The 57671-nt window shown below is 69.5% G+C and carries 51 protein-coding genes and 2 pseudogenes; 29 read left to right on the forward strand and 24 right to left on the reverse strand.

Annotated elements, in window-relative coordinates:
* Positions 1–140: 140 nt before the first annotated feature.
* Positions 141–1133: an aldo/keto reductase gene (locus PV396_RS26850; RefSeq protein WP_319208760.1), complete on the reverse strand. Its 993-nt coding sequence runs from the start codon at positions 1131–1133 to the stop codon at positions 141–143.
* Between the two features lie 183 nt (positions 1134–1316).
* Between PV396_RS26850 and PV396_RS26855 the strand changes: the two genes are divergently transcribed.
* A complete protein-coding gene (locus PV396_RS26855; protein ID WP_416071478.1) occupies positions 1317–2285 on the forward strand; it encodes an ester cyclase in 969 nt (322 codons plus the stop codon).
* Between the two features lie 97 nt (positions 2286–2382).
* Here PV396_RS26855 and PV396_RS26860 read toward each other — a convergent pair whose 3' ends face one another.
* From PV396_RS26860 to PV396_RS26870, 3 genes are all read right to left on the reverse strand, one after another.
* Positions 2383–2862, reverse strand: coding sequence for a carboxymuconolactone decarboxylase family protein (locus PV396_RS26860; protein WP_319208761.1), 480 nt, complete (start codon positions 2860–2862; stop codon positions 2383–2385).
* Between the two features lie 153 nt (positions 2863–3015).
* Positions 3016–3591 (reverse strand): Uma2 family endonuclease, encoded by a 576-nt coding sequence (locus PV396_RS26865; protein WP_319208762.1) that lies wholly within the window; start codon positions 3589–3591, stop codon positions 3016–3018.
* A gap of 88 nt (positions 3592–3679) precedes the next feature.
* Positions 3680–4363 carry a GDSL-type esterase/lipase family protein gene (locus PV396_RS26870; RefSeq protein ID WP_319208763.1) on the reverse strand — a complete coding sequence of 228 codons (684 nt, stop codon included), beginning with the start codon at positions 4361–4363 and terminating at the stop codon, positions 3680–3682.
* 254 nt (positions 4364–4617) lie between these two features.
* On the opposite strand from PV396_RS26870, the gene PV396_RS26875 reads away from it, so the two are divergent.
* The 4 genes from PV396_RS26875 (at position 4618) to PV396_RS26890 (ending at position 8635) form a co-directional block, all read left to right on the forward strand.
* On the forward strand, positions 4618–5598 hold the full coding sequence (locus tag PV396_RS26875; RefSeq protein WP_319208765.1) for a WD40 repeat domain-containing protein: 981 nt from the start codon (positions 4618–4620) through the stop codon (positions 5596–5598).
* Positions 5599–5926: 328 nt separating this feature from the next.
* The gene (locus PV396_RS26880) at positions 5927–7459 is read left to right on the forward strand and encodes a cellulase family glycosylhydrolase (RefSeq protein ID WP_319209322.1); all 1533 of its coding nucleotides are present in this window, start codon (positions 5927–5929) and stop codon (positions 7457–7459) included.
* 111 nt (positions 7460–7570) lie between these two features.
* Positions 7571–8161: an AAA family ATPase gene (locus tag PV396_RS26885; RefSeq protein ID WP_319208766.1), complete on the forward strand. Its 591-nt coding sequence runs from the start codon at positions 7571–7573 to the stop codon at positions 8159–8161.
* Positions 8162–8239: 78 nt separating this feature from the next.
* A complete protein-coding gene (locus PV396_RS26890; protein WP_319208768.1) occupies positions 8240–8635 on the forward strand; it encodes a VOC family protein in 396 nt (131 codons plus the stop codon).
* Between the two features lie 170 nt (positions 8636–8805).
* On the opposite strand, the gene PV396_RS26895 is transcribed toward PV396_RS26890, so the two are convergent.
* Positions 8806–10071, reverse strand: a complete 1266-nt coding sequence (locus tag PV396_RS26895) for an MFS transporter (protein WP_319208769.1) — start codon at positions 10069–10071, stop codon at positions 8806–8808.
* A 119-nt stretch (positions 10072–10190) separates the two neighbouring features.
* Between PV396_RS26895 and PV396_RS26900 the strand changes: the two genes are divergently transcribed.
* Both PV396_RS26900 and PV396_RS26905 read left to right on the forward strand, forming a co-directional pair.
* Positions 10191–10868: a FadR/GntR family transcriptional regulator gene (locus PV396_RS26900; RefSeq protein WP_416071479.1), complete on the forward strand. Its 678-nt coding sequence runs from the start codon at positions 10191–10193 to the stop codon at positions 10866–10868.
* Between the two features lie 194 nt (positions 10869–11062).
* Positions 11063–11556 (forward strand): annotated as a pseudogene (locus tag PV396_RS26905) (alpha/beta fold hydrolase).
* Positions 11557–12156: 600 nt separating this feature from the next.
* Here PV396_RS26905 and PV396_RS26910 read toward each other — a convergent pair.
* Both PV396_RS26910 and PV396_RS26915 read right to left on the reverse strand, forming a co-directional pair.
* Positions 12157–12384 (reverse strand): DUF397 domain-containing protein, encoded by a 228-nt coding sequence (locus PV396_RS26910; protein WP_319208771.1) that lies wholly within the window; start codon positions 12382–12384, stop codon positions 12157–12159.
* A gap of 6 nt (positions 12385–12390) precedes the next feature.
* The gene (locus tag PV396_RS26915) at positions 12391–13275 is read right to left on the reverse strand and encodes a helix-turn-helix transcriptional regulator (RefSeq protein ID WP_319208772.1); all 885 of its coding nucleotides are present in this window, start codon (positions 13273–13275) and stop codon (positions 12391–12393) included.
* 203 nt (positions 13276–13478) lie between these two features.
* On the opposite strand from PV396_RS26915, the gene PV396_RS26920 reads away from it, so the two are divergent.
* Together PV396_RS26920 and PV396_RS26925 are read left to right on the forward strand one after the other, a co-directional pair.
* Positions 13479–13886: an ATP-binding protein gene (locus PV396_RS26920; RefSeq protein WP_416071480.1), complete on the forward strand. Its 408-nt coding sequence runs from the start codon at positions 13479–13481 to the stop codon at positions 13884–13886.
* A 474-nt stretch (positions 13887–14360) separates the two neighbouring features.
* Positions 14361–15269, forward strand: coding sequence for an aminoglycoside phosphotransferase family protein (locus PV396_RS26925; protein ID WP_319208774.1), 909 nt, complete (start codon positions 14361–14363; stop codon positions 15267–15269).
* Positions 15270–15349: 80 nt separating this feature from the next.
* Here PV396_RS26925 and serC read toward each other — a convergent pair whose 3' ends face one another.
* Together serC and PV396_RS26935 are read right to left on the reverse strand one after the other, a co-directional pair.
* A complete protein-coding gene (gene serC, locus PV396_RS26930) occupies positions 15350–16468 on the reverse strand; it encodes a phosphoserine transaminase (protein WP_319208775.1) in 1119 nt (372 codons plus the stop codon).
* A gap of 78 nt (positions 16469–16546) precedes the next feature.
* The gene (locus tag PV396_RS26935) at positions 16547–19927 is read right to left on the reverse strand and encodes an NACHT domain-containing protein (RefSeq protein ID WP_319208776.1); all 3381 of its coding nucleotides are present in this window, start codon (positions 19925–19927) and stop codon (positions 16547–16549) included.
* Between the two features lie 364 nt (positions 19928–20291).
* Between PV396_RS26935 and PV396_RS26940 the strand changes: the two genes are divergently transcribed.
* Positions 20292–20921 (forward strand): RNA polymerase sigma factor, encoded by a 630-nt coding sequence (locus PV396_RS26940; RefSeq protein WP_319208777.1) that lies wholly within the window; start codon positions 20292–20294, stop codon positions 20919–20921.
* On the forward strand, positions 20918–21949 hold the full coding sequence (locus tag PV396_RS26945) for a CU044_5270 family protein (RefSeq protein WP_319208778.1): 1032 nt from the start codon (positions 20918–20920) through the stop codon (positions 21947–21949). Before PV396_RS26940 ends, PV396_RS26945 begins: the two co-directional genes overlap by 4 nt.
* A 35-nt stretch (positions 21950–21984) precedes the next feature.
* On the opposite strand, the gene PV396_RS26950 is transcribed toward PV396_RS26945, so the two are convergent.
* Genes PV396_RS26950 through PV396_RS26970 form a run of 5 tightly spaced genes read right to left on the reverse strand, consistent with a single transcriptional unit; the run spans position 21985 to position 26773 of the window.
* Entirely contained in the window at positions 21985–23208 is a 1224-nt protein-coding gene (locus tag PV396_RS26950) for a cytochrome P450 (RefSeq protein WP_319208780.1), read from the reverse strand.
* Complete coding sequence (locus PV396_RS26955; RefSeq protein WP_416071481.1) at positions 23205–23942, reverse strand: GTP-binding protein; 738 nt, start codon at positions 23940–23942, stop codon at positions 23205–23207. Before PV396_RS26955 ends, PV396_RS26950 begins: the two co-directional genes overlap by 4 nt.
* Positions 23923–24318, reverse strand: coding sequence for a DUF742 domain-containing protein (locus PV396_RS26960; RefSeq protein WP_319208782.1), 396 nt, complete (start codon positions 24316–24318; stop codon positions 23923–23925). The genes PV396_RS26955 and PV396_RS26960 overlap by 20 nt, the downstream gene beginning before the upstream one ends.
* Complete coding sequence (locus tag PV396_RS26965) at positions 24315–24761, reverse strand: roadblock/LC7 domain-containing protein (protein ID WP_319208784.1); 447 nt, start codon at positions 24759–24761, stop codon at positions 24315–24317. Before PV396_RS26965 ends, PV396_RS26960 begins: the two co-directional genes overlap by 4 nt.
* A complete protein-coding gene (locus PV396_RS26970; RefSeq protein ID WP_319208786.1) occupies positions 24761–26773 on the reverse strand; it encodes an ATP-binding protein in 2013 nt (670 codons plus the stop codon). Before PV396_RS26970 ends, PV396_RS26965 begins: the two co-directional genes overlap by 1 nt.
* Before the next feature lie 237 nt (positions 26774–27010).
* Here PV396_RS26970 and PV396_RS26975 point away from each other — a divergent pair, with 237 nt between their 5' ends.
* Both PV396_RS26975 and PV396_RS26980 read left to right on the forward strand, forming a co-directional pair.
* Positions 27011–29908: an FAD-binding and (Fe-S)-binding domain-containing protein gene (locus tag PV396_RS26975; RefSeq protein ID WP_319208787.1), complete on the forward strand. Its 2898-nt coding sequence runs from the start codon at positions 27011–27013 to the stop codon at positions 29906–29908.
* A gap of 152 nt (positions 29909–30060) precedes the next feature.
* Positions 30061–30777 (forward strand): hypothetical protein, encoded by a 717-nt coding sequence (locus PV396_RS26980; RefSeq protein ID WP_319208789.1) that lies wholly within the window; start codon positions 30061–30063, stop codon positions 30775–30777.
* Between the two features lie 31 nt (positions 30778–30808).
* Here the strand turns inward: PV396_RS26980 and PV396_RS26985 are convergent, their stop codons facing one another.
* The 4 genes and pseudogenes from PV396_RS26985 to PV396_RS45205 all read right to left on the reverse strand — a co-directional run bounded on the left by PV396_RS26985 (position 30809) and on the right by PV396_RS45205 (position 32349).
* A complete protein-coding gene (locus PV396_RS26985; protein ID WP_319209329.1) occupies positions 30809–31129 on the reverse strand; it encodes a transcriptional regulator in 321 nt (106 codons plus the stop codon).
* Positions 31126–31617 (reverse strand): hypothetical protein, encoded by a 492-nt coding sequence (locus tag PV396_RS26990; protein ID WP_319208790.1) that lies wholly within the window; start codon positions 31615–31617, stop codon positions 31126–31128. The genes PV396_RS26985 and PV396_RS26990 overlap by 4 nt, the downstream gene beginning before the upstream one ends.
* 109 nt (positions 31618–31726) lie before the next feature.
* Positions 31727–31975 (reverse strand): annotated as a pseudogene (locus PV396_RS26995) (transposase); the annotation flags it as partial.
* Positions 31976–32055: 80 nt separating this feature from the next.
* Positions 32056–32349 (reverse strand): helix-turn-helix domain-containing protein, encoded by a 294-nt coding sequence (locus PV396_RS45205; protein WP_416071482.1) that lies wholly within the window; start codon positions 32347–32349, stop codon positions 32056–32058.
* 134 nt (positions 32350–32483) lie between these two features.
* Between PV396_RS45205 and PV396_RS27005 the strand changes: the two genes are divergently transcribed.
* From PV396_RS27005 to PV396_RS27015, 3 genes are all read left to right on the forward strand, one after another.
* Entirely contained in the window at positions 32484–32888 is a 405-nt protein-coding gene (locus PV396_RS27005) for a hypothetical protein (RefSeq protein WP_319208794.1), read from the forward strand.
* A 689-nt stretch (positions 32889–33577) separates the two neighbouring features.
* A complete protein-coding gene (locus tag PV396_RS27010; protein ID WP_319208796.1) occupies positions 33578–39460 on the forward strand; it encodes a DNRLRE domain-containing protein in 5883 nt (1960 codons plus the stop codon).
* Between the two features lie 99 nt (positions 39461–39559).
* Complete coding sequence (locus PV396_RS27015) at positions 39560–39844, forward strand: hypothetical protein (protein WP_319208797.1); 285 nt, start codon at positions 39560–39562, stop codon at positions 39842–39844.
* Between the two features lie 35 nt (positions 39845–39879).
* Here the strand turns inward: PV396_RS27015 and PV396_RS27020 are convergent, their stop codons facing one another.
* The 3 genes from PV396_RS27020 to PV396_RS27030 form a co-directional block, all read right to left on the reverse strand.
* On the reverse strand, positions 39880–40194 hold the full coding sequence (locus tag PV396_RS27020; protein ID WP_319208799.1) for a hypothetical protein: 315 nt from the start codon (positions 40192–40194) through the stop codon (positions 39880–39882).
* A complete protein-coding gene (locus PV396_RS27025) occupies positions 40194–40505 on the reverse strand; it encodes a hypothetical protein (RefSeq protein ID WP_319208800.1) in 312 nt (103 codons plus the stop codon). The genes PV396_RS27020 and PV396_RS27025 overlap by 1 nt, the downstream gene beginning before the upstream one ends.
* Before the next feature lie 61 nt (positions 40506–40566).
* Positions 40567–40875 (reverse strand): hypothetical protein, encoded by a 309-nt coding sequence (locus tag PV396_RS27030; RefSeq protein ID WP_319208802.1) that lies wholly within the window; start codon positions 40873–40875, stop codon positions 40567–40569.
* Between the two features lie 226 nt (positions 40876–41101).
* On the opposite strand from PV396_RS27030, the gene PV396_RS27035 reads away from it, so the two are divergent.
* The 3 genes from PV396_RS27035 (at position 41102) to PV396_RS27045 (ending at position 43403) form a co-directional block, all read left to right on the forward strand.
* Entirely contained in the window at positions 41102–42175 is a 1074-nt protein-coding gene (locus tag PV396_RS27035) for an EamA family transporter (RefSeq protein WP_319208804.1), read from the forward strand.
* Between the two features lie 184 nt (positions 42176–42359).
* Entirely contained in the window at positions 42360–42899 is a 540-nt protein-coding gene (locus PV396_RS27040) for a hypothetical protein (protein ID WP_319208806.1), read from the forward strand.
* A 6-nt stretch (positions 42900–42905) separates the two neighbouring features.
* A complete protein-coding gene (locus tag PV396_RS27045) occupies positions 42906–43403 on the forward strand; it encodes a hypothetical protein (protein WP_319208807.1) in 498 nt (165 codons plus the stop codon).
* Positions 43404–43469: 66 nt separating this feature from the next.
* On the opposite strand, the gene PV396_RS27050 is transcribed toward PV396_RS27045, so the two are convergent.
* Positions 43470–44276 (reverse strand): class I SAM-dependent methyltransferase, encoded by an 807-nt coding sequence (locus tag PV396_RS27050; protein WP_319208809.1) that lies wholly within the window; start codon positions 44274–44276, stop codon positions 43470–43472.
* 191 nt (positions 44277–44467) lie between these two features.
* Here PV396_RS27050 and PV396_RS27055 point away from each other — a divergent pair, with 191 nt between their 5' ends.
* The 9 genes from PV396_RS27055 (at position 44468) to PV396_RS27095 (ending at position 55389) form a co-directional block, all read left to right on the forward strand.
* The gene (locus PV396_RS27055; RefSeq protein ID WP_319208811.1) at positions 44468–44872 is read left to right on the forward strand and encodes a DUF4440 domain-containing protein; all 405 of its coding nucleotides are present in this window, start codon (positions 44468–44470) and stop codon (positions 44870–44872) included.
* Positions 44873–45050: 178 nt separating this feature from the next.
* Positions 45051–45869: a TIGR03084 family metal-binding protein gene (locus PV396_RS27060; protein WP_319208813.1), complete on the forward strand. Its 819-nt coding sequence runs from the start codon at positions 45051–45053 to the stop codon at positions 45867–45869.
* The gene (locus tag PV396_RS27065; RefSeq protein ID WP_319208816.1) at positions 45866–47605 is read left to right on the forward strand and encodes an acyclic terpene utilization AtuA family protein; all 1740 of its coding nucleotides are present in this window, start codon (positions 45866–45868) and stop codon (positions 47603–47605) included. The genes PV396_RS27060 and PV396_RS27065 overlap by 4 nt, the downstream gene beginning before the upstream one ends.
* Complete coding sequence (locus PV396_RS27070) at positions 47602–49206, forward strand: acyl-CoA carboxylase subunit beta (protein WP_319208817.1); 1605 nt, start codon at positions 47602–47604, stop codon at positions 49204–49206. The genes PV396_RS27065 and PV396_RS27070 overlap by 4 nt, the downstream gene beginning before the upstream one ends.
* Before the next feature lies 1 nt (position 49207).
* Entirely contained in the window at positions 49208–51103 is a 1896-nt protein-coding gene (locus tag PV396_RS27075) for an acetyl/propionyl/methylcrotonyl-CoA carboxylase subunit alpha (RefSeq protein WP_416071483.1), read from the forward strand.
* Between the two features lie 82 nt (positions 51104–51185).
* Complete coding sequence (locus PV396_RS27080) at positions 51186–52346, forward strand: acyl-CoA dehydrogenase family protein (RefSeq protein WP_319208821.1); 1161 nt, start codon at positions 51186–51188, stop codon at positions 52344–52346.
* Between the two features lie 55 nt (positions 52347–52401).
* Entirely contained in the window at positions 52402–53991 is a 1590-nt protein-coding gene (locus tag PV396_RS27085; RefSeq protein WP_319208822.1) for a 4-coumarate--CoA ligase family protein, read from the forward strand.
* A gap of 25 nt (positions 53992–54016) precedes the next feature.
* Complete coding sequence (locus PV396_RS27090) at positions 54017–54754, forward strand: enoyl-CoA hydratase family protein (RefSeq protein WP_319208825.1); 738 nt, start codon at positions 54017–54019, stop codon at positions 54752–54754.
* 11 nt (positions 54755–54765) lie between these two features.
* On the forward strand, positions 54766–55389 hold the full coding sequence (locus PV396_RS27095) for a TetR/AcrR family transcriptional regulator (RefSeq protein WP_319209330.1): 624 nt from the start codon (positions 54766–54768) through the stop codon (positions 55387–55389).
* A 24-nt stretch (positions 55390–55413) separates the two neighbouring features.
* Here PV396_RS27095 and pdxH read toward each other — a convergent pair whose 3' ends face one another.
* Entirely contained in the window at positions 55414–56043 is a 630-nt protein-coding gene (gene pdxH, locus PV396_RS27100) for a pyridoxamine 5'-phosphate oxidase (RefSeq protein ID WP_416071495.1), read from the reverse strand.
* A 126-nt stretch (positions 56044–56169) separates the two neighbouring features.
* A complete protein-coding gene (locus tag PV396_RS27105; RefSeq protein ID WP_319208829.1) occupies positions 56170–56328 on the reverse strand; it encodes an Arc family DNA-binding protein in 159 nt (52 codons plus the stop codon).
* A gap of 28 nt (positions 56329–56356) precedes the next feature.
* Between PV396_RS27105 and PV396_RS27110 the strand changes: the two genes are divergently transcribed.
* A complete protein-coding gene (locus tag PV396_RS27110) occupies positions 56357–57577 on the forward strand; it encodes a transposase (RefSeq protein ID WP_319208831.1) in 1221 nt (406 codons plus the stop codon).
* Positions 57578–57671 lie beyond the last annotated feature (94 nt).

Here is a 57671-nt window from a genome sequence, read left to right on the forward strand (position 1 = left end):
CCGGCTCACTGCGTCGGCTCGTGGCGACGGTCCACGGCGACAGGCCGATTTCGGCTTGCGTCCCGACCGCCGCCCAGCCCCTGTGACTGCCTACGGCTGCCCGCGGCTGTTTACCGCAGCTGAACGTCGCCGCCCGCCTCTCACCAGGCGAAGGCCTCCGGGGACGGGCCCGGGCCCGGGAAGATTTCGTCCAGCGCTGTCAGCAGCTCTTCGCTCAGCTTCAGCTCGGACGCCCGTACCGCCGATTCCAGCTGTTCGGCGGTGCGCGGGCCGACGATCGGGCCGGTCACGCCGGGGCGGGTGAGGAGCCAGGCGAGAGCCGCCTCGCCGGGTTCCACGCCGTGCTTCTCGAGCAGGTCCTCGTACGACTGGATCTGGGCGCGTGCGGTCGGGTCGGCGAGGGTGTCGGCCGCGCGGCCACTCGTGCGCCGGCCGCCCTGCGCCTCCTTCTTGATGACGCCGCCGAGCAGTCCGCCGTGCAGCGGCGACCACGGGATCACCCCGAGCCCGTACTCCTGCGCGGCCGGAATCACCTCCATCTCGGCGCGTCGCTCGGCGAGGTTGTAGAGGCACTGCTCGCTGACGAGCCCGATGGTGCCACCGCGCCGGGCGGCGATCTCGTTGGCCTGGGCGATCTTGTAGCCGGGGAAGTTGGAGGACCCCGCGTAGAGGATCTTGCCCTGCTGTACGAGCACGTCGATCGCCTGCCAGATCTCCTCGAAGGAGGTCGAGCGGTCGATGTGGTGGAACTGGTAGACGTCGATGTAGTCGGTCTGGAGGCGCTTCAGCGACGCGTCCACCGCGCGGCGGATGTTCAGCGCGGAGAGCTTGTCGTGGTTGGGCCACGCGTCCCCGTCGGCGGCCATGTTCCCGTACACCTTGGTCGCGAGGACCACCTTGTCGCGGCGGCCCTCGCCCTTGGCGAACCAGTTTCCGATGATCGATTCCGTACGGCCCTTGTTCTCGCCCCAGCCGTACACGTTGGCCGTGTCGAAGAAGTTGATCCCCTTCTCCAGGGCCGCGTCCATGATCGCGTGGCTGTCGGCTTCGTCGGTCTGGGGGCCGAAGTTCATGGTCCCGAGGACGAGTCGGCTGACCTTGAGTCCTGTGCGTCCGAGCTGCGTGTACTCCATGACTGTTCAGCCAACGTCGTGGAGTGCGCTCTAGGCAAGCGCGGGTCGGGGAGCGGGCTGTGCGGGAGGCGGCGGACCTTGACACTAACTCATGGTTAGTGCTTACGTATGCGCAGCGCCACTCGCTTTAAGTTTCAAGATTCCCCAAATGTTCGAGAGACAAAGTTCGAGAGAGGGAGCACCGTGACCCCCCACATGCCCGCCCCGCGCAACTCCGCCCGCCGCCGCGTCCTCGTCGCCGCGCTCGCCGTCTCCGCCCTGCTGGGCGCCGCGACCGCGCCCGCCGTCGCCTCGCCGTCCTTCGGCGGGGGCCACGCCCACGGGCACGCCGGGTACGGCGGGTATGTCGGTGACGGTGCCCGGCTCGAGTACCAGAAGGGCGTCGCCGTACGCGTCCTCAAGGGCGTGTTCGAGCGCGGGGACACCGCGATCGTCGACAGGTTCGTACGCACGGACTACATCCAGCACAACCCCTTCGCGGCCGACGGCTCCGAGACGCTGAAGAACCTCGCCGTGGGTGTGCACCAGCAGTTCCCCGAGGCGAAGTACGACGTCAAGCGGGTCATCTCCGAGGGCGACCTCGTCCTCGTGCACTCCAACGTCGTACTGACGCCGGGGACCAAGGGCTCGGCCGTGTTCGACATCTTCCGGTTCCAGGGCGGGAAGATCGCCGAGCACTGGGACACCGGGCAGAACGTGCCGGACACCAGCGCCAACGGCAACGACATGTTCTCCACGGTCAGCCGGCCGCAGACCGGGCAGCCGGGGTCGCGGTGGCTCACCGCCTACAACAAGAAGCTCGTGACCAAGGCGTTCGACCAGCTCATCGTCGACAAGGACCTGTCCGCGCTCGACAAGTACTGGGGTGCCGAGTACCACCAGCACAACCCCACCATCGCGGACGGTGTGGCCGGGGCGCGGGCGGGGCTCGGGGGGTACTTCACGGCGTTCCCGGAGCTGGCCGTCTCCCGTAAGCGGGTGGTGGCGGAAGGGGACCTGGTCGCCGTGCACAGCCACTACGTGAACGCGCCCGGCGAGCGCGGACAGGCCGTCGTGGACCTGTTCCGGGTGCGCAACGGGAAGATCGTCGAGCACTGGGACGTACTTCAGGACGTGCCGGCCACGTCGGCCAACGACAACACGATGTTCTGACGACAGCACAGAGTCGCAAGGACGAGGCCGCCCGGCATCCATGCCGGGCGGCCTTCTGCTGTGCGGGCCTTCCGCTGTGCGGCCCCGCCCCGGGCCGTCAGTGGTGGGCGAACATGCCCGGCACGTAGTCGCCGGCGGGCTGCTGGACGATCACGTTCACCCGGTTGAAGGCGTTGATCAGGGTGATCGTGAGGACCAGGGCGGTGAGCTGCTCCTCGTCGTAGTACTTGGCGGCGTTCGCCCAGGCCTCGTCCGTGACCCCGCCGGCCGCGTCCGCGATACGGGTGCCCTGCTCGGTCAGTTCCAGCGCGGCGCGCTCGGCGTCGGTGAAGACGTTGGCCTCGCGCCAGGCCGCGACCAGGTGGAGCCGCTGCGCGGTCTCGCCCGCGGCGGCGGCGTCCTTGGTGTGCATGTCGGTGCAGAATCCGCAGCCGTTGATCTGGCTGGCGCGAAGCCGCATCAGCTCCTGCGTCGCGAGCGGCAGGGCCGAGTCCGCAGTCGCGTTGCCCGCCGCGATCAGGTGCTTCATGGCCTTGGTGGCGGCGGGGCTGGCGAAGAGGTTCAAACGGGCTTCCATGGTGGGCTCCTCCGTCGTTGGTGCCGTTTCGGCTGCTTCGGTGCTGCCTTGTGGGCGTTGCACACGTACGACGGGAGGTAGCGGGGGGATGTGACATGACTGGGCGAATGTGACGTGGGTCTCGTCGGTGCCCGAGGGTGGCGCGCGCGATGTCTAGTCGCGGGGGAACTCGTCCGTCTTGAGGGTGAGGCCGAGCAGGGTGGCGGTCAGGTCGACGTCTGCGCCATAGGTGATGGAGAGGTCGCTGACGTAGTCGCCGTCTTTGGGCTGGGTGAACAGACGAACCTTGCCGACGTAGGGGTCCGCGATGAGGTACACGGGAACTTCGGCCAACGCGTACGCGATTTTTTTCGGGCCGTAGTCGTTTTTGGCCGTGTCCTTGGAGATGACCTCGGCTACGAACTCGACATCCTCGTGGCGCCAGCGGCCGTCGATCTTCTTGGAGTTGTCGCGGAGCTTGGCGACGTCCGGGGCGTAGCCGTTCAGACGTCCGGGGAAGTCGATACGTACGTCTGAGAACACCTTTACGTGCATGCCGAAGCGGTCCTCGAGCGCACGTACGATCCAACGGATGGTCTCCCAGTGCGCGTCCCGCTGCGGCGACATGTAGATGGCCCCCTCGACGACCTCGGCTTTGTAGCCCTCGGGGACGGTCATCTGGTCGAACAGCTCGTCCAAGGTCTGTTCGTTGACGTCGGCCATCTCGATCCTGTCTTCAAGGACGGTCATCGTGGCACTCCTCCCCGGCTGTGCCCCGGACGAGCGCAGCCGTGCGGTACAACGATACGCACGGTGACCATGGCGCGGCCGGATTCGGTCAGTCGGTTCCGGACAGGTACGGCTCGCCCACGCCCCACGCCTGGTACATCGCCTCCGCGAACGCCCCCGCGATCTTGTGCTCGCCGCTCGCGTTCGGGTGCGTGCCGTCGTACGTGTCGTGGTGGATGTCGTACGAGGGTGGGGGTGACGTCAGGAGCAGCGGGGAGCGGGGCTCGTCGAGGTCGGCCGCTGTCTTCGCCAGGAGTTCGTTGAAGCGGGTGACCTGGGCGGCGAAGGGCAGGTCCGTCTCCGCGCGGACGTTCGGGATCACCGGGAGCAGGGCGATGGCGATGCGCGGGTTGGAGCGTCGCGCCTCGGCCACGAAGAGGCGGGCGTTGGCGGCCGTCTGGTCGGCGTCCGTGTAGAAGCCCAGGTCGATCAGGCCCAGGGAGACCAGGAGGACGTCCGGCTTGTGGGCGCGTACCGCGTCCGCGATCAGCGGGGTCATGTGCTGCCAGCCCTCGCCCCAGCCGGCCAGGTGGGCGCGCGGGAAGTCCGGGTCGGCGTACTCGTAGGAGTCGGCGGTGTCCGTCGCCTTGTCATACAGCGCCTCGCGCGGGCCGACGATCCGGAACGGGCCGCCGTACGTCTCCCGCAGGTGCTGCCACAGCCGGTAGCGCCAGGTGTGTTCGCCGGCGCTGCCGATGGTCATGGAGTCGCCTACCGGCATCAACCTGAGCATCCGCTCATGATGAGGGATCGGGGGAGGGCTGGGAGGGCCGTGGGGCGGGTGGGGTGTGTGAGTCGGGCCACGGTGTGGCGGGTGTATGGCGGCTTGTGGGCAGTTGTGCGTAGGGGAGTGGGGGGTCCGGGCGTCGGTCCCGGCCGGTCGGTGGTCGGGTTGACGATCGGACGGCGGTCGGTCGCGCGGTGATTCGGCGGGCGTCGAGGGGTCGCGCGCCCTGTATCGAACGCCGGGATGGCACGCTTGAGGGCATGCGCCGATCGCTCGCCCTCCTTGCCGGGGCCCTACTCGTCGGGGCGCTCGCCGCGCCCGCCTCCGCTGCCGATGGTGACGAGGGTTTCACCATCAAGGATCCGCGGATCACCGAGTCCAGCGGTCTCGCCGCGTCCCGCCAGCACCCCGGCGTCTACTGGACCCACAACGACAGCGACGACGGGGCCTTCCTGTACGCGATCGACAGCGCGACCGGGCGGACCGTCGCCACCGTCACCATGAAGGGCGTCGGCAAGCCCCGTGACATCGAGGCCATCTCCATCGGCCCGAACAACCAGATCTATGTCGGAGACATCGGCGACAACGACGGGGTGACCTGGGACTACGTCTGGATCTACCAGCTTCCCGAGCCCAAGGTGCTGAAAGACCAGACGATCCGTGCCACGCAGTACGTCGTGAAGTACTCGGACGGTTCGCGCGACGCGGAGTCCCTCGTGGTGCACCCGAAGACGGGGCGTGTCTACATCATCGACAAGCAGGAGGACGGCGGGCATCTGTACGCCGGCCCCGCCAAGCTCTCCTCCTCCGGCACCAACGTCTTCCGGCCGGTCGCCCCCGTCGACATGTGGGCCACCGACGCCGCGTTCTCGCCCGACGGGCGGCAGTTGGCCGTACGCGGGTACTTCGGAGGCGTCGCCTACTCCTGGAACGACGGCAGGATCAAGCGGCAGGGGCAGCTCGACGTGCCCTTGCAGCAGCAGGGGGAGTCGGTCACGTACAGCGTCGACGGGTCCAAGATCATGTACGGGAGTGAGGGCGCCGAGAGCGGTGTCGCGGCCGAGGACGCTCCGTTCGGCAAGTCGGGTGACTCCGACTCGGGTGGTGGCAACGGGAGTTCGGCCTCGGGGGGCGGGGGAGCCGGGGGTTCGGAGGGGAATGTCAGGACCGGGGCCATCGCTGTCGCCGTGCTCGTCGTGGCCTTTGTCGGGGTCAGGCGGCTTCGTCGTCGGCCGTCGTGAGGGCCGAGTGGCTCGCTCGGGGTTGCCCTTGGGCGCGCGGGGTGAAGTGAGCGGGTGCCGCGAGTCTTGACGTGAGCATGTAGCGCCAGTTTCCTGGGAGGTGCGCGGCGCATGGGAGCGCTCCCATCGATTCCGGGGCCGCGCCTCCCCGAGAGGAGCGAGCGGCATGCCCCGCTTCCACCCCCGCGTACATTCCCGCTTCCGTCCCCGTGTCCCTGACGTTCCCGGCCGCTCTGGCCGCTCTGGCCGCTCTGGCCGCTCTGGCCTCCCTGACCTCCCTGGCCTCCCTGGCCGGACCGGCCGCTCCCGTCTCCCCCGGCTTCGCGGTCTGCGACGAGCTCTGTGTACCGTCGCCGCCGCCCTCCTGCTGCCGCTGGGAGCCGGTGCGCAGGCCGTGCACGCGGCGGACGCCGGCTCGGCGGACGTCCGAGCCGTGGCCGCCGCCGGTGCCGGGTACTGGCACACCAGCGGGCGGCAGATCCTGGACGCGGCCGGGCAGCCGGTCCGGATCGCCGGCATCAACTGGTTCGGCTTCGAGACCGGCAACTACGTGGTGCACGGACTCTGGTCCCGCGACTACAAGAGCATGATCGACCAGATGAAGTCGCTCGGCTACAACACCATCCGGCTGCCGTTCAGCGACGACATCTTCAAGTCCTCCACCGTCCCCAACAGCATCGACTTCAGCAGCGGCAAGAACGCCGACCTGCAGGGCCTGGGCTCCCTCCAGGTCATGGACAAGCTGGTCGCGTACGCCGGTCAGATCGGCCTCAAGGTCATCCTGGACCGGCATCGGCCGGACGCGGGCGGACAGTCGGCGCTCTGGTACACCTCGGCGGTGCCCGAGTCGACGTGGATCGCCAACCTGAAGGCGCTGGCGACGCGTTACTCCGGTCAGGACGCGGTCGTCGGCATCGACCTGCACAACGAGCCGCACGATCCGGCCTGTTGGGGCTGCGGCGACACGACGAGGGACTGGCGGCTGGCGGCGCAGCGGGCGGGCAACGCGGTTCTCTCCGTGAATCCGCAGCTCCTGGTGTTCGTGGAGGGCGTGCAGACGTTCAACGGGGTCTCCGGCTGGTGGGGCGGCAACCTGATGGGCGTCGCGCAGTACCCGGTGCAGCTGGATGTGGCCAACCGGGTGGTGTATTCCGCCCATGACTACGCGACGAGCGTCGCCCAGCAGAGCTGGTTCAGCGACCCGTCCTTCCCCGCGAACATGCCGGGGATCTGGGACAAGTACTGGGGCTACATCTTCAAGCAGAACATCGCGCCGGTGTGGGTGGGGGAGTTCGGTACGACGCTCCAGTCGACCGTGGACCAGCGGTGGCTGGCGGCGCTGGTCGACTATCTGCGGCCCACCTCGACCTACGGCTCGGACTCCTTCCACTGGACCTTCTGGTCCTGGAACCCCAACTCCGGTGACACCGGCGGGATTCTGAAGGACGACTGGGCGACTGTGGACACGGTGAAGGACGGGTACCTGGCGAGCGTGAAGGCGCCGGGCTTCCCGGGGAACGGTGGCGGGGGAGGAGGGGGTGGTGGCGGTGGCGGCAGTACGGCGGCCTGCGCCGCCTCCTACGCCGTCAGCAGCGACTGGGGCGGTGGGTTCAACGCCGAGGTGAAGGTGACCAATTCGGGCACGGTGGCGCTCAAGTCCTGGAAGGTGACGTGGACTTGGAGCGGTTCACAGGCGGTCACGAGCATGTGGAACGCCTCGTACACACAGAGCGGCGGGACGGTCACCGCTGTGAACGCGGCTCACAACGGCAGCGTGCCGGTGGGCGGTTCGGCGAGCTTCGGGTTCGGGGGAGCACCGGGGGGTGGAGGTGTGCCGACGGTGAGCTGTACGGCGACGTGACGGTGTGTGCGGGCGCGAGTGGGTGATCACTGGCGCCCACCCGGTGCTCCTTCCCCTTGCCGGCGCCGAATTCGAAAGCGGTGTGCTGATCGAACGTGGCACTGTGGCGGCATGAACCAGCCGCCCCTCTCCCGGACGCCCCCTCACCCCGGTCAGGTGATCGTCCTGACCGGGCCTCCCGGAGCCGGCAAGAGCACCGTGGCGCGGCTGCTGGCGGACCGCCTGACTCCCAGCGTCCACCTGCACAGCGACGACTTCTGGGGCTATATCAAGCAGGGCCGGCTCGCGCCCTACCTGCCCGAAGCACATCAACAGAACCAGGTGGTGCTGAAGGTCCTGGTCTCGGCGGCGTTCGGCTACGCCGACGGTGGCTACCAGGTGATCTGCGACGGCATCGTCGGGCCCTGGTTCATCGACCTGTTCCGCGAAACCGCCGGGGAGCGGGCCCTGCCGCTGAACTACGTCATCCTCCGGCCGGACCGGCACACCACCCTGGAACGGGCGCAGAGCCGGCCCGACGACGCTTTGACCGACCCCGAGCCGATCCGCTCACTGCACGACCAGTTCAGCGGCCTGGGCCCCTACGAGACCCACGTCCTGGACTCCACCAGCCTGACCGCCGAGGCAACCGCCGACAGCATCCTGCGGGGCGTCGCGACGGGCGCGTACCTCCTCAAGCCCCTTGCGGTGCACGGCGGGTAGGATCTACGGCGGCATCGCGTGTCGGTCACCGGCCGGGTGAGGCATGGAGGTGTCGGGACATGCCTTCGGAGGCATTCCTTGTCAGTCGAGTTGAACCACACGATCATTCACGCCCGGGACAACCGGGAGTCCGCGGAGTTCTTCGTGAACCTGCTGGGCCTCGAGATCACCACCGAGTGGGGACCGTTCATCGCGGTCGAGCTGAGCAACGGCGTCACCCTGGACTTCGCCACGATCCCCACGGAGCAGATCACCCCCCAGCACTACGCCTTCCTGGTCTCCGAGGAGGAGTTCGAGGCGGCGTACGCGCAGATCAGGCAGCGCGGAATCGAGCACTACGCCGACCCGCGCCGCGAACAGCCGAACACGATCAACCACAACGACGGTGGCCGCGGCGTGTACTTCATGGACCCCGCGGGCCACGCCATGGAGCTCATCACCGTGCCGTACGGCGGCTGGACCGCACAGCGGTAGATGTGCAGAAGCGCAGAAGTGTCGAGGGGCCGTATCCCAGCGGGTCGGGGTGCGGCCCTCGGTCGTGGCGTGTGCGGAGGCGGCGTTCGGTAGACCGGCAATGCTTCTTGGCTCTGGTGCGGAACGGGTGCCTGCTTCTCAGCCGATCAGCCGATCAGCCGATCAGCCGATCAGCCGATCTGGCGATTTCGGCCGGCCAGCAGGCCCGCCCCGATCTGGACCAGGGTCAGCAGCAGGATGAAGGACAGCGGCAGCCGCCAGCCGCCCGAGCTGTCGTAGAGGACGCCCACGGCGACGGGCCCGGGGATCGACAGCAGATAGCCGAAACCCTGCACGAAGCCGGAGAGACGGACGACGGCGGTGCCGTCCCGGCCGCGCATGCCGATCATCGTCAGGGCCAGTGGGAAGGAACAGTTGGCCACGCCCAGAAGGAACGCCCAGAGCCAGGGCGCGGTGGCCGGATCGGCCCACAGCCCCGCGTATCCGGCCAGGCCGCACACGCCGATGGCCGCGGCGATCCCGCTCTGGTGGCTCAGTTTCCCGGCCACGGCGGACAGGGCGAAGGACAGGGGTACGCCGAGCAGTGAGGTGCCCGAGAAGAGCAGGCCCGCGGACTGCGCGGAGAGTCCGGCGTCGCGGAAGATCTGGGGCAGCCAGCCGATGATGATGTACGCGGAGCTGGCCTGCAGCCCGAAGTAGGCGGTGAGCGCCCACGCGGTGGGGTCTCGGGAGAGCCGGACCGGGGCCGGGGCCTGCTGCGGGGCGTTCGCGTCCGCCCTGCCCGCGTCCGGTGGGGGCCGGCGGCGGGCGAGGGCCAGCCAGGGTGGCACGGCCATGGCGGCCAGGACCGACCACGCCCCCAGTCCGTACCGCCAGTCGCCGCCGAACGCCTCGGTCAGCGGGACGGTCACGGCGGCGGCGGACGAGGCGCCGGCGTTCAGCGCCATGGAGTACAGGCCGGTCATCGCGCCCACCCGGTCGGGGAAGCGTTCCTTGACGACGGCCGGGAGCAGCACGTTGGCGATGGCGATGCCCGCGAGCGAGAGGGCGGTCAGCGCGACGAACAGGGCGGCGTCGGCTGCCAACGGCCGCAGCGCGAGGCCTGCCGTGAGTACCGCTGCCGCGGCGGCGATGGCGCCGGCCGCGCCGTAGCGCCGGGCCAGCAGCGGGGCCGCCGAGCCGACCAGGGCGAAGCACGCGGCGGGGATGGAGGTGAGGACCCCGCTCAGCGTGCCGCTCATGGAGAGGCTGTCGCGGACCTCTTCGAGGACCGGCCCGAGGCTGGTGACCCCCGGCCGCAGGTTCAGTGCCGCGAGTACGAGCGCCGCCACCGCGAGGCCGCTCACTTTTCGGGAGGTGCTGAGGGGAGCGTGGACGGCGGGACGACCGGGTCGGCCGGGGTGCGAGGCGTGCCTGTTGAGCTCACTCTTCGACATAGGCCCTATCGTAGACTCATCCTACGACTCTATGTCTAGTGGTTCGACGGTAGAGTCATGGGATGAGTCTATGAGTCTCAGAGGGGTTCATTGGGTGAGAGTCGTCATAGACTGATGGGATGACAATGGATCCCGTTCGCCGGCAGGCGCTTTCCGATCAGGTGATCACCCGGCTGCGGCGGCAGATCACCTCCGGCGCCTGGGCCGTCGGCTCCCGCATCCCGACCGAGACGGAGCTGGTCGAGCAGCTCGGCGTCGCCCGCAACACGGTCCGTGAGGCCGTCCGGGCCCTGGCGCACACCGGCCTGCTGGAAATCCGCCACGGTTCCGGGTCGTACGTACGCGCGACCAGTGAACTCGCCGGCATGATGCGGACCCGCTTCGAAAAGGCGCGGCGGGAGGATGTCACCGACGTCCGCAGCGCCCTGGAGATCCGTGCGGCTCGGCTGGCCTGCGACCGTCGTACCCCGGAGGACCTGGAGCGGCTCGAACTCCTGCTGCAGCAACGGCAGGAGGCCTGGTCGGCCGGGGACCGGGTCGGTTTCGCGAACGCCGACGTGGCCTTCCACCTGGCCGTCGTCACCGCGTCCCACAACACCGTGCTGGCCGAGTTGCACGCGGACCTCGGCGAGGTGATCCGGGACTCGCTCCTCGACCACTTCGGCGACACGCTGCGCCCCGAGCAGTTCCAGGACCACGCCCGCCTCGTCGAGGCGATCCGCGAACGCGACAGCGACCGGGCGGCGTACGAGTCCGGCTCCTACATGGACTGCGCACCCGCCGAGAAGTACGAGTGACGGTCACCGTTCTCGCGGGCAACTACGAGGACGGGGGCGCCCGGTGACCAGCACCGGGCGCCCCCGTCATTCGTACGAGAGTAAGTCGTCCTCGTCCGGGCAGGTGCCCGCTTCGAATGCGGTCAGCTCGTCGAACGTCCTGAGACAGTTGCGGCATGATGAAGGCCACCGCTTCCCCTGGGGGGCGACATGCCATGGTCTGGCGCGTGGTGGTGCGAGATGGTGTCTTGCTTGTCTGCCGGGACTGGGGCGGGCCGGGGCAGCCCCTCGTGTTGCTGCACGGCCTGCCGGTCACGCGGGTGAATGGGACGTGCTGGCGCGGAGACTGAGCCCCGGATACCGGGTCGTCGCGGTCGATCAGCGCGGACACAGCTCCAGCGAGCGCCATCCGCGGGACGTCTCCCGCGCCGCCTACGTCGTCGCCGTTGCCGATCAACTGGCGCTGCAGCGGCCCATGCGCTCGCTGGCGGAGAACGCCCAGCGTTCCTTCCGGCACGAATGGACGCAGGTCGCATGCCCCACCATGGTCGTCCTGGCCCAATCCAGCTTCATTCCGGCCCAGGAAGCCGACGAAATGCTCCGGCAACGGCCCGCCACCATGGCCATGAGCCTCCCCGGCACCGGCCACGAACTGCACCTGGAACCTCACGCCACTCACCCAGAGGGCAGGCCGCCCACGTCTGGGTGAAGTCGCGCACCAGGCCCCACGCCCGATCGGTGTCCAGGACGAAGTCGCCCGTGAACACGGCGAGGTCGTCCATGATCGGGAATTCGACCTCGGCACCCGAGGGCAGGGTGCCGTCTCCTACGAGCAAAGACATCCGCTCGGTGTCACTCATCAGATGGACGACCGCGTGATCACCTCGGAAGGCCAGGATCAGCACCGGGAACTCCTTGTTCGACGACCGAACCTCGACGTACCCCTGGCCGCAGGAACGCAGAACGTTGAAGCGGTCTGACAGGTCCTTCACCTCTGAGCGTCTCTCCACCGGATGGAATAGCCCAGATTCCGGCGAAGTCGCTGCCCACGTCACGCTCATCCAGCCACTCTCCCCCACACAAGCCGTCGCCCGCGATCGAGGGCCGCGCTCCCACGCTCCACCACGGCAGGACTATTGGGACTGGGCCGCGGACCGTGTTACGAGCTCTACGAGCGGCGCAGATCTGGACGGAGGGGGGAACTCGCAAAATCGACCCTGCCAGACGATCTACACCTCAGACTGCCGCAGACCACCAGCGCGAGCCTCACGCCACCACCCTGATCAGCAACTTCAAGATGGCCTGGCTTTCACTGAATGAAGTGGTCGAATTCTCCGGCCTTGGCGCCCGCGAGCATGGCCTCCATCTCGGAGCGGGAGAAAAGGAGAGCGGGGCCGTTGGGGGCCTTGCTGTGGCGGATGGCGATGGCATCCTCGTAGGCGGCGAATTCGACGCAGTCACCGTCGTGCCCGGAGGCAGACGACTTCTGCCACGCGATGCCCAATGTGGAGGCGTCCGGGATTATGTGATGCGACATGCAAACTCATCCTTTGCGGTAGTTTTTAAGGTGACTTTCTATGAGCTTCAACGAATCGGCCCCTCTGAGGGATTCTGACATCATGAGCCGATTGAAAACTCTACTGTACGCCCGAACTTCTCCGGGTTCCTCCAGGAAGCGGGTGCCGGTCAGCCCCTCAAGGTAAACAATGTCGGGCTCCCATTGTTCTGGGAACGAGAGGACTACGAACGGGCCGAACAGGGCTGCATGGGATGCTGATGACTCGGGCAGTACGTGAATGTTGATCGTTCCTGGGTATTCCTTGGCCAGGGTCAGCAGGTGTTCGAACTGGGCGGCCATCACGGCAGGTCCGCCTACTGGGTGCCGGAATACGGACTCCGAGATGACACCCCAGAAGACCAGGGGATTCGGTCGATCGAATACCTGTTGTCGCTTGTCCCGAATGGCGAGCCGTTCGTACTTCTCTTCCTCATCCATTTCAGGAACCAGTTGGCTGATCACTGCCGCCGCATAGTCGTGCGTCTGCAACAGTCCTGGAATGAGAGTGGTCTGGGCGTTGTACGCGTCCGACGCGTCTGACTCGTAACCGATGTAGTCGGCGTACATGGCGCTCACGACCGAGCGGATGTCGGTCTCCCAGCCGCGAACATTGCCTCGCCTGCGCAGGTCGGCCACGTATGTGCGCAGGCCCTGATCCTTGACGCCGTATCGGCCGAGAAGTACGTCCAGGTCCTCGACGCCGATGCCCAGTCGGCCGGACTCGATACGAGACAACTTGGACTCGGACCAGTCGAGTTCGCCTGCCACTGAGCCCTGGCTGCCGTGGGCACCCTCCTCGCGCAGTCCTCGGAGGATGGACCCGAGCCGCACTTGGCGTGCAGTCGGCTGCAATATCCGGCGCGTTGCCACGTGGCGCCTCCTTCCTTGGTTCGACCAGCGATAGCAGCGTGCCGGAGGCCTGTCCGGCGGGCAACTCGGCAACCACTCGAACGAGTTGGAAGTGATTTGCAGGGTTGCAACCACTTGCGGCAGGGGTGCAGGGTTGCAAATCAAGTGCTCCGTCGTCGAGTGCTCACCTCCGTCCTGACGTGCCCTCCAAGGGGGATGCCCGTATGCCCGAAGTGATCGCACAACTCAACTACCCCACCACCACACGATCCGTGGGACGAGCCCGCGCGGACTGTCGGGACCTTCTCGTGTCCTGCTGTCTCCCCGAGGCTCAGGACTTCGTGGACGACATGGTGCTCATGGTCAGCGAGTTGATGACGAACGCCGTTACCCATGGGCGCGTACCCGGCACGTCTGGTCGGCAGGTCCGCATGGCCATCGAGAAGACGGGCGACGTCATTCGCGTCGAGGTGCGGGACACCCAGAACGACAAGCAGCCGCGCCTGTGCGAGACGAGCGAGGGCGCCGGCGGCAGGGGCCTCGTGCTGGTCGACGCCCTGTCGGACGCCTGGGGCGTGAGCCCGGAAGTCATCGGAAAAACCGTCTGGGTTGAGAAGAGGCTCGAACGGTGACGCTGCTTGCCGGTTCGGGGGGTGTGGTTCTGTGGGGCCTTCTGGTCCTGGGCGTTGCTCGCGCCGCGCGTACGCGTCCGCCGCAGCGGGACGGGTTCAGCGCGCAGGCGCCCGACCTCGGCGAGGCCCCACGGCAGCCGGACCCGTACGTGGGGCCCCTGTTCAGCCCTGCCAGGGCACGTTGGTATCGCTGGTGGAGGTGTTCGGAGCGCCAACGAGCAGAGAGCGGACGAGGCTTGCCACTCCTCGCCTCCGAGTCGTGCTGGGAGCCTACGGCCCGGCCCTCGTTCCGCGAGGGGGTGGCAGCGCGCAATGAACAGCTTGAGGACGTAGGTGGCTTGGTGCGGTTTTACGTCATGGTGCACACGGCGGAAGAACGGCGATCACGCGCAGTGCCCACCGAGCGCGAGAGCGAACCTGCCTCGGTCGGAAAGTCACTGGCTTCCCGGTCCCCCTTGCGGTGAGATTTCTGACGTGACGCTTCACAAAGATGAGATCCCGGTCGACGAGACGCTGGTCCGGTCATTGCTGAATGCACAGCGCACAGAGTGGGCCGATCTACCGTTGTCGCCCGCAGGTGCGGGCACGGACAACACCATGTACCGGCTGGGCGATGATCTGCTCGTGAGGCTTCCACGAACTGCCGACAAGGGACAGTCCGTGCGGAAGGAACAGGAGTGGCTTCCTCGCCTGGCGCCCCTCCTTTCACGTCCGATCCCCCAGCCCGTCCACGCGGGGGCACCAACCGACGCCTTCCCCCTGGTCTGGTCGGTCTACCGTTGGATCGACGGTGCCGAAGCCGGCCCGGGCACCGTCCAGGACTGGGCCGCCTTCGGAGTCGACCTGGCGGTGGTCGTGCGTGAACTCCACGGCATCGACCTCATGGGAGCGACACGCGCAGATGGGCTCAGTTGGTACCGCGGAGGCGTCCTGGGGCCCTGCGACCAGTGGATCGCCAGGTGTATCGACGATTGCCGAACCACCCTGGGCTCTGAGCTCGACGTTGACTCTCTGGAACGGCTGTGGCGAGCCGCGCTCGCACTGCCCGAGGCCTCAGGACCTCACGTATGGCTGCATGGTGACCTCAAACCGACCAACCTCCTGGTCCGGGACGGCAAGCTCCACGCAGTCATCGACTTCGGAGGACTTTCGGTCGGCTTTCCCGACGCCGAGCACTCCACGGTCTGGGACCTGCCGCCACAGGCACGGCAGGCCTACTGGGACACCTTGAACCTCGATGATGTGACCTGGACCCGTGCCCGCGCCTGGGCGATCGCGGTGGGTGTCAGTGGTATCTCCTACTACTGGCACACCTTCCCCGCCTTCGTCGCCGAGTGCCGGGAACGACTTCGGGCAATCCTCGCCGACGCCGCTGCGCGGTGAGTGGCCCACCGTCCGGGAAGTAAGAGGGGGCGCCCGGTGACCAGCACCGGGCGCCCCCGTCATTCATACGGGCTTCTGAGTCAGAGCTTCTCGATCACGTAGTCGACGCACTTCGTCAGCGCCTCGACGTCCGCCGGGTCGATCGCCGGGAACATCGCCACGCGGAGCTGGTTGCGGCCCAGCTTGCGGTAGGGCTCTGTGTCGACGATGCCGTTGGCGCGCAGGACCTTGGCGACGGCGGCGGCGTCGATCTCGTCCGCGAAGTCGATCGTGCCGATGACCTGGGAGCGCTTCGCCGGGTCGGTGACGAACGGGGTCGCGTGCTTGGACTCCTCCGCCCAGCTGTACAGACGGGTCGAGGAGTCCTTCGTACGGGCCGTGGACCACGCGAGACCGCCCTGGCCGTTGATCCACTCCAGCTGCTCGTTGAGGAGGAACAGGGTGGCCAGCGCCGGGGTGTTGTACGTCTGGTTCTTGCGGGAGTTGTCGATCGCCGTGGGGAGACTGAAGAACTCCGGGATGTGGCGGCCCGACGCGTGGATCCGCTCGGCGCGCTCGATCGCGGCCGGGGAGAACACGCCGATCCACAGACCGCCGTCGGAGGCGAAGGACTTCTGCGGGGCGAAGTAGTAGACGTCCGTCTCGGCGATGTCGACCGGGAGACCGCCGGCGCCGGAGGTGGCGTCGACCAGGACCAGGGACCCGGAGTCCGCGCCCGGGACACGCTTCAGCGGAGCCGCGACACCCGTCGACGTCTCGTTGTGGGTGAAGGCGTACACGTCGACGCCCGCCTCGGCCTGCGGCTCGGGGTGCGTGCCCGGGTCGGAGGAGATGACGGTGGGCTCGCCCAGCCAGGGGGCGAGCTTCGACGCCTTCGCGAACTTCGACGAGAACTCGCCGAACGTCAGGTGCTGCGACTTGTTCTGGATCAGGCCGTGCGTCGCGACGTCCCAGAACGCGGTGGAACCACCGTTGCCGAGGATGACCTCGTAGCCCTCGGGAAGCGAGAACAGCTCACTGATGCCCTCGCGCACCTTGCCGACCAGGTTCTTCACCGGGGCCTGGCGGTGGGAGGTACCGAGGAGGGAACTACCGGTGGCGGCCAGCGCGTCCAGCGCCTCCGTCCGCACCTTGGAGGGGCCCGCGCCGAAGCGTCCGTCGGCGGGCTTGATGTCAGCGGGGATCTGGATGTCAGCCACGGGCGCGAGCCTAGCGGCTCCGTGAAACCTGGGCGAAATGTCGTCCGTCGGATGAGACGGCGGTCCATGGGACGGCGGTCAACGCGTGTGCGTGCTGTCCGTGTCGTCGTCCGGGTCGATGTCCCGGGCCCGGTCGCTCATCTGGTCCCAGAAGCGGCGCATGCCGGCCATGGGCACCCTGCGCTGCCAAGCGGCCTCCCGGCGGAACCGCAGGGACGCCCACGCCCAGGGCTGCCACTTCTTCAGCAGGTCGCGCTGGTGCAGGCAGAAGACCTCACTGAACTCCATCCGCAGGTTCTCCACCTTGGCCGGATAGGGGCACATCTTCATCCGGCACTCGTCCGTGCAGCTGGAGCCGGGCTGAGACGCCCGTTCCGCCCCTCGGACAGGGTTCAGCCGAGTGCGGTCCTTCTGTACACAGGAGGGCAGTTGGGACGGCTCGCGGGAACGGAGTTCCAGGATGCGGAACAGGTCCTTGGGCCGGTACGAGCGCTCGCCGAGCACCAGCAGCAGGAGTACGTCCGCCAGCAACTGCTGTGCCGTGGGGTCCAGGGTGCTCCACCCGGTGGACGGCGGTATCCACAGGTTGTGGGCCCGCTGCTCCCCGGGCAGCCCGACCTCGGTGCCGATGCAGGAGGCCAGTGCCGCCTCGTCGATCCACAGGAACCGCTCGGGCCGCCGGGTCTGCAGGGCGCGTACGGCCAGCTTCGCGGCACCCTCGACCAGGGGGTGCTCCGCCCGGTTGCCCTCGCCCAGCGCCAGCCACTCCTTCACCTGGCCCCTGGGATCCGACCCGTGGCCCCGGATCGGCTGGGCGGCGTTGACGTCGTCGGGCAGGCTCCACAGCGTCAGGGCGTGCAGAAGCGTCAGGCGCGTGTACCAGAACGTGCTCTGGGTCAGCAGCTCCTGGGCCTGCTTGACGAGGAACTCGCGGGCGCTGCGGTTGGACCGGGGGCCGGGCCGTCGGTTGGCGGCGTACTTGAATCCCTGGGCCAGCGCCACTCCCAGGCCGATGGGGGCGCCGGGGCCGTCCGGAAGGATCTCGTCGCACGGTCTCTCCCCGGTCGCCACCCTGACCCAGTTGGCCAGGTCGTCGCGGGGACTGCCGAGGTGACGGGACATCATGGAGGAGTCGACCAGCAGCGGAAGCAGCCAGGCCCGCATGGTGTTGCAGGCCCAGTTCCCCTTCTCCTCCAGGGCCTCCTCCTCGGCGCTCCTGCGTTCCTTGCGTTCCCTCTCCTCCGCCAGGTCCCGCTGCGACCGGCCGTCGTTCCTGCCCGCGTCGTCGGGGCAGGACTTCATCTCCTGGCCGTTGCACCGGCGTCGGGTCACAAGCGCCGCGCAGGGCGCGGAAAGTCTGTCGCAGAGCGCCTGGTACGCGGGTTCGCCACCCGCCCCGATCTCCTTGACGAGCGCCTCGCGCACCCCGCGGTCGGTCTCCTTGCGCCCGATCCGGTACAGGACGCCGTACGGCGGGTACGCCGGGTGCTCGTACTCCGGGTTGCGGCTCTGGGCGGCGGCCACCCGGCGTACGGCCGTCCCGCACTGCCTCACCAGGGCGAGCTTCGCCTCGCGCAGCCTCGTGGGGTCCTCGTCCTGGCCCAGACGTTTCCAGTCGTCCAGGATCTCCGAGATGAGGTCGTGCTGCTTCGGGGCGGATCCCACGCTGTCGATCTCGACGGCGGCGCCGTAGATCTCGAGCGACCTCAGCCGCGGACTGCCACGCTCATCGGGCTCCCCGTTGCCGGCACTGGTCTCTGTGAGTTGTTCGGCGATTTTCCGCGCGCGTTCCGCGTCGGTCAGCAGGTTCTTGGCCTGCCGTTTGAGTAGCTCGCACATCAGGTAGACGGGGCATGGCGCCTCGCCCGCCGGGGCCTCCCGGCAGGTGCATCTCCCCTTCTGCGACCGGGAGTACAGCGTGAGAGCGATGAGCAGTTCCCGTCCGCCCCGCCGCAGAGCCCGGGTGAGGTGGGTGGCCGGCGTACCGTCGACCGCCGAGTTCTCGAACATCTTGTCGAGGAAGCGGGATCCGAGGTAGGCCTGCACGATGCTGTGCTGGAAACGGACCTTGTCACCGTCCTCGTGGACCAGCCCCATCCGGGTGCCCCAGGTCGCGGCGATCCGGACGTCCACCCTGGGGCCCATCCACCAGTCGGCGCCGGTCCCCGTCTCCTGGCAGGGGTGTTCGCGGCCCGGCCGGGACGGTGTCCAGCGCAGGTCCGTCATCCGCTGGTCCAGTTTCCGCGCGACGCGCCGGTTCCACTCCTGGTCCGAGGTGAGGTCCGCGAGGTTGACGTCGGCGCTGTCCGAGGCCAGGCCGATGCACGCCAACGCGGAGACGTACTCCACGACCGCGAGCCTTGTGTCGTGGTCGATGGGCAGTTCGGGGTGGACGTCCCCGTCGACCAGCGCGTGGATCCACGTCTCCATGAGTTCCGCCCGCAACTGCCAGCTGTCATGGAGCTGGAGGTCCAGATCCCCGCCGCCGGTCCACAGGGGTTCCAGCAGGTCCTTGCTGTGCAGATCCTTGGCGATCTTGAGGTAGATGGGGGACTCCGCCATGTTGGTGGCTTCCACGATCCGGTCGAGCAGGGTCGGATCGGAGCGCCAGCTGCCACTGCGGGCGATGTAGCGCAGCGCCGCCTCGTTGCTCAGCGGCTCCAGTTCCGAGACGGCCGCCTGCATCGCGCGCAGCGGGTCGTGCGGCCGGGAGGCGATGACCAGCGGCAGCCCGTCCTGGCCGGCCCTGCGTATCGCGTCCCGGATCAGGTTGTCGCGCCGGCCGCTCAGGTGGTCCTGGCCGAACGCCTCTTCGAGTCCGTCCGCGAGGACCACGATCCGGTCGGCGCGCTGCCTGAGCCACTTCCAGATCCGGTCGATCTCGCCCTCCGACCGCACCTTCGACCCCACGATGTCGCGGAAACGCGCGAGCGCCATCTCGTCGAAGTCCAGCTTCTCCTCGCCCTGGGCGTCACGCAGCCGGATCGGGATGGGGACGGCCCCCGCGGCCGCGAGTTTCTGCGCGAGCCGAACGAGCAAGGCCGTCTTGCCGACACCGACGCCCCCGACGATGACGTGGGGCCGTCGGACCTTCTTGTCGCCCAGGTTCGTCATGATGGCGTTGCAGAGCTGGTCGCGTCCGACGACCTCGCCCATCAGACTGCCCGCGGTCTGCACGAGCCGGCCGGGCTCGCGCCTGGCCTGGTACGTACAGAACCGGCGGACCTGCCACAGCCGCCAGGACAGGAACAGCAACGTCGAGGCGGCGAGTACGAGTACGGGCATGACGACACCGGAGATGGCGTCGCACGCGGCGGCGTTGTCCTTCTTGCACAGCTCCTGTGGTCCGAAGCTGTCCACCAGCCACTTTCGTCCGGTGAGGTCCAGCACCGCGACGAAACACCAGACGAAAAGTCCCGCCGTCAGCAGGGCCACCACCCCGACCAACGCGGTCGTCAACGGCGGATTCCACCACCGTCTCGGGCGAGTGACACCCCGCCGGATCAGCCACCGGCTGCGGAGACGCCAGAAGGCGGCGACGAACGGGCGTCGGCCGTGTGCCCACAGCTCCCGGAGGGGGCCTCCCTCCGGCGGGCCTGTGACGACCCTGACCCTGCGCTGGTGGAGTTCGTATCCCATCGACGACCACCACTCCTGGAGGGATCATCCCTTTTCCCAGTGCACCAGCCCCCACCTGTCCCCGCCACCCGGCGGACAGGGCGCGCCCCCGTTCGAAAGTGTCGTGAACCTGATCCCCGTCCCTTGGCAAGTACTGGGTGAACCCTGTCCAATCCCCGTACCCCTCCGACGACACGGACCGTCCATGACTGATTCCCTCTGCCGGCCCTCCCAAGGGGCCGGTGCGGAGGCGGACGCCGTGCTGATCGCGGCGTCGCTCGACGAACCGGAGCGCTTCGCGGCGCTCTTCGACCGGTACGCGCCCGCCATCCATCAGTACGTCGCCCGGCGGCTCGGTCATGACGCGGCCGACGACGTCACCGCCGAGACCTTCCTGACCGCCTTCCGGATACGCGCCCGCTACGACAGCGAGCGCGCCGGTGTCCGCCCCTGGCTGTACGGCATCGCGGCGAAACTGATCAGCCGGCATCGCCGTGAGGAGGTGAGAGCGCTGAAGCTCCTCGCCCGTACCGGACACGACCCCGTGGCCGAGACCTGGACCGACTCGGCGGACGACCGGGTCGCCGCGCAGGCCGCCTCCCGGCCCCTGGCCAAGTCGCTGGCCAGGCTCTCCGAGGGCGACCGGCACGCACTGCTGCTGTTCGCCTGGGCCGAGTTCAGCTACCTCGAGATCGCCGAGGCGCTGGACATCCCGGTGGGCACCGTCCGCTCCCGGCTCAACCGGGCCCGTCGCAAGCTGCGCGCGTCTGCCGGTGCGCACAGCCCCTTCAGCGAAACGTTCGAACCGCACGCACCCGAAGGCGACCTCACATGAACGACCTCTCCGAGTTTCCCGAAGTCCCCGCACTGCGTGAGATGCGTTCCGACGTGCCCCTGCCCACCCCTGAACACCTGGCTCGGCAAAGGGAGTTGCTCACGGCGGCGTTCCGTGAGGAGACCGTCGTCGGAGCGGGCGACGGGGTTGTCCGTACGCCTCTCTCGCGGCGTCGTCTCGTCCTCGTGGCCGCCGCGGTGGTCGCGGGACTCGCGGTCACCGGTGGCGTCGTCGCGTCCCTGGTCGACGACAGCTCCCGCACGGCGTCCCCCGCCGCGCGACTTCTCTCCGCGCGGGCCTCCGCCGACACCCTCGAACTGGCGGCGGCCACCGTGGAGAAGCTCGGCGCGAACGAACCCGGTCCGAAGCAGTGGGTCTACGAGAAGAGCACCGGCTTCGGCAGCAACGGACCCCAGTCGCAGGAGCAGTGGACCCGCTGGGACGGCACCGGCGGCGCCCGCCTGCCGGGCATGCCGCCCTCGGGGCACTTCGAGGACTTCGACCCCGACAAACTCCAGGTCTGGTACGGCCCCAACCAGGAGGAGAAGTGGAAGAAGGAGGGCTACGACGACCGGTCGCAGCGCCAGTTCTACCGCTTCCTGGCGACGCTCCCCAGCGATCCGGACCGCATGATGAAGCGCATCCGCCAGGAGCACGCCATCGGCGACATCCCGGGTGAGACCCAGGCGGAACGCGACTGGCGGGAGATCGACGTCCTCTACCGCTCGGTCCTCATCCCGCCGAAGGTCCAGGCGGGCCTGTTCCGGGCGCTCGCCAAGATCCCCGGCGCACGGGTCGAGAAGGGCGTCGAGGATCCCCTCGGACGCCCGGCCATCGGGGTGACCGTGACCTACCCCGAGCGGACCGCTTCCGGCAGCAAGGGCAAGCAGGAGATCTTCTTCGATGCCGAGACCTACGCCTATCTCGGCGAGGCGATGGACACCGGGCAGGACGGGGACCAGGACCCCGGGTACATCACCGCCCGGGCCGCCTGGGGCGTCGTGGACAAGCCCGGGGAACGCCCCTGAGGCACGGGTCCGGAGGACGGGTCCGGAGATGGGCCTCAGGTCGCTGCGACGCCCAGCGCCGGCGTCGGCGTGAACCGCACCGGGAGTTCCACCAGCCCCCGCAGCCACGGGGATTTGCGGCGGGCCAGGGTCGCGGCGGGGACCGCCAGGTCGATGTCGGGCAGGCGGTCCAGGACCACCTCGATGCCCGTCCTCGCGATGACCTCCGCGACCTCCTGCGCCGGGAACGGGCACCGGTGTTCCCCGTGGCCGAAGGAGAAGTGGGCGTTGTTGCCGCCGGTGAGGGCGGAACCGTCGGTGCGTACCTGGGGGTCGGAGTTGGCGCCCTGGAGGCCGAGGAGGAGCAGGTCGCCCGTACGGATGTGCCGGCCGCCGAGGCGGGTGTCGCGGGACGCCCAGCGGCCCGGCATGGTCTGCACGGGCGCGTCCTCCCACAGGACCTCGTTCATCGCCTCGGCGACACTGCTGCGGCCGCCGAAGAGGGAGGCCGCGAACCGTTCGTCGGTGAGCATCAGGCGCAGCGAGTTGCCCATCCAGTGGGCGGTCGGGTCGTTTCCCGCCGCGAGCATGATCATCAGGTCGTGGGTGATCTCCTCGTCCGTGAAGCCGTACGGGTTCGCGAGCATGCGCGACACGACGTCGTCCGAGAGGCGTTCCTTGCGGGCGGCCAGCAGGCGGCCCATCGACGCGATCAGGTGCTGCTGACCGGCCATGCCGGTCTCCTGCCCGTCGGTCATGGCGAGGGCGGCGGTGACCAGACCCGGCCCGTCCTCGTCGGCGAAACCGAAGAGCCGCGCCATGACCCGTACGGGCAGCCGCATCGCGTACTCCTGGACGAGGTCCGCCTCGCCCCTGGCGCAGATCGAGTCGATCAGCTCGTCCGCGAACTGCTCGGTGTACGCCCGCAGTTCGACCGGATCGGCCTCCTCCAGCGCCCCGCCGACCATCGCGGCGCGCTGCCGGTGGCGTTCGCCGACGGTGTAGAGGATCGAGGGCTGGCCGCGGCCGATCATCGGCAGGTGCGGCCAGTCGGCGGGGATCTTCTCCCACTGGTTCCACAACCCCGAGTCCCGGCTGAACAGTTCGGCGTCGCCGGTGACCTGATGGAGTTCGCGGTAGCCGATGACCAGCCACGCGGGTACGTCCCCGTCGAGCAACACCGGTGCCACCGGCCCGTGTTCGTGCCGCATCTCCCGGTACAGCCGCTCGGGATCGGTGCGCGACCGGGGGCCGTTGAGGGGGACATGGGCGGCGGTCACCGGGGCAACTCCTCGTGGGGCTCGTCGAGTACGGGCATTCGACCATCGTACGAACCCGGATGCGCACCCCGATGTGAGCCCGAACGCGAGCGCTGGTGGCGGTGCTTGGCGTGTTCCACGAGTGCGATCAGCACCCGCTTGCTGGAACTCCGCAGGCGCGCGTCGCAGTGCACGAGCGGTACGTCGGGGTCGAGGTCGAGCGCGTCGCGGACGGCCTGGGGGGCGAAGTCGGGGCCGCCGAAGTCGTTGCGGGCCACGACGAACGGGGTGCCGTGCCGTTCGAGGCGGTCGATGGCGTACCAGGAGTCGTCGAGGCGGCGGGTGTCGACGAGGACGACCGCGCCGAGCGCGCCGGAGAACAGCCGGTCCCAGAGGAACCAGAAGCGTTCCTGGCCCGGCGCGCCGAACAGGTACAGCACGTTGTGCGAGTCGAGCGTGATGCGGCCGAAGTCGAAGGCGACGGTCGTCGCGTTCTTGTCGCGGACCGCGCTGATGTCGTCGACGGTCTCGCCGGCGTGCGTCATCGTCTCCTCGGTGCTGAGCGGACGTATCTCGCTCACCGAACGCACGAGGGTCGTCTTGCCGACCCCGAAGCCGCCGACGACCACGATCTTCAGCCCGTTGTCGGCGGAGGCGTGGAGGGGCGGCCTGGACGTACGCGGGTCCGGGGCCGGGTCGGCGTCGGGGTCGGCGGCTTCCGCCGGGTCAGAGGTTTCAGAGGTTGCGGAGTCCAACGAGCACCTGCTCCAGGATGTCGGGGTCGGTGATGGCGGTCCGGCGCGGATGGCGGGCGCTGACGTGCCCGGTGGCGAGGAGGTCGGCGAGGAGCACCCTCGTGATGCCCACCGGCAGCCGCAGCACGGCGGCGACCTCCACCACCGCGGTGGGCCGCTCGGCGAGCCGAAGGATCGCCGCGTGCTCGGACTGCATCCCCGGCACCGGATCGCTCTCGGCGACGACCAGCGTCACCAGATCGAACGGACTGTCGGGCGCGGAGCGGCTGCGCCCTCCGGTGAGGGTGTAGAGCCGGTCAGGAGAATCGTCCCTTCCCGGACGGTTCCCCGTCTGTCCTCCTACCGGTCCCCCCGTCTGTCCCCCGGGTCGACTCATGCCGTACGGGGGTGGCCCGCTCGGGGCTGGGCGCGCAGATGCTCCCCGAGCTGCTCGACGAGTTCGCTCATGTTGTGGCCGACGAGCCCGGCGTCCGCGTCCTCGGCGGTGACGACGGCAAGGTGGGCGCCCTGGCCCGCCTCGACGATGAACAGCACCCCGCCGTAGAACTCGGTCATGGCGGACCGCACGCCTCCGCTGCCGTCCCCGAACTCCACGGACGCGCCGTGCGACAGCGACTGGATCCCGGCGGCGATGGCGGCGAGCTGGTCCGCCTGGTCGACGGACAGCTCCGGCGTGCGGCACAGCTTCAGGCCGTCCCGGGAGAGCACGAGCGCGTGCCGGGCCCCCGGGGTGCGCTCAAGCAGGCCCTCGATGAGCCAGGTCAGCTTGTCGTCGGCGGTCGTCGGGCCGGGGCCGAGGCCAGTACCGGTGCCGGTCATCAGGTGGGGTCGCCTTCCGGGTGGGAGGTGGAGGTGGGGGGTGGGGACGGCACGGCTTCCGAAGGGGGCGTGGGTGTGGGTTCCGGGGTCGGGTTCGGACTTGAGATCGAACTTGGGTTCGGACTTGGGTTCGTGCTGCCCTGGAGGGCCGCCTGGTCCGGCTGGATGCCGCGTACCGCCTGCCGGAAACTCCCGAAACGGGCCACACGCGCGCGCGTGTCGTCGGGTTCGGGGTCGGGCGGGGCGAGCGGGATGGAGAACCTTGACTCGTCGGCCCCAGCCGCTCCCCGGGCGCGTTCGGCCTCGGCGAGCGTGCGTCCCCGGCGCCGCTGCGGCAGCCCGACGGGCGCTTCCGGGCCGTGGCTCTCCGAGGACTCCGGCGCCTGTCCGGCGCGGTCGGGGGACTCGTGGGTGGGCACGGGGTCCGGGTCCAGGTCACCGGCGGCGGCGCGGGCGGCCGCGTACGACTGTGCCGGACGCGAGTAGGGCTGGGGCGGGGACTGCTGCTCTCTGTGGGGCCGGCTCGCGTACGGCTCCTGCTGGGGCGGTTGCTGTGCGGAGGGGCCGTCCGTGTTCGGCACCTCTGCGTTCGGCCCCGCCGGGTACGGGTTCTCCGGGTACGGGTCCTCCGGGTACGGCCAGTCCGCGGGGGCCTCTTCCGCGTACGAAACCCGCGGATCCCGGTCCAGGTCCTGATCCTGGTCCCCGGAACGGGCCTCCCAGGGCTCCCCGGGGGTGGGCACCGGAGCCGTGGATGCCTCGGCGACCGGCGGCACCACCCGCACCGGCGAGGCGGGCGGTGCCGGCGGTGCCGGCGGTGCCGGCAGCGGCTCCGCCGTGACGGCCTCCCCGGCCAGGATGTCCTGCGGGATCAGCACCAGGACGCCGGTGCCTCCGCGCGCGGAGGGGCGGAAGGAGACCTTGAGGCCGTACTTGCGGGCCAGCCTGCCGACGACCGAGAGGCCGAGCCGGGTACCGGTGAGACCGCCGAAGTCGGTGTCCTCGCCGGAGACGGCCCGTTCGGCGCGGCGCAGTTGCACCTCGCCCATGGCCAGGCCGCTGTCCTCCACGGACACGATGACGCCGGCGGGGACCTCCTCGACGTAGACGCGGACCTCGGCGGTCGGCGGGGAGAAGGTCGCGGCGTTGTCGAGGAGTTCGGCCAGCGCGTGCATGACGCCCTCGGCGGCGTGTCCGGCGACGGCGGCGCCGCTGGCGGAGTGCACGCGCACGCGTTGGTAGCCGCTGATGCGGCCCATGGCGCCGCGCAGGATCGACTCCATGACGATCGGGCGGGCCCAGCGGCGGCCCGAGCGGGCGCCGGCGAGGACGGCGATCGAGTCGGCGAGACGGCCCGCCTGGGCGGTGCGGTGGTCGAGGTGGAGGAGGTCGGCGAGGACGTCCTCGTCCGTGTGCCGGTCCTCCATGGCGCGCAGGTCGGCGAGGGTGCTGGTGGCCAGCGCCTGCATACGGCCGGCCGCGTTCGCGGTGGCCGCGAGGGCCGCCGCCCGCTCCTGGTGGGCCCGGCGCAGCTCTTCGGCGAGGCGGTTGTTGTCCTCCGTAAGGAGGTTGATCTCGTAGGCCTTCTCCCGCTGGAGGCGGGTGAACTCGTGTGCGGAGGCCTCGGTGAGGCGGGCGCGTTCGCGGGCGAGATCGGCGGACACGCGCGCGTGTTCCCGTTCCAGGTCGGCGGTCACCCCGGCCCGTACCTGGTTGAGCTCCTCGGTGAGGCGGGCCCGGTCGTGCAGCAGGCGGCCGGCGTCGTCGGTGACGGTCGCGAGCTGTCGGCGCAGCAGCCGGGAGGACCTGATCCCGTGGGCGGCGACGGTGACGGCCGCGCACAGCAGCAGCGTGGCGACGGCTCCGCCCAGCGTGAGCGGGGTGCGCGCCCCGTCCGGCGCCCGGGCGACCGCGCCGGCCAGCGCGAGCGCGGCGAGTACGGCGGTGAGCAGCGGGGCGGTCAGGAGGGCGCGGTAGGCGGGGCGTTCGCCGGGTTGGCGGGGCGCGGTCATCAAGCGGTCCTTGGTCGGGTTCTCGGTCGGTGCCTCGGTCGGTCCTCGACTGTGTCCTCGGTGCTGCCGGCTGCGATCGATTTGTGAGCGTGATGTGACTGATGGTGCTCAACTAGCCGTCACTATAGGGGAGTTGGTGATCAAATTTGCGGTGTTTCGGTTCGGTCCTCACAAACCGTCCACGTTTCAGGTGGCGCACGGACGGTCACTGTCAGTGGCGGGAGGCATGCTGGGGGCATGACGGATCTTCGGCCGCTGGAGGCGGAACTGCGGGGGGCCGTCCGGGGCGAGGTCGGTTTCGACGCGATGTCCCGGGCGCTGACCACCATGGACGCGTCGAACTACCGGCGCGTCCCGCTCGGCGTCGTCGCACCGCGCGACGCGGACGACGTGGCGGCGGCCCTGGCCGTCTGCCGGGCGCACGGGGTGCCGGTCGTGGCGCGCGGCGGGGGCACGTCGATCGCGGGCCAGGCGACGGGCACGGGGGTCGTTCTGGACTTCACCCGGCACATGAACCACCTCCTTTCCCTCAACCACGAGGAACAGACGGCTGTTGTTCAGCCGGGCCTGGTCCTGGACCGTCTCCAGGAGGCGGCGGCCCCGCACGGTCTGCGTTTCGGCCCCGATCCGTCGACCCACGGCCGCTGCACGCTCGGCGGCATGATCGGCAACAACTCCTGCGGCGCGCACTCCGTCGCCTGGGGCACCACGGCGGACAACGTGCGCGAACTGACGGTGATCCGCGCGCGCGGCGACCGGCTCCGCCCGGGCCAGGACTGGGCGGGCGCCCCGGACGGTCTGCGGCGCCTGGTGGAGGGCGAGTTGGCCCGCCTGCGCACGGGCTTCCCCGACCTCCCCCGCCGCATCTCCGGGTACGCGCTGGACGCGCTGCTCCCCGAGAAGGGCGCGGACGTCGCCCGCTCCTTCTGCGGCTCCGAGGGCACCCTGGGCATCGTCACGGAGGCGGTCGTACGCCTGGTCGAGGCCCCACGCGCGCGTGCGCTGGCCGTGCTGGCGTACGCGGACGAGAGCGCGGCGGCGGAAGCGGCGGCAGGTCTGCTGCCGTACGGGCCGCTGACGGTCGAGGGCATGGCCGCCGACCTGGTCCGCACCGTGACCGACCTGCCCCGGGGCGGCGCCTGGCTGTTCGTGGAGACGGGCGGCGCGGATGCGGCACAGGCACGCGCGCGTGCGGACGCGATCGTACGGGCGGCGGACGTCACGGACGCCCTCGTGGTGTCCGACCCGGCCCACCAGCGCGCCCTGTGGCGCGTCCGGGAGGACGCGAGCGGCACGGCGACACGGATGCCGGACGGCACGGAGGCCTGGCCCGGCTGGGAGGACTGCGCGGTGCCGCCGGCCCGACTGGGCGCGTATCTGCGGGACTTCAGGGGGCTGCTGCGCGACCACGGCCTGCGCGGCACGCCGTACGGCCACTTCGGCGACGGCTGCATCCACGTACGCATCGACTTCGACCTGGTGACGAGTGGCGGGGTGGCCCGCTTCCGCCGCTTCTCGGAGGAACTGGCGGAGCTGGTGGTGTCCCACGGCGGATCCTTGTCCGGCGAACACGGCGACGGCCAGGCCCGCGCGGAACTGCTCCCGAAGATGTACGCCCCCGAGGTGATCGCCCTCTTCGAGCGCACGAAGGCCCTCTGGGACCCGGACGACCTCCTGAACCCCGGCATGCTGGTCCACCCCGCCCGCCTGGACGAGAACCTCCGCTTCGCGGTCCTTCCCCGCAAGCCGGTGGAGGTGGCCTTCGGCTACCCGGCGGACGGCGGGGACTTCGCGGCGGCGGTGAGCAGATGTGTGGGGGTGGCGAAGTGCCGCACCCCGGCAGCGGCCGTCGGTACGGCTGGTCCGGCCGGCTCGGAGGTGATGTGTCCGTCGTTCCGGGTGACGGGCGAGGAGGCGCACTCCACGCGTGGGCGGGCCCGGCTGCTGCACGAGATGCTCGCCGGTGAGGTGATCACGGACGGCTGGCGCTCGGAGGAGGTCCGGGACGCGCTGGACCTGTGCCTGTCCTGCAAGGGCTGCCGCTCGGACTGCCCGGTCGAGGTCGACATGGCCACGTACAAGGCGGAGTTCCTCCATCACCACTGGTCGGGTCGCCTCCGCCCGGCGGCCCACTACTCGATGGGCCGGTTGCCGGTGTGGCTGGGGGTGGTCGCCCGTACGCGTACGGCGTGGCTGGTCAACTCCCTCGCTTCCGTACGGGTGTTGGCGGCGCCGGCGAAGAGGCTGGGCGGAATCGCGCCCGAGCGGGAGATTCCGGAGGTGGCGCGTGAGACGTTCAGCCGCTGGTGGGGGAGGAGAAAGGGGGCCGCGTCGCGGGACGACGGGCGGCGGCGACCGAGGGTCGTCCTGTGGCCCGACACCTTCACCGAGCACCTGACGCCGGCGGTGGGGCAGGCGGCCGTACGGGTACTGGAGGCGGCGGGCCTGGAGGTGGGGCTGCCGCCGACCGGTCGCGCCGGCACCAGGGTCTGCTGCGGTCTGACGTACGTCTCGACGGGCCAACTCGACCGGGCGCGCGCGGTGTTGTGCCGCACGCTCGACCTGATGGAACCGGCCCTGGAGGCGGGCACGCCGGTGACGGTCCTGGAGCCGAGCTGCGCGGCAGCGCTCCGCACGGACCTGCCGGAACTACTGCCGGAGGACCCGCGTGCGCGTCGCCTCGCGGACACGGTCCTCACGTTCGCCGAGACCCTGGAACACCACGCCCCCGACTGGACCCCGCCCCGCGTGGAACGCCCGGCGACCGGCCAGACCCACTGCCACCAGCACGCGGTACTGGGCGACGCGGCGGACCGCCGCCTGCGCACGGCGGCGGGCCTGACGGGTGAACTGGCGGGCGGCTGCTGCGGCCTGGCGGGCAACTTCGGCTTCGAGAAGGGCCACTACGAGGTGTCGGTGGCCTGCGCGGAGGAACAGCTGCTCCCGGCGGTACGGGAGGCGGGGGAGGGGGCGGTGGTGCTGGCGGACGGGTTCTCGTGCCGGACGCAGTTGGAGCAGCTGGGCGGGGTGCGGGGGCGGCACTTGGCGGAGGTGCTGGCGGAGGGGATGGCGGAGGTGCTGGCGGAGGGGATGGCGGAGGGGATGGCGGAGGGGATGGAGGGGGAAGGGGCATGAGCCGTCGTGATCATGTCATCGTTCTGTGACAGCGTTGTCCGGAAACGATGCGCCGGGAACCCTTAAACTCGTCGCCCCCTCATGATGATCAAGAAAGAAACGAGAAGCCGAGCCCGTGTCGGCCTCAACACACTGATCACCAAGGGGATTTCATGTCCGGCAACCGTCGCAAGGCCATACTCGTCTCCGCAGCCCTTGTAGGCGGTGCCATGCTGATGACCGCGTGCCAAGGCACGTCCACGGACACGGACACCGGCGCCGCGAAGGGCTCTTCGTCCGCCACTCCGTCCGCCACCGCGGCCGACACTGCCGCCACCCCGTCCGGCTCGTCGACCGGGGCCACCCCGCCCGGATCGTCGACCGCGGGCAGCGGGCAGAGCACCGGCAAGGACTCCGGCGCGACGGGCAAGGGAACCGAGGACGGGGCCGGATCCGGTGTCGACACCGGCAACGGCAAGAGGGAGCCGGTCGAGCAGGGCTGTGGCGCCAACGACATCTCCTGGAGCACCAAGTCCGAGACGCAGGGCGGCGGATACATCCTGATCATCGCGAAGGCGAAGCCGGGGATCAGCTGCTACCTGCCCGCCGCGCTGCCGACCGTGGCCTTCGGATCCGACGGCACCGAGGCAGGCCCGGCGGAGCAGTCCGTCGGCGACCAGATCAAGCTGAGCGGGAGCACCGTCGCCTACGCCGGGGTGAACCCCAAGAGCACCAACTCCGACGGTGGCAAGGAGCTGGACAGCATCATCGTCGCCATCGGCAACGACGACCCCGACCCGGTTTCCCTGCCGGTCGGCACCATCACTGTCGAGGAGCCGGTCGTCACCAACTGGCACACCTCCGCGGCGGACGCCGTCCCCTTCAGCTGAACCGGCCTGGCGGCCGAGAGTGCCCCGGAGATCAGGCAGCCGGATCCGACGGCCCGACGATCGCCCTCAGCGCAGCAAGGTGACCCCGGTAGGCGTCCCGGCCACGCCGGGTCAGGCGGAGCCACACGCGCTGCCGGGTGTCGCGGACGGCCTTGCGCTGCTCGACGTAACCGGCGTCCATCAGCACGGTGACGTGCTTGCTCAGCACGGAGGCGGAGAGGTCGAGTTGCTGTTGGACCAGGCCGAACTCGGCCTCGCCCGCGGTGTCCAGGAGGGCGCAGACACGCAGCCGGTTCGGGGCGTGGATGGTGGCGTCGAAACCCTCCAGGGGGTCAGGGGTTTCGGCGCTCATGCCGTCTTCCGGTGCAGACGGACGAAGGCGAGGTGGAAGCCGACGGACACGCCCGCACTGATCAGCGAGGCCGCGATCAGCCACACCGGCCGTCCGGTGACGCGGAACGCGAACGCGGACCCCACCAGCAGCACGGGCAGGCCGACCGCGAGCGGCACGGTCGCCCGCTTCGGCAGCACGTCCAGCCGCAGCGCCACCCCGGTCCTCTCGCGCCACGCCTTGGCGGCGACGGCGAAGAGTGCCCCGTACGCGGCGGTGGTCACGAGCATGATGCCCAGCCAGGCGGGACGCGGCAGCAGCCAGTCCGAGTCGGCCATGACGCCTCCGTAGACGACCGGGAGAGCGGCGATGTAGAGCGTGAGCGTGACGAAGAACCAGGTCGGCCACGGTGTCGCCGACAGCGCTGCGGCGGATGACCGGACGTGCTCGGTGTCGGCCAGTGCGGAACGGGCCTGTTCCGGCGTGAGTGGTACCCCGTGAGTTTCCATGACGGAAAGAGTAGCGGACAGTTTCCCATGTGGAAAGAGTCGAGTTTCCGGCATGGCAAGTGACTTCCGGGCGGTTCGGCAACCACACAGCTGTCTGCCCTGCTGACTCAGTGAAGGCAGCGTTGGTGAGAGGCCCGTGCCGTAACAGCGACCAGACTCCCTCGACCGGGTTCAAGTCCGGTGCGTAAGTGGAGAGTTGGACGATGGTGAGCCAGTCGGGTGCGGCCGCGTACTCACGCATCCCGGAGGCCCGGTGCGTGTTGAGATTGTCCCAGATCAGGACGATGGGAGCCTCGAGTCGGATGTGGGCGCGGACGACCAGGTCGCGGTAGCCGCTCCAGGCGAAGGTGTCGCGGCCTGCGGCCACACGTCCTTCTTCCACAGGCCCACCGCCTGTTCGTCTCGCTCAAGTGCCCGGCGGGCGGGACACTGCCAGGATCAGCCGTGCTGGTGCAGCAGCCGCCACACCACCGCCGACGAGCAGTCCAGCCCGGCGAACTGCTCATCAGACAGCTTGGGCAGTTTCGGCGGCCCGGCGGAGGCGAGCGCGTCCATCCCGCCCTCCCGCCAGGCACGACGCCGGCGTTCCACCGACCGCTCACTCACCCGCAGATCCTTCGCGGTCACCTCGGTTCTCTCACCGCGACCAAACCGCTCGCCTGCCTCGTACCGGATCCGTTCGCGTAACCGCCGCCTCTCGGCGGTCAGTCCGCCACCCTGCGCGTACCGCATAGCACCGGCCTACCGCAGGGATCACCACCCGTCACCAACCCCGACAACACCCCGAAGAGATCAGTAACTTGTCCGGGAGGGACCGGGTGGGACCGGGAGGGAGAAGTCGTGGTCGCGGTGCTGATGAGGCTGTGGTGATCGTCGTGTACTGGCTCGTCATCGCCCTCTGCGGGGTGGTGGGCACCACGTTCCTCCGGTTCGCCGGGCGGAGCTGGCGGGAGGGGCACTCGTACGCCTACAGGATGCGTCTTGTGCCGTACTCGGACGACTTCAAGAAGGGCATCGAGCGGGCCTTCGGCACGGTTGGCGCCTTCCACTGGGTGGCGGCCCTGTTGATGGCCACGGTCCTGCTCACCCCCGCGTCCCTCACCACGTGGGAGGCGGGCTTGCTGGGCGCGCTGCTGGTCGCCCTGCTGACCGGCATGGCTCTGACGCTGTCGATCATCTGGTTCAACCGCCCCCGCTTCCTCGTTCCCCCGCACATGCGCACGCAACGGGGGACGGCGAGGGCGCGCGCGGCCGGCCGCAGGTGTCACTGAACAACTCGGGGTCTCGCGCGAGGTGTCGTCACGCAACAGCGTGAGGATCTTCGGCGCCTGAAGGGGCGTATTTCATCATGGCGACGAAAATCCGTGTGCGGGCCTGGGTGCGGAGTTCCACGAGTGCAGTCAACTGCGATGACAGCGGGGCTCTTTGGTGCCACCCCCTCAGCTTGGCGATCATTTTGTGAAATGGGTGGCGAAGCATGGAATCCCTGGCCTGTATCCCTTGTCTGATCATGGGCGCCGCCCGCGCCTGGACATGCCAAGGGAGTTCCGTGAGGACCAGTCGCGCAGACCACTTCCGAAGAAGACCCAACAGCAGATCCAAGTCAGGTTCACCTCGACGGGCAACAACAGCAACGGTGCTGGCGCTGTTGCTTGTCACCGAAGCGGCGGTAACGCTTTCCACTACTGGGCAGGCCTTCGCAGCCCCCGCTCACAAGGAGCGGACCAGCTCGGCGGCGAAGTCCAGCTCCACCTCTACCGGACCACTCTCGGCTCCTGACGCGGCGTCGGCACTCGCTACAGCCCGATTGCGTAAACGCAAGGTCGAAATCCTTGGCCAACGCACGGCCAGGACCACGACTTGGGCAAATCCGAACGGCTCCTTGACCACCTGGTCGTATGCCGCGCCGATCCGCTTCAAGCGAGCCGGGCAGTGGGTTGATGTCGATACGACCCTGCGCATGAACGCGGAAGGTTCTGTCACGCCCAAGGCCCAGCCAAATGGTCTGGTTCTCGCGCCCGGCGGCAGGAACGCCGTGCTTGCTGACGTCGGCGCGGGCGAGCACCGCGTCGCGGTCGGGTGGAAGGGGACGCTTCCCAAACCGTCCGTCAGGGGCGCCACCGCCACCTACGCGAACGTTGCGCCGGGCGCGGATGTGACCGTGCAGGCGACGCGGACCGGCTTCGAGGAGAACGTGATCCTCAAGTCGCGACCCAAAGCCGGCTACACGGTGACCGTGCCCGTTTCCGCGAAGGGGCTGACGGCCAAGCAGCACAAGGACGGCTCGATCACCTTCACCGATTCCCACGGTAAGGACGCCGGCACCATACCCGCGCCGGTGATGTGGGATGCGCGGGTCGACGCCAAGTCCCTTGAGCACCCGCACCGGGCGCCGGTCAGAATGACCATGTCCCAGGCCGGAGACACGGTGAATCTCACCCTGACCCCGGACGCGAGGTTCCTGGCAGACCCCGGCACGCGGTACCCGGTCACGGTGGACCCTTCCACGAGTCTGTCCAGCGTGCTGGACACGTTTGTGGAGAACACGGACTCCACGGCGGAGTACACCTCCACGGACCTGAAGCTGGGCACCTACGACGCCGGCACCGATGTGGCGCGCTCGTTCCTCCAGTTCCCGGTCCCCCAACTGCAGAACACCCAGATCCTGTCCTCCTCGCTGAACCTGTACGAGTACTGGGCCGGCGACTGCGTCCAGAAGCCCTGGGAACTGTGGCAGACCGGTGCTGCGGACACCGGCACCGTCTGGTCCAATCAGCCGTCGTGGACCACGAAGTACGCCACCACCAGCGCGACCGCCGGATACCCGTCCAACTGCGGCGGCTCCAAGCCCGCAGGCTGGGTGTCGATCGACCCGTCCACGTTCCTGCAGTACGCCGGTGACCACGGCTACAACTACGCCAGCATCGGACTTCGGGCCACCGACGAGACCGACTCCAGCGGCTGGAAGCGGTTCTACTCGGCCAACGCCTCCAGCGATGTGCCGTATCTGTCGGTTACGTACAACTCGTATCCGATGGCCTCGTCGCCAACCGTCGCGCCGGGTGTCTCCGCGACCTCCGCGTCCACGACGACGCTCTACTCCAACACCACCACACCGCAGTTGCAGTCCACGGTCACCGATGCCGACGGCGGCAATGTGATGGCCCAGTGGAACGTCTACGACACCACCAGCGGCGCCAACACCAAAATCATCTCCAACCTCAACGGCAGCTGGACTGCCTCCGGCGGTGTCTCCAGCGCTTCCGTCCCGGCCGGAACACTGGTGAACGGTCACACCTACACGGCGTGGCCCTATGGGTATGACGGCTCCCTGTGGTCGCGTCAGACCGTCCCGAACGGGCTGGTCTTCACGGTCGACACCACCAAGCCCGGGGCTCCGACGATCGCCTCGACGGACTACCCCTCCGGCGGTTGGGGCAAGGGCGCCGGACAGAGCGGTGCATTCACCATCACCCCGCCCTCCGGGGGCACGGACACCTCCGGCGTCGTCTGGCAGCTCGACTCCGGGTCCCAGAACTCCGTCGCGACCACTGGCAGCGCTGTGAGCGTCAGCGTCACCCCGCCCACCGACGGTCCGCACACCCTGACCGTTTCCACCCGCGACAATGCCGGCAACCTGTCCGCATCAACGGTCTACGGCTTCAACGCGGGTAACGGCGCTGTCACCTCGCCCGCCGACGGCAGCAGGACCGCCCGGCGCGTCACGTTGACCGCCGCCGCAGCGTCATCGACCTGGCAGTCGGTGACGTACCAGTACCGGCGATCCGCGACGGACAACTGGACCACCATCCCGGTCGCCGACGTGACCTCCGGCGGCACCGCTGTGAGCGGTTGGCCGGTGGTCGTCACGAACGGTGCCCCTTCCCCCCTTGTCTGGGACGTTTCGGACACCTTGGGCGATGACGGGTCGGCTCAGGTCCGTGCCGAGTTCACAGACACTTCCTCGGCGAGCCACGACACCTCCGCCGTGACCGTCACCCTGGACCGCGCGGCCACCCAGACCGCTGGTGCCTCGGTCGGACCGGGCACGCTCAACCTCTCAACCGGCAACTACACCCTGTCCGGACCGGAAACCTCCGTCTTCGGAATGTCGGTCGGGGAGACACTCGATTCCCGCACCCCCCAGGGGACCCCGCCTGCTGGTCAGACCGCTCCCTTCGGTCCCGGCTGGCAACTGGCGGGCGCTTCCGCGACGGCGATGACGGACTACACCGAGATCCGTCCGGTAACCTCCACTGCCGTCGAACTCGTCGGCTCAGCCGGCTCGCAGGTCTCGTTCACCAAGAACAGCAACGGGTCCTGGACTCCGGAGCCCGGCGCTGAGGCGTACACACTCAGCTACAGCAGCTCCGCGGACACCTACACGCTGACCGACACCTCGGGAACGGCAACGGTCTTCGCCAAGTCCTCCACCACGGCGGGTGTGTGGGCTGTCGCTTCGACCAGCCCGGCGGGCAGCGGCACCACGGTCCGCTACCGCTTCGATTCCGTGACCAGCGGCGGCACCACCTCTATGCGTCTGGCCCGGATGGCCGCGCCCACGGCCGCGATCTCCGACCTCAACGCGTCATGCCTCACCCCGACAACGCCCGCAGCGGGTTGCCGGGTCCTGCAATTGGGCTACGCCGCCGCGACCACCGCGACGGGCACGACCAGCGGTACGTTCGGCGACTACGCCGGCCAGGTCAACACCATCGTCATGTGGGCCACCGACCCGTCCACGGGCACGGAGACATCCAAGACCGTCGCCCAGTACGCGTACGACTCCACCGGTGCCCTCCGCCAGGTGTGGAACCCGCAGATCACGCCGAACCTCGTGACCGCGTACAGCTACACCTCGGCCGGCCGGGTGGCCACCCTCACGCCTCCGGGCCAGCTCCCCTGGACGTTCACCTACGGCGCCGCGGGTACCAACGGTGACACCAACGCGGGCCGCCTGCTGAGCGTCTCCCGCCCGACCCTCGCCCCGGGCTCCGCGTCGTCCACCAACGGCACGGCAAGCACCACGGTCGTCTACGACGTACCCCTCACCACCTCGGCGGGCGGCCCCTACGCGATGGGCGCCTCGGACGTGGCCTCCTTGGCCCAGGCCGATGCGCCGACCGACGCCACGGCGATCTTCCCCCCTGACCAGGTTCCTGCCTCCAACACCGGTGCCGGGAACCTCACCTCCAGCTCCTACACCCGTGCCGAGATCCACTACCTCGATGTCAACGGGCGCGAGTCCAACACCGCCTCCCCCGGTGGGCACATCACCACCACCGACTATGACGCTGTTGGGAACCCCGCTCGCCAGCTGAGCGCTGCCAACCGCGAACTCGCCCTGGCCTCGAGCACCAACACCGAGCTCAATGTGCTCGGACTGGCGGCGATGACCACCGCGCAGCGTGCCAACCTGCTGTCCACGGTGAACGTTCTCGACAGCAGCGGTCAGCTCCTGACCGATACCTACGGTCCGCTGCACGAGGTCACTCTGGAGCACGCGTTGGCCGCCTCGGGTACCAGCGCCGCCCGTGCGGCCGGATCTGTCGTCGCCGCTCGGACACACACCCACAACACCTACGACGAAGGCCGTCCCACCGACGGCTCCGCGAACGCGTCAGGTCTGGTGACCACCGCCGTCACCGGCAGCACCGTTGCGGGCTACGCCACGGACGCCGACACACGCACCACCAAGACCACCTACGACTGGACGCTGGGAGAGGCGACCAGGACAACAGTCGACCCGGCAGGCCTCACGATCACCAACGCGACGGCGTACAACGCCGCCGGCGACGTGATCTCCGACTCCCAGCCCACCTCCGTCGGCTCCGACGCGGGCACCACGACGACCACCTACTACACCGCTACCGGAAGCAGTCCCTGCGGAGGCCACCCCGAGTGGACCGGCATGGTCTGCCAGACCGCCCCCGCCGGAGCCATCACCGGTGGTGGAACCAACCCGAGCCAGCGGGTCACCACGACGACCACGTACAACCTGTACGGCTTGCCGAGTACGGTGGCCCAGACCGCGAACGGAGTCACCCGCACCACCACAACCACCTACGACGCGGCAGGTCGCGTGAGCACGGTCGCGGTCTCCGGCGGTGTCGGCCAGGCTGTGCAGACGACGACCACGACATACAACTCGAGCAACGGGCAACAGGCCCAGGTCTCCACCCCTGACGGTGCCGCGACCACCTGGAGTTACGACCAACTCGGCCGTGGGATGTCGTCGACCGACGCGGACGGGAACACCGCCACCGTTCAGTACGACGCCCTGGACCGACCCACGCAGACCAGCGACACGGCGCCGTCGACCACCACCTACACCTACGACACCAGTAAGGACCCGCGCGGTGTGCCGACGACGCAGACCGACTCCAATGCCGGTGCCTTCAGCGCCACCTATGACGCCGACGGCAACGTGAGTACGGAGTCTCTGCCGGGATCGATCACGCTGAAGATCACCACGGACGAGACCGGACAGGTCACCTCCCGGGTCTACACCGACGCGAACGGGAACGTGCTGCTTTCCGACCAGGCGGGATACTCCGGGACCGGACTGGAGATCAGCCGGGCCCAGTCCACCGTCGGAGGTCTCGGCGTCAACGACATGTACGCCTACGACGCCGCGAGTCGTCTCGCGGACGTCAGCCAGACCGTCCTCACCACCAGCGCCACCACTGGCGCCACCAGTACCTGCACCACACGGCACTACGCGTTCGACAAGGACTTCAACCGCACGGGTCTGACCACGGCCGTCGGCGCTGCCAACGCGGCCTGCCCCACCAGCGGCGGCACCACGGTCAGTCACAGTTACGACAGCGCCGACCGTCTGGTCGACAGCGGCTACACCTACGACGCCCTTGGCCGCACGACCGCTGAGCCCAGTGGGACGACGACCGCGTACTACGCCAACGACCTGGCCTATCAGCAGACCTCCGGCACCAGCCGCGTCACCTGGCAGTTGGACCCTCTGGGCCGGAGCCGGTCCTCCACGTCGGCAACCAACACGTCCGGAAGCTGGGTCCAGACCGCAGTCCGTACCAATCACTACGACGGCACCTCGGACTCGCCTTCCTGGACCAGCGAAAGCCCGAGCGCGTACACGCGCAACGTCAGCGACATCACAGGAGACCTCAGCGCCATCTACTCTTCGGCGAACGGCGACGTCCTGCTGCAGCTCACCAACCTGCACGGTGACGTCAACATCGAGCTTCCCATCAACGACAGCGCCACTCCGGTCCTTGTGATGGCGGCCGACGAGTACGGCACACCGCTCGCCGGCACAAGCACGTCGCGCTATGGCTGGCTGGGCGGCAAGCAGCGCTCCAGCGAGACTCCCTCCGGGGACCTGCTCATGGGCGCTCGCCTGTACAACCCGTCACTCGGCCGTTTCCTCCAGACCGACCCGGTCTTCCAGGGATCCGCCACCGCCTACGACTACGTCAATCAGAATCCCGTCACGGCCTTCGACCTGGACGGCACCAGGACCGGGTCGTACTGCCGGCACGGCACCATGTGGAAGTACTGTCGGCTCTACCTGAGCGAATACCGCACCCAGCAGCTCATCTCGGCGCTCAACTGGGGCGCGTCGGTGACCACGGGTCTCGCCATCGCCGTCGGGGCTGCGGGAGGAGAAGCCGCGGCGATAGTCATCGGCTTGATTTCCGCCTTCTTGTGGATGAGCGAGGGAACGGTTCAGTGGATCGACACCAACGGCCACAACCGCGGCATCTATCTGGAAGTCGACTTCTTCGCGCACTGGCAGTTCAGCGTCAGGCACTGGAAGTGGGTCCGTCACTGGGTCCCGTACTGGGGCTGGATGGCGCACCAGTAATTTGATCGGTACCCGGGGGTGGGAAAACCCTTCCCACCCCCGGCCTCGCGGCGTCACCGACAACAATCCCCGATTCTGATCGAGATGAGGATTCCCGATATGACCAGCCATGGACTCGACGCGAGCCGTATCTTCCTGTTCGCTGTCGCCGCGGCCGGCATTGTCATCAACGTGCTCGCCCTCGCGCGAGTCGGCCCCTGGAAGGATCGCCCGCAGCGAACGGCACTGCCCCTTCTGCTCCTGAGCACCGGAATCGGCATCGGGGCGCTATCCGGTTTTCCCTCGACCCATCGGATGCTCTGGAACTCGATACTGCTGCCGCCGAGCATGGTGCTTGTGCTCCTCAGCGTGTACTTCTTCCTGCGCGTAGCGGCACGTCGCTGAGCAGCCCGATGCGGATCAGGTTGGTGGCCCTGCGCTCAGTTCAGCCGGTTCAACCGCTGCCCCCGGCTCTCGGCAATCCGAAGGGCATCGCGGAGAGCCTCGGTCAACCGCTCGGCCAGGAAACGGAGTTCGCCGCGTGGGGTGTCCGGGAGCAGTTCGCGGGCGTGGGTGAGCAATTTCCTGCCCATACCGAGTTGAATGGACTCCGTCGCGTCGGCCAGACGGGAGACGGGGCCGCCCTGGTCGTCGGTGATGAGGTAGCACGGCTTGCCTCCGTGACCTGACCAGGGCAACAGGCGTGGCTGGCACAGCAGTTCAGGGGACTCTGCCGACGTCGGTTCCGGTTCCATCAGGCGGCCTCCAGCCCGCGGGCCCAGTAGGGGCCGGACATGTCCAGGCCCCGGGCGGCCATGGCCGACTCCCGCTGCCGCAAGCGTTGTTCATGGGCGGCGAGGTAGGGGCGTACGGACCTGGTGGCGGTGCCGTCGATAGGGGTGTCGGCGTCCAGGCTGTAGGGGCTGCGGCGGGCGGGAAGTGTGGGGCGGGCCAGGGGTGGTGCGGTGGGTGCGAGAAGGATGAGTGGGTGGGTGCTGGGGTGAGTGCCACGTGGGGTGAGTAGAAGACTCACCCAGGTGGCCGAGCGGCCGATAATCTTCGTCACTGAGCATCCCGCCAAGCCGACGGGGTAGGCGTCCGCCGAATGGCGAAGGGCCTCTTCGGACTCACCCAGGGGGCGACCTCGGTGCCTCGACCGGGTCGAGGTCGACGGCTGCGCGTGTGGTCTCAATGAACTCGACCAGGAACTCGCCGACTGCTGCTTTCGGCAGGAAGCGGACCCACGGGAAGGCCTCGGGGAGCGCCTGGGTGAGCATCTTTGTCGCCCGGGGGTCGGTCTTCGTCATGGCGACGAAGACCCGTGTGGTGGCGTCAAGGACTCGCACAGGTTCGTCCGCGCGGGCCGCAGTGGTGAGGTACAGGTCCTCGTCGTCGCGCCGGCGCAGGCGGATGCCCTGGTGGGCGTCGGGCCGCATGCGGGCGACGGTGTCCTTGCGCGGCCGAGTCGGACCGGGGTGTGAGGCAGTGCCTCGCGCCGGCCCCGGCTGAATCCGCCGAGCGCCCGCCTGGGCGCCGGAGCGCAAGCCCGGGCGGGTCAGGTGCGCGACGGTTCGCGTGTGCGTTCTGGTCCATTACTCTGGACGAGAGAGTCCATCGCGTTGTACGAAGATCGCGCGGAAATCCTGGGAAGGCCCTGTGAAGATGCCCAGTGCTGAGCGTCTGCCCTCGTGGGCCGTCGTGGCCGGACCAGTTGTGCCGGCCGGGGCCGGTGACGCCGCGCTGCCCTCCGTCAATCTGCCCGCTGTGGTCGTTCCCGCCTCCGGGGGCTCTCGGGGGCGGCATCGAGGGGCGCGCAAGGGGTGGGGGACCCTCGGGGCCGTGGGGCTCGTGCTGTCGGGCGGGATATCCGTGCAGTTCGGCGGGGCCCTTGCCGTGACCTTGTTGCCGAGGGCCGGGGCCTTCGGGATCGTGACGCTCCGGCTGGTGGCCGCCGCCGTCATCATGCTGGTGGTGTGCCGGCCCAAGGTGCGCGGGTACTCCCGGGGCGACTGGGGAGTGGTCCTCCTCTTCGGGGTGACCATGGCCGCCATGAACGGGCTGTTCTACCAGGCCATCGGCCGTATCCCGCTCGGCCCCGCCGTCACCCTCGAGGTGCTCGGGCCGCTCGTACTGTCCGTCGTCGCCTCCCGCCGCGCCCTCAATCTCGCCTGGGCCGGCCTCGCCCTCGCCGGGGTCTTCCTGCTCGGCGGGGGCGGCTTCGACAGCCTTGATCCCGTAGGGGTCGCCTTCGCCCTCGGCGCCGGTGCCATGTGGGCCCTGTACATCGTCCTGAGTTCCCGTACGGGACGCCGGTTCCCGCAGGCCGACGGGCTGGCCCTCGCCATGGCGGTCGCCGCGGTGGTGTTCCTGCCGTTGGGCGTCTTCGAGTCCGGTGAGAAGCTGCTCGACCCGACCACCGTGGCCCTGGGTGCGGCGGTGGGCGTACTGTCCTCCGTCCTGCCGTACACGCTGGAACTTCTCGCCCTGCGACGCCTGCCCGCCTCCACGTTCGCGGTCCTGATGAGCCTGGAGCCCGCGGTCGCCGCGACCGCCGGCTTCCTGATCCTCGACCAGGCTCTCTCCGTCCCCGAGTCCCTCGCGATCGCCCTGGTCATCGTGGCGAGCATGGGGGCGGTACGGACCCAGGTGAGCGGGAAGAAGGTTCCGGCCGCAGGTGTCGACGAGGCGCCTGAGCTGACTCAAGTGCCCCGGAAGCCACTGGAGTTGGAGGCCTGAGCGCGCCTCGCGCCGGCGTCGACCTGTTCGCTCTCGGTAGTCGTGATCGGGAATCGGCCACCTGTGAACGGGAATGACCGCCTGTCGCCGTAAAGGCGACAAACCGCCGGTGCGTGCCACCCCCGGGCCTTTACTTGTACGTACATGCCGCGCTGCGCATCGCAGCCGCCCGAGGAGGACTCCTGTGTCATCGCCCTGCGATCCCCAGTACGCTCCCGTCGGCGATGTGGGTGCAGCACTCATGGTGATCGACTCCCAGCTCAAGAGCGTTCACGACGGCAAGGCCGGCGTCGATCCCGAACACCGCAAGCTGATCGACCAGTTCGCCGCGTCGCTGGGCCCCAAGGGGGCCAACGACCTGCTGGACGGTGCCTGCACGCTGATCTACATGTTCATGACGTGGCTGCGGAAGGCCCACGAGGACCACGAGAAGGACGTCATCGAGTACGTGGTCCCCACCCTCGTCGCCACGATGCGCATGATGCCCAAGAGCGTCAGTCCCGAGGTGATCCCGACGATGGCGGGCATGGTCATCGCGGCGGGCACCGGTCTGAGCCCCAACCTGTGGCGCAAGCAGTACGGAGACTGGACCGAGGAGGAGATGACTCCCCTGGAGGCCACGGCGTTCCTGCTCGCGGAACACATCAACCGCATCACCGAGGACCCCGACTTCGCCACCCGTATGATCGCCGACGCACTGTCCAGGTCGGTCGACGAGGGATGAGGCATCGTGACGGAGGGCACCTCGGATGACCGTCGGGGGCGTGAACTCGTGCTCCACGAGGGCCTGACCCGCGCACACATCGCCCGCGTCCACCGCGAGGCCCTGCGGGTGCTGCGCTCCGGCATCGACGCGGCCCACGTGGACGCGTACAGCGACGACGCCTGGCCGCCGGAGACGCTGCCGTCCTACGAGCGCCTGCTGACCCTGGGGAAGGAGGCGCCGGCGGGCGGCAGACGCTCACGCCGCGACGACCCCGGGATGGCCATCGACATCGACGTCAGCGACGACGAACAGTTCGGCGTGCTGCTGGACCTGGCCCCGCACACGATCCACGCCGAGGCACGGCAAGGAGGGCGACCCGTCTTCAGCGCCAACGACTCGGGCACCTCGCTGTGGCTGGCGGTCACCCGGCAGCAGGAGGACGAACTGCGCTACCGACTGGTGGAGTTGGGGATCCCGGCGGCCGTACTCGCCGAGACTCCCCGGCGCCGCCGCCGCAAGTAGCCGCCGGCCGCGAAGGGTTCGACGGTCGAGGGGACCCGGACGGCCGAGCCGCGCTCAACGGCTCGGTCAGGCGGCCGGCTTCTCCCACACCGACACATGCTTTGTGCTCTCGCCAGTGAACGGCTCCCGCCCCCACCCCGCCCACCGCTCGCGCAGCCGCATCCCCGCCAGCCGGGCCATCAGATCGAGCTCGGACGGCCATACGTACCGGAACGGAATGGACCGGTACGACCCGCGCCCGTCCACCACCTCGACGTAGTTCGAGCTGGTCGCCTGGGTGGCCGTGTCGTACACGTCGAAGGCCCAGCGCGTCGGGCTCGTGTGGTACGGCACGACGCTCTGGCCGGGTGGCAGCCTGCGCAGCTCGGGAATCCCGACCTCGATCACGAAGGTCCCGCCGGGTGCCAGGTGCGCCGCTACATTGCGAAAGCAATCGACCTGGGCGTCCTGTGAGGTCAGGTTCATGATCGTATTGAAGACGAGGTAGGCGACGGAGAAGTCCCCGTCGGTCGTCTCGGCCCGCGTCGACGAGAAGTCCCCGATCGTCACCCCGATCGCGTCCCCGCCCTCCTTGGCGCGCATCCGGGCCACCATCGCCCGGGACATGTCGATCCCGTGCACCTCGACCCCGCGCCGCGCCAACGGCAACGCGATACGTCCCGTCCCGACGCCGAGTTCGAGGGCCCGCCCCTCGCCCGCCAGTCCGGCCAGGAAATCGGCCGCCGGTTCGATGGCGGCCGGCGTGAACATCTCGGAGGAGGGGTCGTCGTACTCTGCGGCCACGGGTTCCCCGAAGTAGCCGTCGTCGTCACCCGCCCGGTGGCGGTCGTCTGTGGCTCGGGCCTGGTCCGTTTCGGCGTTTGAGGCAGTCACCGCAGGACCGTACTGCGGATTGCGATCGCGACGCATCCGAATTTCTACCGTTGGCAGCCCCCGGCTTCGCGCCAGCCGGCGTCGCGCCCGCGGGACGCATCATCGGAGCCCTCTTCAGCCGCTATGCCTGGCGGTCACCGGTGGGTGATCCTTCGGGTGGCAGCGAGCCACTTTTGCCCGGAGGAGCATCCGTGTCCGACGACAAGGCCCAACTCGACGAGCTGATGAGTACCTTCCTCGGTGCGTTCACCAACACCGGCGGCAGTCGGCCGAAGGTCGAGGTTGTCCGAGAGGTGTTCATTCCGCAGGGGATGATCATCAAGAACGTCGGAGGTGACCTTGTGATCTACGACCTCGACGCGTTCGTCGAGCCCCGGGAGGCAATCCTCACCGACGGGACGCTGACGGAGTTCTCCGAGTGGGAGGTCGCTGAGCGGACCGAGATCTTCGGATCGATCGCGCACCGGTTCAGTGAATACCGCAAGTCGGGCTTTCTCGATGGCGAATGGTTCGAGGGCGCCGGCCGCAAGACCACCCAGTTCGTCCTGACGCCTGTCGGCTGGAAGATGAGCTCGATGGCCTGGGACGACGAGTAGGACGCCGACACCGTGGGCTCTCCAGGTCAGCGCGACGCATGGCGCATCACTCCGTAGCCGATGCGGTTGCGTCAATTTAATGCAAGCATGATTGCTTGTTTCTGGTGTCGCTGCCATCCTCGACAACGGACCGCATCACGCTCCATCGGCACCCAGCCCTACCCGAAGGGAACCGCCTGTGTCCGACCCCTCGGCCGCCACGTGGGCCGTCATCGACGATTTGCGTCAGGAAGGCGCTCAACTCGAAGACCTGGTAGCCGAGTTGAGCACCGAGCAGTGGGCCCTCGACACCCCCGCCCCCACCTGGACCGTCGCCCACCAGATCGCGCACCTCGCCTGGACCGACCACTCCTCCGTGCTGGCCGTGACCGACCGGGCCGCCTTCGACCGTGAGGTGGAGAACGCGCTGGCCGCGCCAGGGGACTTCGTGGACAACGGCGCCGAGGAGTGGGCGGGGAAGCAGCCCGCGCGGTTGCTCGCGGACTGGCGGGCCGGGCGCGAGGCCCTGGCGGACGCTCTGCGCGCGGCACCCGCCGGGGCACGTTTCCCCTGGTACGGCCCGCCGATGTCCGCCGCCTCCATGGCGACCGCCCGGCTGATGGAGACCTGGGCCCACGGTCTGGACGTGGCCGACGCGCTGGGCGTGCCCCGGATCGCTCCCACCGCCCGCCTCCGGCACATCGCCCGACTCGGTGTCCGCACCCGCGACTTCGCGTTCGGCGTGCACGGGATGAACCCGCCGTTCGACGAGTTCCGCGTGGAACTCGTCGGACCTGCGGGGGAGTTGTGGACGTACGGTCCGGATGACCCGAAGCACGCGGTCGGCCGCGTCACCGGCCCCGCCCTCGACTTCTGCCTCCTCGTCACCCAGCGCGCCCACCGCACCGACCTCGCCCTGCGCGCCGAGGGCGCCGACGCCGACCAGTGGCTCGACATCGCCCAGGCCTTCGCGGGACCGCCCGGGAACGGACGGGCACCCGGCGGGACCGCGCCATGACGTCCGCGACGCAAGGCCGGCCGGCCCCCCTCCGCGTCGGCAACGCCTCAGGCTTCTACGGCGACCGTTTCGACGCCATGCGCGAGATGCTCACCGGCGGCGAACTCGACGTCCTCACCGGCGACTACCTCGCCGAGCTGACCATGCTCATCCTCGGCCGCGACCGCCTCAAGGACCCGAAGGACCCGTCGGCCGGATACGCCCGTACCTTCCTGCGGCAGTTGGAGGAGTGCCTCGGGCTCGCCCATGAGCGCGGGGTGCGGATCGTCGTCAACGCCGGCGGCCTCAACCCGGCGGGCCTCGCGGCCAACGTCAGAAAACTCGCCGAGCGGCTCGGGATCCCGGTCAGGGTCGCCCACGTCGAGGGCGACGACCTCACCGCCGACCACCCCAACATCCTTGCCGCGCACGCCTACTTGGGCGCCTTCGGTATAGCCGCGTGTCTGCGCGAGGGCGCGGAGGTCGTCGTCACCGGCCGGGTCACCGACGCCGCCCTCGTCGCCGGGCCGGCCGCCGCCCACTTCGGCTGGGGGCCGGGGGACCACGACCGGCTCGCCGGAGCTGTCGTCGCCGGGCATGTGCTGGAGTGCGGTACGCAGGCCACCGGCGGCAACTACGCCTTCTTCGCCGAGCACGTCCGCGAGGACCCCCGCGCTCTCCGCCACCCGGGCTTCCCCCTCGCCGAGATCCACCCCGACGGCACGAGCGTCATCACCAAGCACCCCGGCACCGGCGGCATCGTCGACCTCGGCACGATCACCGCCCAACTCCTGTACGAGACACAGGGCGCCCGGTACGCGGGCCCCGACGTCACCGCCCGCCTCGACACCGTCCGCCTCACCCAGGAGGGCCCCGACCGGGTACGTATCCACGGCGTACGCGGGGAAGCGCCGCCGCCCACCCTCAAGGTGGGCCTCAACCGGCTCGGCGGTTTCCGCAACGAGGTCACCTTCGTCCTCACCGGGCTCGACATCGAGGCGAAGGCCGCGCTGGTGCGGGACCAGCTGGAGTCCGCCCTCGACTCCGCCAAGTCCCGCCCAGTCGACGTCAGTTGGACCCTCGCCCGCACCGACCGTCCCGACGCGCCCACCGAGGAGACCGCCAGCGCGCTCCTCCGGCTCGTCGTGCGCGATCCCGACCAGAACACCGTGGGCCGCGCCCTCAGCGGCGCCGCCGTCGAACTCGCCCTCGCCAGCTACCCCGGGTTCCATGTCCTGGCGCCGCCCGGAAAGGGCGCCCCCTACGGGGTCTTCGAGGCGGAGTACGTCCCCCAGGACACCGTGTCCCACGTGGCCGTCCTCGACGACGGACGCCGGATCCCCGTACCCCCACCGCACGACACCCGCGTACTGGAGGACCTGCCGGAGCCACCCCTGCCCGAACCGCCGCCGCTGCCACCCGGCCCGACCCGCCGCGCCCCCCTCGGTCTCCTCGCCGGGGCCCGCAGCGGGGACAAGGGCGGCAACGCCAATGTCGGTGTCTGGGTGCGCACGGACGAGGCCTGGCGCTGGCTCGCCCACACCCTCACCACCGCCCTCTTCCGCGAACTGCTCCCGGAGACAGCCGAGTTGAACGTCGTACGCCACACCCTTCCGCATCTCCGCGCCCTCAACTTCACCGTCGACGGCATCCTCGGCGAGGGTGTCGCCGCGCAGCACCGCTTCGATCCACAGGCCAAGGCGCTCGGCGAATGGCTGCGCTCCCGGCACCTCGACATACCGGAGGCACTGCTGTGACGGTCCTGACCTCCGCGCTCGACCCCGCCGACGCGGACCACCTGTCGAACCGCGAGTCCATGCTCGGCAAACTCGCCGCCCTCGACGCCGAGCATGCCAAGGCCCTCGCGGGCGGCGGGGAGAAGTACATCGCCCGCCACCATGCCCGCGGCAAGCTCCTCGCCCGTGAGCGCGTCGAGCTGCTCCTCGACCCCGACACGCCCTTCCTGGAGCTGTCGCCGCTCGCGGCCTGGGGGAGCGAGTACGCGGTCGGGGGCTCCCTCGTCACCGGGATCGGGGTCGTCGAGGGCGTGGAGTGCCTGATCACCGCCAACGACCCGACCGTGCGCGGCGGCGCCAGCAATCCCTGGAGCCTCAAGAAGGCCCTGCGCGCCAACGACATCGCGCTCGCCAACCGGCTGCCCCTGATCAGCCTCGTCGAGTCCGGCGGCGCGGATCTGCCGTCGCAGAAGGAGATCTTCATCCCCGGGGGAGTGGTCTTCCGCGACCTCACGCGGCTCTCCGCCGCCGGGATCCCGACGGTGGCGGTGGTGTTCGGGAACTCCACGGCCGGTGGGGCGTACATCCCCGGTATGTCCGATCACGTGATCATGGTCAAGGAGCGCGCCAAGGTGTTCCTCGGCGGGCCGCCCCTCGTGAAGATGGCCACCGGCGAGGAGAGCGACGACGAGTCGCTGGGCGGCGCCGAGATGCACGCGCGCGTGTCGGGCCTCGCCGACTACTTCGCCCTCGACGAGCACGACGCCCTCCGCCAGGCCCGCCGGGTCGTCGCCCGCCTCAACCACCGCAAGGCGTACGCCGATCCGGCCCCCACCTTGGTCCAGCCGCCCAAGTACGACCCGGAGGAACTCCTCGGCATCGTCCCCGGCGACCTGCGCACCCCCTTCGACCCCCGCGAGGTCGTCGCCCGCATCGTCGACGCCTCCGACTTCGACGAGTTCAAGCCCCTCTACGGGACCAGCCTCGTCACCGGCTGGGCCGCGCTGCACGGCTATCCGGTCGGCATCCTCGCCAACGCCCAGGGCGTCCTGTTCAGCGAGGAGTCGCAGAAGGCCGCCCAGTTCATCCAGCTCGCCAACCAGCGTGACATCCCGCTCCTCTTCCTCCACAACACCACCGGCTACATGGTCGGCAAGGAGTACGAGCAGGGCGGCATCATCAAGCACGGCGCGATGATGATCAACGCGGTCTCCAACTCCCGCGTCCCGCACCTCTCCGTCCTCATGGGAGCCTCGTACGGCGCCGGGCACTACGGCATGTGCGGGCGCGCCTACGACCCCCGCTTCCTCTTCGCCTGGCCCAGCGCCAAGTCGGCGGTGATGGGCCCGCAGCAGCTCGCGGGCGTGCTCTCGATCGTGGCCCGGCAGTCCGCCACGGCGAAGGGGCAGCCGTACGACGAGGACGCGGACGCCGCCCTGCGCGCGATGGTCGAGCAGCAGATCGAATCCGAATCGCTCCCCATGTTCCTCTCCGGGCGGCTGTACGACGACGGCGTCATCGACCCGCGCGACACCCGGACCGTCCTCGGCCTGTGCCTCTCCGCGATTCACACCGCCCCCTACGAGGGCGCCCGCGGCGGCTTCGGCGTCTTCCGAATGTGAGGTGCCTCCCTTGACCGCGCCATTGATCCAGACGATCACCTCCGTGCTCGTCGCCAACCGGGGCGAGATCGCCTGCCGGATCTTCCGCACCTGCCGTGAGCTGGGCATCCGGACAGTCGCCGTCCACTCGGACGCCGACGGGAACGCCCTCCACGCGCGCGTGGCCGACGCGGCGGTACGGCTGCCGGGGACCGCCTCCGCGGACACGTATCTGCGCGGCGATCTGATCGTGCGGGCCGCGCTGGCGGCAGGCGCCGACGCCGTGCACCCCGGGTACGGCTTCCTGTCCGAGAACGCCGACTTCGCCCGTGCCGTCATCGACGCGGGGCTCGTGTGGATCGGCCCCCCTCCGGCGGCGATCGAGGCGATGGCGTCCAAGACGCGCGCCAAGCAGCTGATGGGGCTCAAGCCGCTGACCGGCGTCACCGAGGCCGACCTGCCGGTACTGGTCAAGGCGGCGGCGGGCGGTGGCGGGCGGGGTATGCGCGTCGTACGCCGACTCGCCGACCTGGACGGCGAGTTGGAGGCGGCCCGCGCCGAGGCCCACAGCGCCTTCGGCGACGGTGAGGTGTTCGTCGAGCCGTACGTCGAGGGCGGCCGGCACATCGAGGTGCAGATCCTTGCCGACACGCACGGCACGGTGTGGCCGCTCGGCACCCGCGACTGCTCCCTCCAGCGCCGCCACCAGAAGGTCATCGAGGAGTCCCCGGCCCCCGGAATCCCCGAGGCGCTCACCGCGGAACTGCACGAACTGGCGGTACGGGCGGCCCGTGCCGTCGACTACACGGGCGCCGGCACGGTCGAGTTCCTCGTCGGGGAGGACGGCCGGGCCCACTTCCTGGAGATGAACACCCGCCTCCAGGTCGAACACCCGGTCACGGAGGCGGTCTTCGGCATCGACCTCGTGGCCCTACAGATACGCGTCGCCGAGGGCGGTTCTCTCCGGGGTCCCGAAAACGGCTCCCCACGCGCGCGTGGCCACGCGATAGAGGCCCGCCTGTACGCCGAGGACCCGGCGCGGGACTGGACCCCGCAGACCGGCACCCTGCACCGCCTGGAGGTTCCGGGGCTGCCGTCGGACATCCGCCTGGACACCGGGTACGCCGACGGCGACACGATCCCCGTCCACTACGACCCGATGCTCGCCAAGGTCGTCGTACACGCCCCCACGCGCGCGGAGGCGATCCGCAAACTGGCGGGCGCCCTGGAACGCGCGACGATCCACGGCCCGACCACCAACCGCGACCTCCTGGTCCGCTCACTGCGCCACCAGGAGTTCACGACGGCCCGTATGACCACGGGCTTCTACGACCGCCATCTCCCCGAACTCACCACCCCGGCCCCCGACCCCCATGCCCCCCTGGCCGCCGCCCTCGCCGACGCCCATGGCCGTTCCCGCTTCGGCGGTTGGCGCAACCTGCCCGCACAACCGCAGGTCAAGCGGTACGCGACAGCGGACGGCGAGGAACACGAGGCGACCTACCGCCACACCCGCGAGGGCCTGACGGCGGACGGGGTCCAGGTCGTGCACGCCGACGCGCGTCTCGTCGTACTCGAAGTGGCCGGCGTACGAAGGAAGTTCGAGGTGACGCGCTACGGCGACCGGATCCACGTCAACAACACGACCCTCACCGCCCTGCCCCGCTTCCCGGACCCGAGCACCCAACACGCTCCGGGCTCGTTGCTGGCCCCCATGCCCGGCACGGTGGTGAGACTGGCGGAGGGCCTGACCACAGGATCCCCCGTACGGGCCGGAGAGCCCCTCCTGTGGCTGGAGGCGATGAAGATGGAACACAAGATCACGGCCCCCGCGACAGGAACGCTCACAGCCCTGCACGCCACACCTGGACAACAGGTAGAGGTCGGCATGTTGCTGGCGGTAGTGGATCAGACCTAGGGGCGCGGGGAACTGCGCGACCAGCCACAACGGGCCCGCACTCACCACACAACGGAACCCCCCTCCCCTTAGGAGCCCCGAAATGCCCCCCGTGATCGAATCCGAGGAACACAAAGCCCTCCGCACCGCAGTAGCCGCCCTCGGCACCCGCTACGGCCGCGAATACATGACGAAGGTCACTGCGGAAAACCGCCACACAGACGAACTCTGGGCAGACGCCGCCAAACTCGGCTACCTGGGCGCCAACATCCCCGAAACCTACGGCGGCGGCGGAGGCGGCATAGCCGAACTCAGCATCGTCCTCGAAGAGCTCGGCGCCGCAGGCTGCCCCCTCCTCATGCTCATCGTCTCCCCGGCGATCTGCGGAACCGTCATCGCCCGCTTCGGCACGGACGCCCAGAAACAGGAGTGGCTCCCCGGAATCGCCGACGGCACCCGCACCATGGCCTTCGGCATCACCGAACCCGACGCCGGCTCCAACAGCCACCGCATCACCACAACGGCACGTAAAGACGGCCCCGACTGGTTGCTCACCGGCCGCAAGGTCTTCATCTCGGGCGTCGACATCGCGGACGCGGTCCTCATCGTCGGCCGTACGGAGGACTCGCGTACCGGCAAGCTCAAGCCCTGCCTGTTCATCGTCCCCCGCGACGCCGAAGGCTTCTCGCGGCGCCGGATCGACATGGACATCGAGTCCCCGGAGAAGCAGTTCGAGCTGACCCTCGACGACGTACGGCTGCCCGCCGAGGCGCTCGTCGGCGACGAGGACGCCGGCCTGCTCCAGCTCTTCGCCGGGCTCAATCCGGAACGCATCATGACGGCCGCGTTCGCCATCGGCATCGGGCGGTACGCGCTCGCCACGGCCGTCCGGTACGCGAAGGAGCGCACCGTCTGGAAGGCGCCCATCGGCGCCCACCAGGCCGTCGCGCATCCCCTCGCCCAGGCGCACATCGACCTCGAACTCGCCCGCCTGATGACGCAGAAGGCAGCCGCCCTCTACGACGCCGGTGACGACATCGGCGCGGGCGAGGCGGCCAACATGGCCAAGTACGCGGCGGGGGAGGCCTGTGTGAAGGCGGTCGACCAGGCCGTGCACACCCTCGGCGGCAACGGCCTCACGCGGGAGTTCGGCCTCGCCTCCCTGATAACCGTCGCCAGGGTGGCTCGTATCGCCCCGGTGAGCCGGGAGATGATTCTCAACTACGTCTCCCATCAGACCCTGGGCCTGCCCAAGTCGTACTGAACGGCACAGCCCGACCGCACAGCCCGACCGGCACGGTTTTGCGCGAGGAGAAACCATGTTCCGCAGCGAGTACGCAGACGTCGAACCCGTCGAACTCCCCATCCACGAAGCCGTGTTGGGCAATGCCGCCGAGTTCGGCGACCAGCCCGCCCTTGTCGACGGCGTCGACGGCACCACCCTCACCTACGCCCAACTGGACACCTTCCACCGGCGGATAGCCGCCGGACTCGCCGAGGCGGGCGTGCGCAAGGGTGATGTCCTCGCCCTGCACAGCCCGAACACGATCGCCTTCCCGACCGCCTTCTACGCGGCCACGCGCGCGGGTGCCTCCGTCACGACCGTGCATCCGCTCGCCACCGCCGAGGAGTTCGCCAAGCAGCTGCGCGACTCCGCCGCCCGTTGGATCGTCACCGTCTCACCGCTTCTGGAGACGGCCCGCGCGGCGGCCGAACTCGCGGGCGGGGTAAGCGAGATCCTCGTCTGCGACAGTGCGCCCGGGCACCGCTCGCTCGTCGACATGATCGGCTCGACCGCGCCCGAACCGGAGATCGACATCGACCCGGCCGAGGACGTGGCGGTACTCCCGTACTCCTCCGGGACGACCGGGATCCCCAAGGGCGTCATGCTCACGCACCGCTCCATCGCCACCAACCTCGCCCAGCTCGCGCCCGTCCTGCGCATGGGCCCCGGCGACCGCATCCTGGCGGTACTGCCGTTTTTTCACATCTACGGTTTGACCGCTCTCATGAACCTGTCCCTGGGCCATGGCGCCACCGTGGTCGTCCTGCCCCGCTTCGACCTCGACACGTTCCTCGCCGCCATCGAGAAGCACCAGATCACCGGTCTGTTCGTGGCCCCGCCGATCGTCCTGGCCCTCGCCAAGCACCCCGCCGTCGAGCAGTACGACCTGTCGTCCCTCCAGTACGTCCTCAGCTCCGCCGCGCCGCTGGACGCGACCCTCGCCGCCGCCTGTTCCGCCCGCCTCGGCCTGCCGCCGGTCGCTCAGGCGTACGGCATGACGGAACTGTCGCCGGGCACGCACGCCGTCCCCCTGGACGACATGAGCACCGCCCCGCCCGGCACGGTCGGCAGGCTGCTGCCGAGCACCGAGATGCGCGTCCTGTCCCTCGACGACCCCGACCAGGACGCCGCCGTCGGCGAGGCCGGCGAGATCGTCATCCGTGGCCCCCAGGTGATGAAGGGCTACCTGGGGAACCCCGAGGCGACGACCGCGATGATCGACGCGGACGGCTGGCTGCACACCGGCGACGTCGGCCATGTCGACGCCGACGGCTGGCTGTTCGTCGTGGACCGCGTCAAGGAACTCATCAAGTACAAGGGCTTCCAGGTGGCCCCCGCCGAACTCGAGGCCCTCCTCCTGACCCACCCCCGGATCGCCGACGCCGCCGTCATCGGCGTCTACAACGAGGACAACAACGAGGTCCCGCACGCCTTCGTCGTCCGCCAGCCGTCGGCGTCCGGCCATCCCGACGGCTCCGACCTCTCCGAAGGAGAGGTCATGATGTACGTGGCCGAGCGCGTCGCTCCCTACAAGCGCGTCCGGCACGTCACCTTCGTCGACGACGTACCGAGGGCGGCCTCGGGCAAGATCCTGCGACGCAGGTTGAGGGAGAACGCAGGTTGAGGCAGAACGCCAGTCGGGAGATGCCGTGACACGGACAGTGACCGCCACGCGCGCGCGTGGCATCGCCACGCTGACCCTGGACGCGCCCGCGACCCGCAACGCCCTGTCCGCGCGCCTCGTGCGGGACCTGGCCGACGCGCTCACGGACTGCGGCAAGGACCCGGACGTACGCGCGGTCGTCCTCACCCACACCGGGAACACGTTCTGCGCGGGCGCGGACCTGAAGCAGCCGCCCGACCCGGCGGCCCTCGTCGCCCTGCTCCGGCAGCTCCTCGAGCTGCCGAAGCCGGTCGTCGCCCGGGTCACCGGGCATGTACGGGCGGGCGGCCTCGGCCTCCTGGGCGCGTGCGACCTGGCGATCGGCGGCCCGGAGACGTCGTTCGCCTTCACGGAGGTACGGATCGGAGTGGCGCCCGCGGTCATCTCCATGCCGCTGCTGCCCCGCCTCGACCCGCGTGCCGCCGCCCGCCACTACCTCACCGGCGACCGTTTCGACGCCGTGGAGGCCGTCCGTACCGGCCTGCTCACCGAGGCGGCCGACGACGTCGACGCGGCCCTGGAGCCGGTCCTCGACGGGCTGCGCAGGGCGGCGCCGGGCGCCCTGGCGGAGACGAAACGGCTGCTCACGGCCAAGGTGCTGGAGGTCTTCGACCGGGACACCACCGAGCTGACGGCCCTGTCGGCACGACTGTTCGCCTCCACCGAGGCCCGCGAGGGCATGACGGCCTTCCTCGAACGACGGGACCCGGCATGGAAGTTGTGACACACGAGCCCATGGGCGAACCCGAGCGACGCGAACCCGAGGGGCGGGAGACCAAGCGGCGCGAGCCCAAGCAGGACCGCAGCCGTGCCACCCGCCGGCGTCTGCTGGAGGCCGCCGTGGCCTGTCTCGCCGAGCACGGCTGGGCGGGCTCCACGGTCTCCGTCGTCGCCGAACGCGCCGGTGTCTCCCGGGGCGCCGCCCAGCATCACTTCCGTACCCGCGAGGACCTGTTCACGGCCGCCGTCGAGTACGTCGCCGAGGAACGCTCGACCGCCCTGCGCGCCCTCTTCCCCGAGGGCGCCGGCGACCGCCGCGCGGTGGTCGCCGCCCTGGTCGACCTCTACACGGGCCCCCTCTTCCGCGCCGCCCTCCACCTCTGGGTGGCCGCCTCCAACGAGGAGCAACTCCGCCCGCGTGTAACCGAGCTGGAGGCCCACGTGGGCCGCGAGACGCACCGGATCGCCGTAGAGCTGCTGGGCGCGGACGAGTCGCGTCCGGGCGTACGGGAGACGGTCCAGGGCCTGCTGGACATGTCCCGGGGCCTGGGCCTGGCGAACCTGCTCACCGACGACGCGGGCCGGAGGGACCGGGTGGTGGCACAGTGGGCGGCCCTGCTGGACAAGTCCCTGGACTGACCCCCTCGCCCCCGTGCCCCCTGTTCAGGGGCTGAGCCGCTCCACGCGCCAGCTCCCGTCCGCCTCCGCCACGTACCGCAGCCGGTCGTGCAGCCGGTTCTCGCGCCCCTGCCAGAACTCGACCGTCTCCGGGGCCACCCGGAACCCGCCCCAGTTCGGCGGCACGGGCACCTGCTCGCCCTCCGGATAGCGGGCGGCCAACTCGGCGTAGGAGGCGTCGAGTTCGTCCCGGGAGAGGATCACCGAGGACTGCTCGCTGGCCCACGCGCCGAGCTGGGAGCCGTGCGGCCGGGTACGGAAGTAGGCGGCCGTCTCGTCGCGTCCCGTACGGCGCGCGACCCCCGAGACGACGACCTGGCGGGCCAGCGGCAGCCAGGGGAACAGCAGCGAGACGTACGGATTGGCGGCCAGGTCGCTGCCCTTGCGGGAGCCGTAGTTGGTGAAGAAGACGAAGCCCTGCTCGTCGAACTGCTTCAGCAGCACGGTACGGGAGGAGGGCCGGCCGTCGGCGTCGGCGGTGGAGAGGACCATGGCGTTGGGTTCGATGAGCCCGGCGTCCGTGGCGGCCTGCCGGAACCAGCGCGCGAACTGCTCCATGGGGCCGTCGGCCAGCTCGCCCTCGGTCAGGCCGTCGGCGCGGTACTGCTTGCGCATGGCGGCGGGGTCGAGGGGGACGGCGGGGCGGCGGTCGGTCACCTGGTTCCTCCGAGGATTCCCCGGCTTTCAGGCCGGGGAGGAATCGGACTCCTGCGGAGCGGGGCAGGGAAAGCCGAATCGCCGTCAGGGCGATTCGGTGTCTGCCGCAGCGGTGTCGCGTTCGACCTCCAGGCGGTAGACGATCTCGGAGTTGAGGGACCTGCGGGCGGATCTGGCCTGAGCGGTGAGCCACTGATGGAGGTCCGAGGGAAGCCTGAGAGTGATCTTTGTTTCTTCATTCACGCCCCTAGCGTAGTGGTAGAGTGGTGGCATGTCGACTGTGCGAGAAGCCGAGGGAGCCGGGCCCGCCCGGTACACCTACCGGCTGCGCGTGTCGTCGACCGCCCGCACCGGCCTGGAGTCCGAGTGGGCGCGGTGCCGGTGGGTGTGGAACGAATGCGTGGCCATGTCCCGCAAGGTCCACGGCCTGAACAGGGACGCCGTCGACAAGGTGACGTGCGGTCCTGCACAACTCGACAAGATGCTGACCGAGGCCCGTGCCGCCACCAAATGGCTGTGTGAGGGCTCCTCGGTACCGCAGCAGCAGATCATCCGCGACTTCGGCAAGTCCCGCGCCAAAGCCCTGAAGGACATCAAGGCCGGGCTGCCGATGCGGCAGCGCGCCGGGATGCCGCGCATCAAACGCAAGCGCGATGCGCTGCCGTCGATGAACTACACGCGGCGTGGCTTCCGGCTGAAGAACGGCCGCCTCCATCTCGCGGGCGGCATCAGCCTGACCGTGGTCTGGTCCCGGGACCTGTCGGCCGATCCCACATCGGTCCGGGTGTACCGCGACAGCCTCGGCCACTGGTACGCCTCGTTCGTCGTCGAGACGGTCATCGAGGCGCTGCCGCAGACCGGCCGGTCGATCGGTATCGACTGGGGCGTCAACGAGACCGCCACCACCACCAGCGACGACCACGACCTGCCCCACCCGCAGCACGGGAAGACGGCCGCGCAGAAACTCACCCGGTACCAGAAGCAGATGGCGAGGCGGAAACCCGCGCGGGGCAAGGCCGCGTCGAAGGGCTACCGGACGGCGTCCCGCGCGGCGGCCAAGGTCCATAAGAAGGTCGCCCGGCAGCGCCAGGACACCGCCCGCAAGTGGGCCAAGACGCTCGTGCGTGACTTCGACCAGCTCGCCGTCGAGGACTTCAAACCGAAGTTCCTCGCGAAGTCGACGATGGCCCGCAAGGCCGCCGACGCCGCGATCGGCGCGACCAGGACCGCGTTGACCGAGATGGCCCGCAAGCATGGCCGGATCGTGCACCTCGTGCACCCGGCCCACACCACCATGGACTGCGCACAGTGCGATGCGAGAACCAAGCACGCACTCCCCCTCTCAGAACGAACATATGCCTGCACCGCGTGCGGAGCCGTGTCCCCCAGGGACAAGAACTCCGCCCGCGTGATGCTCGTCCGGGCTGGTCTCAACCCGGCTGGCGCTGATTGCGGAAGACCTGACGGACCGCCGGTCCGCCAGGCTGCATGAGCCAGGAATCCCCCTGCTTCAGCTGGGGGAGGATGTCAAACCGTCATCTTGCCGTATCGATCGGCGACGTCACTGAGTGGCACTGAGTGCCGCA

Source organism: Streptomyces sp. ME02-8801-2C (assembly GCF_033793965.1).
Taxonomy (GTDB): Bacteria; Actinomycetota; Actinomycetes; order Streptomycetales; family Streptomycetaceae; genus Streptomyces.

Bases quoted from the DNA above. Each gene is read 5' to 3' on its own strand.
- PV396_RS26850 (WP_319208760.1), bottom strand. From the start codon at position 1,133: ATGGAGTACACGCAGCTCGGACGCACAGGACTCAAGGTCAGCCGACTC.
- PV396_RS26860 (WP_319208761.1), bottom strand. From the start codon at position 2,862: ATGGAAGCCCGTTTGAACCTCTTCGCCAGCCCCGCCGCCACCAAGGCC.
- PV396_RS26865 (WP_319208762.1), bottom strand. From the start codon at position 3,591: ATGACCGTCCTTGAAGACAGGATCGAGATGGCCGACGTCAACGAACAG.
- PV396_RS26870 (WP_319208763.1), bottom strand. From the start codon at position 4,363: ATGCTCAGGTTGATGCCGGTAGGCGACTCCATGACCATCGGCAGCGCC.
- PV396_RS26875 (WP_319208765.1), top strand. From the start codon at position 4,618: ATGCGCCGATCGCTCGCCCTCCTTGCCGGGGCCCTACTCGTCGGGGCG.
- PV396_RS26885 (WP_319208766.1), top strand. From the start codon at position 7,571: ATGAACCAGCCGCCCCTCTCCCGGACGCCCCCTCACCCCGGTCAGGTG.
- PV396_RS26895 (WP_319208769.1), bottom strand. From the start codon at position 10,071: ATGTCGAAGAGTGAGCTCAACAGGCACGCCTCGCACCCCGGCCGACCC.
- PV396_RS26900 (WP_416071479.1), top strand. From the start codon at position 10,191: ATGACAATGGATCCCGTTCGCCGGCAGGCGCTTTCCGATCAGGTGATC.
- PV396_RS26910 (WP_319208771.1), bottom strand. From the start codon at position 12,384: ATGTCGCATCACATAATCCCGGACGCCTCCACATTGGGCATCGCGTGG.
- PV396_RS26920 (WP_416071480.1), top strand. From the start codon at position 13,479: ATGCCCGAAGTGATCGCACAACTCAACTACCCCACCACCACACGATCC.
- PV396_RS26940 (WP_319208777.1), top strand. From the start codon at position 20,292: ATGACTGATTCCCTCTGCCGGCCCTCCCAAGGGGCCGGTGCGGAGGCG.
- PV396_RS26945 (WP_319208778.1), top strand. From the start codon at position 20,918: ATGAACGACCTCTCCGAGTTTCCCGAAGTCCCCGCACTGCGTGAGATG.
- PV396_RS26960 (WP_319208782.1), bottom strand. From the start codon at position 24,318: ATGAGTCGACCCGGGGGACAGACGGGGGGACCGGTAGGAGGACAGACG.
- PV396_RS26965 (WP_319208784.1), bottom strand. From the start codon at position 24,761: ATGACCGGCACCGGTACTGGCCTCGGCCCCGGCCCGACGACCGCCGAC.
- PV396_RS26970 (WP_319208786.1), bottom strand. From the start codon at position 26,773: ATGACCGCGCCCCGCCAACCCGGCGAACGCCCCGCCTACCGCGCCCTC.
- PV396_RS26975 (WP_319208787.1), top strand. From the start codon at position 27,011: ATGACGGATCTTCGGCCGCTGGAGGCGGAACTGCGGGGGGCCGTCCGG.
- PV396_RS26980 (WP_319208789.1), top strand. From the start codon at position 30,061: ATGTCCGGCAACCGTCGCAAGGCCATACTCGTCTCCGCAGCCCTTGTA.
- PV396_RS26985 (WP_319209329.1), bottom strand. From the start codon at position 31,129: ATGAGCGCCGAAACCCCTGACCCCCTGGAGGGTTTCGACGCCACCATC.
- PV396_RS26990 (WP_319208790.1), bottom strand. From the start codon at position 31,617: ATGGAAACTCACGGGGTACCACTCACGCCGGAACAGGCCCGTTCCGCA.
- PV396_RS45205 (WP_416071482.1), bottom strand. From the start codon at position 32,349: ATGCGGTACGCGCAGGGTGGCGGACTGACCGCCGAGAGGCGGCGGTTA.
- PV396_RS27010 (WP_319208796.1), top strand. From the start codon at position 33,578: ATGAACGCGGAAGGTTCTGTCACGCCCAAGGCCCAGCCAAATGGTCTG.
- PV396_RS27015 (WP_319208797.1), top strand. From the start codon at position 39,560: ATGACCAGCCATGGACTCGACGCGAGCCGTATCTTCCTGTTCGCTGTC.
- PV396_RS27020 (WP_319208799.1), bottom strand. From the start codon at position 40,194: ATGGAACCGGAACCGACGTCGGCAGAGTCCCCTGAACTGCTGTGCCAG.
- PV396_RS27030 (WP_319208802.1), bottom strand. From the start codon at position 40,875: ATGCGGCCCGACGCCCACCAGGGCATCCGCCTGCGCCGGCGCGACGAC.
- PV396_RS27035 (WP_319208804.1), top strand. From the start codon at position 41,102: ATGCCCAGTGCTGAGCGTCTGCCCTCGTGGGCCGTCGTGGCCGGACCA.
- PV396_RS27065 (WP_319208816.1), top strand. From the start codon at position 45,866: ATGACGTCCGCGACGCAAGGCCGGCCGGCCCCCCTCCGCGTCGGCAAC.
- PV396_RS27080 (WP_319208821.1), top strand. From the start codon at position 51,186: ATGCCCCCCGTGATCGAATCCGAGGAACACAAAGCCCTCCGCACCGCA.
- PV396_RS27085 (WP_319208822.1), top strand. From the start codon at position 52,402: ATGTTCCGCAGCGAGTACGCAGACGTCGAACCCGTCGAACTCCCCATC.
- PV396_RS27095 (WP_319209330.1), top strand. From the start codon at position 54,766: ATGGGCGAACCCGAGCGACGCGAACCCGAGGGGCGGGAGACCAAGCGG.
- pdxH (WP_416071495.1), bottom strand. From the start codon at position 56,043: ATGCGCAAGCAGTACCGCGCCGACGGCCTGACCGAGGGCGAGCTGGCC.
- PV396_RS27110 (WP_319208831.1), top strand. From the start codon at position 56,357: ATGTCGACTGTGCGAGAAGCCGAGGGAGCCGGGCCCGCCCGGTACACC.